Origin of the sequence: Paraburkholderia sp. UCT31, assembly GCF_014397655.1 — a bacterium.
Lineage (GTDB): Bacteria > Pseudomonadota > Gammaproteobacteria > Burkholderiales > Burkholderiaceae > Paraburkholderia > Paraburkholderia tuberum.
Window position 1 is genome coordinate 1 of record NZ_VZQP01000020.1, and the last position, 55310, is coordinate 55310.

60 protein-coding genes, 1 tRNA gene and 1 riboswitch are annotated in these 55310 nt (G+C 64.5%); of the genes, 16 read left to right on the forward strand and 45 right to left on the reverse strand.

Annotated elements, in window-relative coordinates:
- The first annotated feature begins 190 nt into the window (after window positions 1–190).
- The gene (ettA, locus tag F6X40_RS18220; RefSeq protein ID WP_184052399.1) at window positions 191–1855 is read left to right on the forward strand and encodes an energy-dependent translational throttle protein EttA; all 1665 of its coding nucleotides are present in this window, start codon (window positions 191–193) and stop codon (window positions 1853–1855) included.
- A 156-nt stretch (window positions 1856–2011) separates the two neighbouring features.
- The gene (locus F6X40_RS18225; RefSeq protein ID WP_187628779.1) at window positions 2012–3136 is read left to right on the forward strand and encodes a DUF748 domain-containing protein; all 1125 of its coding nucleotides are present in this window, start codon (window positions 2012–2014) and stop codon (window positions 3134–3136) included.
- A gap of 14 nt (window positions 3137–3150) precedes the next feature.
- On the opposite strand, the gene F6X40_RS18230 is transcribed toward F6X40_RS18225, so the two are convergent.
- Genes F6X40_RS18230 through F6X40_RS18240 form a run of 3 tightly spaced genes read right to left on the reverse strand, consistent with a single transcriptional unit; the run spans window position 3151 to window position 5919 of the window.
- Entirely contained in the window at window positions 3151–3774 is a 624-nt protein-coding gene (locus tag F6X40_RS18230; protein ID WP_184070547.1) for an HAD family hydrolase, read from the reverse strand.
- A gap of 33 nt (window positions 3775–3807) precedes the next feature.
- A complete protein-coding gene (locus tag F6X40_RS18235; protein WP_187628780.1) occupies window positions 3808–5622 on the reverse strand; it encodes an aminopeptidase P family protein in 1815 nt (604 codons plus the stop codon).
- Window positions 5623–5640: 18 nt separating this feature from the next.
- Window positions 5641–5919 carry a hypothetical protein gene (locus F6X40_RS18240; protein ID WP_187628781.1) on the reverse strand — a complete coding sequence of 93 codons (279 nt, stop codon included), beginning with the start codon at window positions 5917–5919 and terminating at the stop codon, window positions 5641–5643.
- A gap of 229 nt (window positions 5920–6148) precedes the next feature.
- On the opposite strand from F6X40_RS18240, the gene F6X40_RS18245 reads away from it, so the two are divergent.
- The 7 genes from F6X40_RS18245 (at window position 6149) to F6X40_RS18275 (ending at window position 12313) form a co-directional block, all read left to right on the forward strand.
- Window positions 6149–6859, forward strand: a complete 711-nt coding sequence (locus tag F6X40_RS18245) for a response regulator transcription factor (RefSeq protein ID WP_184035932.1) — start codon at window positions 6149–6151, stop codon at window positions 6857–6859.
- 79 nt (window positions 6860–6938) lie between these two features.
- Complete coding sequence (hemA, locus tag F6X40_RS18250) at window positions 6939–8225, forward strand: glutamyl-tRNA reductase (protein WP_184035929.1); 1287 nt, start codon at window positions 6939–6941, stop codon at window positions 8223–8225.
- A 120-nt stretch (window positions 8226–8345) separates the two neighbouring features.
- Window positions 8346–9428 carry a peptide chain release factor 1 gene (gene prfA, locus F6X40_RS18255; RefSeq protein WP_184070555.1) on the forward strand — a complete coding sequence of 361 codons (1083 nt, stop codon included), beginning with the start codon at window positions 8346–8348 and terminating at the stop codon, window positions 9426–9428.
- A gap of 10 nt (window positions 9429–9438) precedes the next feature.
- Window positions 9439–10326, forward strand: coding sequence for a peptide chain release factor N(5)-glutamine methyltransferase (prmC, locus tag F6X40_RS18260; RefSeq protein WP_187628782.1), 888 nt, complete (start codon window positions 9439–9441; stop codon window positions 10324–10326).
- Between the two features lie 112 nt (window positions 10327–10438).
- Complete coding sequence (gene grxD, locus F6X40_RS18265) at window positions 10439–10750, forward strand: Grx4 family monothiol glutaredoxin (protein ID WP_018420101.1); 312 nt, start codon at window positions 10439–10441, stop codon at window positions 10748–10750.
- 40 nt (window positions 10751–10790) lie between these two features.
- Entirely contained in the window at window positions 10791–11393 is a 603-nt protein-coding gene (locus F6X40_RS18270; protein ID WP_184052382.1) for a UbiX family flavin prenyltransferase, read from the forward strand.
- A 134-nt stretch (window positions 11394–11527) separates the two neighbouring features.
- Window positions 11528–12313: a DODA-type extradiol aromatic ring-opening family dioxygenase gene (locus F6X40_RS18275; RefSeq protein WP_187628783.1), complete on the forward strand. Its 786-nt coding sequence runs from the start codon at window positions 11528–11530 to the stop codon at window positions 12311–12313.
- Window positions 12314–12429: 116 nt separating this feature from the next.
- Here F6X40_RS18275 and F6X40_RS18280 read toward each other — a convergent pair whose 3' ends face one another.
- Entirely contained in the window at window positions 12430–14025 is a 1596-nt protein-coding gene (locus F6X40_RS18280; RefSeq protein ID WP_187628784.1) for an APC family permease, read from the reverse strand.
- Between the two features lie 430 nt (window positions 14026–14455).
- On the opposite strand from F6X40_RS18280, the gene F6X40_RS18285 reads away from it, so the two are divergent.
- Window positions 14456–14659 (forward strand): cold-shock protein, encoded by a 204-nt coding sequence (locus tag F6X40_RS18285; RefSeq protein WP_007180251.1) that lies wholly within the window; start codon window positions 14456–14458, stop codon window positions 14657–14659.
- Window positions 14660–14794: 135 nt separating this feature from the next.
- On the opposite strand, the gene F6X40_RS18290 is transcribed toward F6X40_RS18285, so the two are convergent.
- Entirely contained in the window at window positions 14795–16045 is a 1251-nt protein-coding gene (locus F6X40_RS18290; RefSeq protein ID WP_187628785.1) for an Hsp70 family protein, read from the reverse strand.
- 188 nt (window positions 16046–16233) lie between these two features.
- On the opposite strand from F6X40_RS18290, the gene F6X40_RS18295 reads away from it, so the two are divergent.
- Window positions 16234–17727 (forward strand): MFS transporter, encoded by a 1494-nt coding sequence (locus F6X40_RS18295; protein ID WP_187628786.1) that lies wholly within the window; start codon window positions 16234–16236, stop codon window positions 17725–17727.
- A 103-nt stretch (window positions 17728–17830) separates the two neighbouring features.
- Here F6X40_RS18295 and F6X40_RS18300 read toward each other — a convergent pair whose 3' ends face one another.
- Together F6X40_RS18300 and F6X40_RS18305 are read right to left on the reverse strand one after the other, a co-directional pair.
- Window positions 17831–18424 (reverse strand): nitroreductase family protein, encoded by a 594-nt coding sequence (locus F6X40_RS18300; RefSeq protein WP_184070567.1) that lies wholly within the window; start codon window positions 18422–18424, stop codon window positions 17831–17833.
- A 193-nt stretch (window positions 18425–18617) separates the two neighbouring features.
- Entirely contained in the window at window positions 18618–19901 is a 1284-nt protein-coding gene (locus tag F6X40_RS18305) for an MFS transporter (RefSeq protein ID WP_184070569.1), read from the reverse strand.
- Window positions 19902–20054: 153 nt separating this feature from the next.
- On the opposite strand from F6X40_RS18305, the gene F6X40_RS18310 reads away from it, so the two are divergent.
- Both F6X40_RS18310 and F6X40_RS18315 read left to right on the forward strand, forming a co-directional pair.
- Window positions 20055–20702 carry a TetR/AcrR family transcriptional regulator gene (locus F6X40_RS18310; RefSeq protein ID WP_187628787.1) on the forward strand — a complete coding sequence of 216 codons (648 nt, stop codon included), beginning with the start codon at window positions 20055–20057 and terminating at the stop codon, window positions 20700–20702.
- A gap of 58 nt (window positions 20703–20760) precedes the next feature.
- On the forward strand, window positions 20761–21315 hold the full coding sequence (locus F6X40_RS18315; protein WP_187628788.1) for a DUF1415 domain-containing protein: 555 nt from the start codon (window positions 20761–20763) through the stop codon (window positions 21313–21315).
- Between the two features lie 20 nt (window positions 21316–21335).
- Here the strand turns inward: F6X40_RS18315 and F6X40_RS18320 are convergent, their stop codons facing one another.
- Entirely contained in the window at window positions 21336–22178 is an 843-nt protein-coding gene (locus F6X40_RS18320) for a class I SAM-dependent methyltransferase (protein ID WP_187628789.1), read from the reverse strand.
- A 388-nt stretch (window positions 22179–22566) separates the two neighbouring features.
- On the opposite strand from F6X40_RS18320, the gene F6X40_RS18325 reads away from it, so the two are divergent.
- Window positions 22567–22887 (forward strand): DNA-binding protein, encoded by a 321-nt coding sequence (locus F6X40_RS18325; RefSeq protein ID WP_090802066.1) that lies wholly within the window; start codon window positions 22567–22569, stop codon window positions 22885–22887.
- A gap of 135 nt (window positions 22888–23022) precedes the next feature.
- Here F6X40_RS18325 and F6X40_RS18330 read toward each other — a convergent pair whose 3' ends face one another.
- Window positions 23023–23232, reverse strand: a complete 210-nt coding sequence (locus F6X40_RS18330) for a DUF1059 domain-containing protein (protein WP_090805487.1) — start codon at window positions 23230–23232, stop codon at window positions 23023–23025.
- 442 nt (window positions 23233–23674) lie between these two features.
- Between F6X40_RS18330 and F6X40_RS18335 the strand changes: the two genes are divergently transcribed.
- Window positions 23675–24946, forward strand: coding sequence for a TIGR03862 family flavoprotein (locus F6X40_RS18335; protein WP_187628790.1), 1272 nt, complete (start codon window positions 23675–23677; stop codon window positions 24944–24946).
- Between the two features lie 15 nt (window positions 24947–24961).
- On the opposite strand, the gene F6X40_RS18340 is transcribed toward F6X40_RS18335, so the two are convergent.
- From F6X40_RS18340 to F6X40_RS18375, 8 genes are all read right to left on the reverse strand, one after another.
- Window positions 24962–26086 (reverse strand): methyltransferase, encoded by a 1125-nt coding sequence (locus tag F6X40_RS18340; RefSeq protein ID WP_184070579.1) that lies wholly within the window; start codon window positions 26084–26086, stop codon window positions 24962–24964.
- Between the two features lie 429 nt (window positions 26087–26515).
- Window positions 26516–26591: transfer RNA gene (locus tag F6X40_RS18345), tRNA-Thr, on the reverse strand.
- 19 nt (window positions 26592–26610) lie between these two features.
- Entirely contained in the window at window positions 26611–27108 is a 498-nt protein-coding gene (locus tag F6X40_RS18350) for a ClpXP protease specificity-enhancing factor (RefSeq protein ID WP_187628791.1), read from the reverse strand.
- 66 nt (window positions 27109–27174) lie between these two features.
- Window positions 27175–27786 (reverse strand): glutathione S-transferase N-terminal domain-containing protein, encoded by a 612-nt coding sequence (locus F6X40_RS18355; RefSeq protein ID WP_006052302.1) that lies wholly within the window; start codon window positions 27784–27786, stop codon window positions 27175–27177.
- A 95-nt stretch (window positions 27787–27881) separates the two neighbouring features.
- Window positions 27882–28655 carry a cytochrome c1 gene (locus F6X40_RS18360; protein WP_187628792.1) on the reverse strand — a complete coding sequence of 258 codons (774 nt, stop codon included), beginning with the start codon at window positions 28653–28655 and terminating at the stop codon, window positions 27882–27884.
- 23 nt (window positions 28656–28678) lie between these two features.
- Window positions 28679–30058, reverse strand: a complete 1380-nt coding sequence (locus F6X40_RS18365; RefSeq protein ID WP_184070585.1) for a cytochrome b — start codon at window positions 30056–30058, stop codon at window positions 28679–28681.
- Window positions 30058–30678, reverse strand: a complete 621-nt coding sequence (petA, locus tag F6X40_RS18370) for a ubiquinol-cytochrome c reductase iron-sulfur subunit (RefSeq protein ID WP_090802072.1) — start codon at window positions 30676–30678, stop codon at window positions 30058–30060. The genes F6X40_RS18365 and petA overlap by 1 nt, the downstream gene beginning before the upstream one ends.
- 220 nt (window positions 30679–30898) lie before the next feature.
- A complete protein-coding gene (locus F6X40_RS18375; RefSeq protein WP_090802074.1) occupies window positions 30899–31645 on the reverse strand; it encodes a Nif3-like dinuclear metal center hexameric protein in 747 nt (248 codons plus the stop codon).
- A gap of 19 nt (window positions 31646–31664) precedes the next feature.
- Here F6X40_RS18375 and F6X40_RS18380 point away from each other — a divergent pair, with 19 nt between their 5' ends.
- Entirely contained in the window at window positions 31665–32885 is a 1221-nt protein-coding gene (locus F6X40_RS18380; protein ID WP_184070588.1) for a Do family serine endopeptidase, read from the forward strand.
- Between the two features lie 89 nt (window positions 32886–32974).
- Here F6X40_RS18380 and tatC read toward each other — a convergent pair whose 3' ends face one another.
- The 28 genes from tatC to F6X40_RS18520 form a co-directional block, all read right to left on the reverse strand.
- Complete coding sequence (tatC, locus tag F6X40_RS18385; RefSeq protein WP_184065597.1) at window positions 32975–33760, reverse strand: twin-arginine translocase subunit TatC; 786 nt, start codon at window positions 33758–33760, stop codon at window positions 32975–32977.
- A 34-nt stretch (window positions 33761–33794) separates the two neighbouring features.
- Window positions 33795–34337: a Sec-independent protein translocase protein TatB gene (gene tatB / locus F6X40_RS18390; RefSeq protein WP_187628793.1), complete on the reverse strand. Its 543-nt coding sequence runs from the start codon at window positions 34335–34337 to the stop codon at window positions 33795–33797.
- A gap of 48 nt (window positions 34338–34385) precedes the next feature.
- The gene (gene tatA / locus F6X40_RS18395; RefSeq protein WP_018420076.1) at window positions 34386–34631 is read right to left on the reverse strand and encodes a Sec-independent protein translocase subunit TatA; all 246 of its coding nucleotides are present in this window, start codon (window positions 34629–34631) and stop codon (window positions 34386–34388) included.
- 268 nt (window positions 34632–34899) lie between these two features.
- Window positions 34900–35265, reverse strand: a complete 366-nt coding sequence (locus F6X40_RS18400; RefSeq protein ID WP_187628794.1) for a histidine triad nucleotide-binding protein — start codon at window positions 35263–35265, stop codon at window positions 34900–34902.
- A 93-nt stretch (window positions 35266–35358) separates the two neighbouring features.
- Window positions 35359–35754 carry a DUF4870 family protein gene (locus F6X40_RS18405; protein ID WP_184065591.1) on the reverse strand — a complete coding sequence of 132 codons (396 nt, stop codon included), beginning with the start codon at window positions 35752–35754 and terminating at the stop codon, window positions 35359–35361.
- 90 nt (window positions 35755–35844) lie between these two features.
- Window positions 35845–36240, reverse strand: a complete 396-nt coding sequence (locus tag F6X40_RS18410) for a phosphoribosyl-ATP diphosphatase (RefSeq protein ID WP_187628795.1) — start codon at window positions 36238–36240, stop codon at window positions 35845–35847.
- On the reverse strand, window positions 36237–36647 hold the full coding sequence (gene hisI, locus F6X40_RS18415) for a phosphoribosyl-AMP cyclohydrolase (protein ID WP_090802086.1): 411 nt from the start codon (window positions 36645–36647) through the stop codon (window positions 36237–36239). Before hisI ends, F6X40_RS18410 begins: the two co-directional genes overlap by 4 nt.
- Before the next feature lies 1 nt (window position 36648).
- Complete coding sequence (gene hisF / locus F6X40_RS18420; RefSeq protein ID WP_187628796.1) at window positions 36649–37422, reverse strand: imidazole glycerol phosphate synthase subunit HisF; 774 nt, start codon at window positions 37420–37422, stop codon at window positions 36649–36651.
- Between the two features lie 246 nt (window positions 37423–37668).
- Entirely contained in the window at window positions 37669–38421 is a 753-nt protein-coding gene (gene hisA, locus F6X40_RS18425) for a 1-(5-phosphoribosyl)-5-[(5-phosphoribosylamino)methylideneamino]imidazole-4-carboxamide isomerase (RefSeq protein WP_184070595.1), read from the reverse strand.
- A gap of 181 nt (window positions 38422–38602) precedes the next feature.
- Window positions 38603–39244 (reverse strand): imidazole glycerol phosphate synthase subunit HisH, encoded by a 642-nt coding sequence (gene hisH, locus F6X40_RS18430; RefSeq protein WP_184035773.1) that lies wholly within the window; start codon window positions 39242–39244, stop codon window positions 38603–38605.
- A gap of 161 nt (window positions 39245–39405) precedes the next feature.
- Window positions 39406–39993, reverse strand: coding sequence for an imidazoleglycerol-phosphate dehydratase HisB (gene hisB / locus F6X40_RS18435; protein ID WP_184070599.1), 588 nt, complete (start codon window positions 39991–39993; stop codon window positions 39406–39408).
- A gap of 115 nt (window positions 39994–40108) precedes the next feature.
- Window positions 40109–41179, reverse strand: a complete 1071-nt coding sequence (gene hisC, locus F6X40_RS18440; protein WP_184070601.1) for a histidinol-phosphate transaminase — start codon at window positions 41177–41179, stop codon at window positions 40109–40111.
- 243 nt (window positions 41180–41422) lie between these two features.
- The gene (hisD, locus tag F6X40_RS18445) at window positions 41423–42757 is read right to left on the reverse strand and encodes a histidinol dehydrogenase (protein WP_184070603.1); all 1335 of its coding nucleotides are present in this window, start codon (window positions 42755–42757) and stop codon (window positions 41423–41425) included.
- A gap of 58 nt (window positions 42758–42815) precedes the next feature.
- Window positions 42816–43517: an ATP phosphoribosyltransferase gene (gene hisG / locus F6X40_RS18450; protein ID WP_184035753.1), complete on the reverse strand. Its 702-nt coding sequence runs from the start codon at window positions 43515–43517 to the stop codon at window positions 42816–42818.
- Window positions 43514–44776 carry a UDP-N-acetylglucosamine 1-carboxyvinyltransferase gene (gene murA, locus F6X40_RS18455; RefSeq protein WP_187616842.1) on the reverse strand — a complete coding sequence of 421 codons (1263 nt, stop codon included), beginning with the start codon at window positions 44774–44776 and terminating at the stop codon, window positions 43514–43516. The genes hisG and murA overlap by 4 nt, the downstream gene beginning before the upstream one ends.
- A gap of 111 nt (window positions 44777–44887) precedes the next feature.
- Entirely contained in the window at window positions 44888–45127 is a 240-nt protein-coding gene (locus F6X40_RS18460; RefSeq protein ID WP_008918725.1) for a BolA family protein, read from the reverse strand.
- Window positions 45128–45142: 15 nt separating this feature from the next.
- Window positions 45143–45907, reverse strand: a complete 765-nt coding sequence (locus F6X40_RS18465; RefSeq protein WP_184052306.1) for an ABC transporter permease — start codon at window positions 45905–45907, stop codon at window positions 45143–45145.
- On the reverse strand, window positions 45904–46836 hold the full coding sequence (locus F6X40_RS18470) for an ABC transporter ATP-binding protein (RefSeq protein WP_187628797.1): 933 nt from the start codon (window positions 46834–46836) through the stop codon (window positions 45904–45906). The genes F6X40_RS18465 and F6X40_RS18470 overlap by 4 nt, the downstream gene beginning before the upstream one ends.
- Before the next feature lie 191 nt (window positions 46837–47027).
- Window positions 47028–47348, reverse strand: coding sequence for a lipid asymmetry maintenance protein MlaB (locus tag F6X40_RS18475; protein WP_187628798.1), 321 nt, complete (start codon window positions 47346–47348; stop codon window positions 47028–47030).
- Window positions 47345–47977: a phospholipid-binding protein MlaC gene (locus tag F6X40_RS18480; protein WP_187628799.1), complete on the reverse strand. Its 633-nt coding sequence runs from the start codon at window positions 47975–47977 to the stop codon at window positions 47345–47347. Before F6X40_RS18480 ends, F6X40_RS18475 begins: the two co-directional genes overlap by 4 nt.
- A 114-nt stretch (window positions 47978–48091) precedes the next feature.
- A complete protein-coding gene (locus F6X40_RS18485; protein WP_187628800.1) occupies window positions 48092–49072 on the reverse strand; it encodes a VacJ family lipoprotein in 981 nt (326 codons plus the stop codon).
- Between the two features lie 19 nt (window positions 49073–49091).
- Entirely contained in the window at window positions 49092–49622 is a 531-nt protein-coding gene (mlaD, locus tag F6X40_RS18490) for an outer membrane lipid asymmetry maintenance protein MlaD (RefSeq protein ID WP_187612918.1), read from the reverse strand.
- A 91-nt stretch (window positions 49623–49713) separates the two neighbouring features.
- Window positions 49714–50481, reverse strand: coding sequence for a lipid asymmetry maintenance ABC transporter permease subunit MlaE (gene mlaE, locus F6X40_RS18495; protein ID WP_018420057.1), 768 nt, complete (start codon window positions 50479–50481; stop codon window positions 49714–49716).
- Window positions 50478–51302, reverse strand: a complete 825-nt coding sequence (locus F6X40_RS18500; protein ID WP_221307828.1) for an ABC transporter ATP-binding protein — start codon at window positions 51300–51302, stop codon at window positions 50478–50480. The genes mlaE and F6X40_RS18500 overlap by 4 nt, the downstream gene beginning before the upstream one ends.
- A gap of 91 nt (window positions 51303–51393) precedes the next feature.
- Window positions 51394–52497 (reverse strand): thiamine phosphate synthase, encoded by a 1104-nt coding sequence (gene thiE, locus F6X40_RS18505; RefSeq protein WP_187628801.1) that lies wholly within the window; start codon window positions 52495–52497, stop codon window positions 51394–51396.
- A complete protein-coding gene (locus tag F6X40_RS18510) occupies window positions 52494–53309 on the reverse strand; it encodes a thiazole synthase (protein WP_090805494.1) in 816 nt (271 codons plus the stop codon). The genes thiE and F6X40_RS18510 overlap by 4 nt, the downstream gene beginning before the upstream one ends.
- 107 nt (window positions 53310–53416) lie before the next feature.
- A complete protein-coding gene (thiS, locus tag F6X40_RS18515; protein WP_026225709.1) occupies window positions 53417–53614 on the reverse strand; it encodes a sulfur carrier protein ThiS in 198 nt (65 codons plus the stop codon).
- 59 nt (window positions 53615–53673) lie between these two features.
- Window positions 53674–54810, reverse strand: coding sequence for an FAD-dependent oxidoreductase (locus F6X40_RS18520; RefSeq protein ID WP_090802108.1), 1137 nt, complete (start codon window positions 54808–54810; stop codon window positions 53674–53676).
- 221 nt (window positions 54811–55031) lie between these two features.
- Window positions 55032–55155: riboswitch (TPP riboswitch) on the reverse strand.
- Window positions 55156–55310: the final 155 nt, after the last annotated feature.

The window sequence follows — 55310 nt, forward strand, 5'->3', positions numbered from 1 at the left end:
CCCCTGCCGCCCGGCCCGCGCCGCGACGTACAATGCCACCTGAACCACATGCCGCGCGCGGCAGCGTCGTCGAATCCGACGCCGCGCCGGCCGGCGCCGGGTGTTCCGCCCGGCCCTCACACCGATTACCCATTCACCCCCGACTGCCCGCCCGCACGCGGCCGGCGTCGTCAACGTCCACTGCAAGCAAATGGCCCAATACGTTTTCACCATGAACCGGGTCGGCAAAATCGTGCCGCCCAAGCGCCAGATCCTGAAAGACATTTCGCTATCGTTCTTCCCCGGCGCGAAGATCGGCCTGCTCGGCCTGAACGGCTCGGGCAAGTCGACCCTGATCCGCATCATGGCCGGTGTGGACACGGAGATCGAAGGCGAAGCGACACCGATGCCGAACCTGAACATCGGCTATCTGCCGCAGGAGCCGCAACTCGATCCGCAGAAAACCGTGCGTGAAGCGGTCGAGGAAGGCCTCGGCGACGTGTTCAACGCGCAGAAGAAGCTCGACGAAGTCTACGCGGCCTACGCGGAGCCGGACGCCGACTTCGACGCGCTCGCCGCCGAGCAGGCGAAGTACGAAGCGATCCTCGCAACGACCGACGGCAGCGCCGAGCAGCAGATCGAAATCGCCGCCGACGCACTGCGCCTGCCGGCATGGGACGCGAAGATCGAGCATCTGTCGGGCGGCGAAAAGCGCCGCGTCGCGCTGTGCAAGCTGCTGCTGCAAAAGCCCGACATGCTGCTGCTCGACGAGCCGACCAACCACCTCGACGCGGAATCGGTCGAATGGCTCGAGCAGTTCCTGACGCGCTTCCCGGGCACCGTGGTCGCCGTCACGCACGATCGCTATTTCCTCGACAACGCCGCCGAGTGGATTCTCGAACTCGACCGCGGCCACGGCATTCCGTGGAAGGGCAACTACAGCAGCTGGCTCGATCAGAAGGAAGAGCGTCTGAAGCAGGAGGAAGCGTCGGAGTCCGCGCGTCAGAAGGCGATCAAGAAGGAACTCGAGTGGGTGCGCCAGAACCCGAAGGGCCGCCAGGCGAAGTCGAAGGCGCGTATCGCGCGCTTCGAGGAGCTGAACAGCCAGGACTACCAGAAGCGCAACGAAACACAGGAAATCTTCATTCCGGTCGGCGACCGCCTCGGCAATGAAGTGATCGAGTTCAAGAACGTCAGCAAGTCGTACGGCGACCGGCTGCTGCTCGATAACGTCAGCTTCAAGATCCCGGCCGGCGCGATCGTCGGCATCATCGGTCCGAACGGCGCCGGCAAATCGACGCTGTTCCGTATGCTGACCGGCCGCGAGCAACCCGATTCGGGCGAAATCGTGCAGGGTCCGACCGTCAAGCTCGCGTACGTGGACCAGAGCCGCGAAGCGCTCGCAGGCACCAAGACCGTGTTCGAGGAAATCTCCGGCGGCGCGGACGTGCTGACGGTCGGCAAGTACGAAACGCCGTCGCGCGCGTACATCGGCCGCTTCAATTTCAAGGGCGGCGACCAGCAGAAGATCGTGGGCAATCTGTCCGGCGGCGAGCGCGGTCGTCTGCATCTGGCGAAGACGCTGATCGCGGGCGGCAACGTACTGCTGCTCGACGAACCGTCGAACGACCTCGACGTCGAAACGCTGCGCGCGCTCGAAGACGCGCTGCTCGAATTCGCGGGCTCGGTGCTCGTGATTTCGCACGATCGCTGGTTCCTCGATCGCATCGCGACGCATATCCTCGCGTTCGAAGGCGACTCGCAAGTCACGTTCTTCGACGGCAACTACCAGGAATACGAAGCGGACAAGCGCGCGCGTCTCGGCGAGGAAGGCGCGCGGCCGAAGCGCCTGCGCTACAAGCCGATCTCGCGTTAGGAAGCGGGCGGACGACGGCCCGTCTGGCGCGATGCCGGACGGGCCGCGGGGCATGCGCGTTGCTAACCGTCGCTAGATGGAGGCGCGCGTGAAAGTCTCGCGCACGCGACAGACGGTCAACACAGCGCCGCGCGACGCGGCGACGAGGAGACAGGCATGGCGATGTCGAAGGGCAGGCGCTGGATCGTCATCGTGGGGGCAACGCTTTTGGCGTTGGTTCTGATCGCGATCGGCGCGATGCGATTCGCGCAACAGGAAGTCAAGAATCGCGTCAGCGCGGCGCTCGGGCCGCTCGGCAGCGCCGACAGTATCGACGTCGGCCTCACCTCGGTACGCCTCACCCACGTCGTGCTAAAAGCGCCGCCTGGCTGGCCAGCGGGTGAACCGCTACGCGCCGACGAAATCACGATCACCCCCGACGTGCGCGATCTGATCGCGCGGCGCATGCATATCCGCGAGGTCGTCGTGCGCGGCTTCGACATGGCCGTGTTACGCACGAAGGACGGCTCGCTGAATCTGCTGCCGAACCTGCGCGAATCGCTGAACCGCGGCGATCAGCCGGGCAACGCCGGCACGGCGCCGCCGATCCCGCGCGAAAAGCTGGTCGACCATGTCCGCTTCGAACACGGCAACTTCCATTTCTACGACATGACTGTCGGGCCGCCGCCGTTCAAGGTCACGGTCAGCGACGCGAACGCGAGCGTCGACCATCTGCATCTGCCGGCGCTTACCGAACCGACCCATGTCAGCGTTCGCGGCTCGATGAAGGGGCCGGCGCATACGGGCACCGTGACGTTCGACGGCTGGATCAAAATCGCCAGCCGCGATTCGCAGACGACGAGCACGCTGCACGGCGTCGATATTGCGATGCTCGATCAGTATCTGCTGAAGAAGGCCGGCACGCGCGCACAGGTGACGGGCGGCACCGTCGATCTGACGATCGAATCGACGGTGCGGAACTATCATCTCCATGCGCCCGGCACGGTGACAGTCCACAATCTGCAGCTCGCCGAATCCGACAATCCGCTCGAGACGTTCATGTCGATTCCGACCCGCGCCGCCGTCGCGGCGCTGAAGACGCATAACGGCAATATCACGCTGCATTTCGTGCTCGACGGCGATCTGCGCGATCCGAAGTTCTCGGTGCGCGAAGGGATCCTCACGCGCATCGGCGCCGGGTTTGCGCAGGCGCTCGGGGTCAGCGTCGAGGGCGTCGCGAAGGGTGCGGGCGAGACCGTCAAGGGTCTCGGCAATGCGCTGAAGAATCTGCTGGGGCAGTAGCGGCGGCGGTCAGCTCAAACCGGCAAGCCCAACTCGCGCAGCTCGGCTTCCGTTTGCGCGGCGCTCGTGTGATGCACGCCGTGCCAGCCGAGCGCCGTCGCGGCTTCGGCGTTCTTCGCGTTGTCGTCGATGAAGACGAGTTCGGCCGGCTCGACACCGGGCATTTGCAGTTCGATGCGCCGGCGCATCTCCGCGAAGATCGCCGGGTCGGGCTTCACGAGTTTCACGCGCCCCGACACGACGACGTCGCGAAACCGCCGCAGCACCGGATAGTGCTCCCACGCGTACGGAAACGTCTCGGCCGACCAGTTGGTCAGCCCGAAGAGCGGCACCTCGGCCGCTTCGAGCTTTTCCATCAGCGCGATGCCGTCGTCGAGCACACCCGCCACCATCTGGTGCCAGCGCTCATAGAACGCGCGGATCAGCGGTTCGTGATCGGGAAACCGCGCGATCAGCTCGTCGGTGGCTTCGACGATCGGCTGACCGCCATCCTGGCGGATCACCCAGTCCATCGAGCAGACGTGCGTGAGGAACCAGCGGCGCTCGACTTCGTCGGGAATCAGCTCGCGGTACAGGTACTCGGGACTCCAGTCGATCAGCACACCGCCGAAATCGAACACCACTGCCTTGATCGCCATGCACCACGCTCCTTTGGAAGGTCGTCGCTATGCTCAGATGGGTTGCGTGCGCAGTTCCAGCCACGCTTTCGCGTCGCCCGATACATGCGGCGCGAGACGCGCGCGCACCGTCTCGTGATACGCGTTGAGCCACGCACGCTCGTCGTCGCGCAGCAGCGACAGCTCGATGCAGCGCGCGTCGATCGGGCACAGCGTCAGCGTTTCGAACTTCAGGAAGTCGCCGAATTCGGTTTTTTCCGCGGCCACGTTCAGCACGAGGTTTTCGATTCGCACGCCCCACTTGCCCGGCCGATACAGACCCGGCTCGTTCGACGTGATCATGCCCTCCTCCATCGCGGTCCACGGTTCGGCCGGCGCGTAGTGCGAGATCACCTGCGGGCCTTCGTGCACGTTCAGGAAGTAGCCGACCCCGTGACCGGTGCCGTGGCCATAGTCGGCGCCGGCCTGCCAGATCGGTGCGCGCGCGATCGCGTCGAGCATCGGCGAGCGGATGCCGCGCGGGAATTGCGCGCGTGACAGCGCGATCATGCCTTTCAGCACGACGGTGAAATCGCGGCGCTGTTCGCTGCCCGGCGTGCCGACCGGGACGACGCGTGTGATGTCGGTCGTGCCGCTCAGATACTGGCCGCCCGAATCGATCAGCAGCAGGCCATTGCCTTCGATCACCGCATGCGACTCCTCGGTCGCGCGATAGTGCGGCATCGCGCCGTTCGCATTGAAGCCCGCGATCGTCGCGAAGCTCAGCGACACGAAACCGGGACGGCGCGCGCGAGCTGCCGTCAGACGCTCGTCGATCGTCAGCTCGGTGATGCGCTCGCGGCCGAGCGCGCTTTCGAACCACGCGAAGAATTCGGCGAGCGCGGCGCCGTCCTGCTCCATCGTCTCACGCACGTGCGCGGCATCGGCGGCGGTCTTGCACGACTTCAGGAAAGTGGAGGGATTGACCGCCTCGACCACCTTGACCGACGACGGCACCGCCTGCAGCGAGCCGTACGTGATGCGGCGCGGATCGATCAGCAGCGTGCTGCCGGCTGGCAGCGCGGCAAGCGCGTCGGCGGTTTTCGCGTACGGCTCGACGCCGATGCCGTCGCGCGCGAGCACTTCGGCGAGCGCCGGCGACACCTTGCCGTCGGCGATAAATAGCGACACCCGATCCACGCCGATCAGCGCGTGCGCGACGAACACCGGGTTGTAGCTGACGTCGGCGCCGCGCAGATTCAGCAGCCAGGCGAGGTCGTCGAGCGTCGAGATGAAGTGCCACTGCGCGCCTTTCTCGACCATCGCGCGACGCACCTGCGCAAGCTTGTCCGCACGTGTGACGCCCGCTTGCGGCGCGGCGTGCTCGAAGACGGCGTCGGCGGGCAGCGCCGGGCGCTGCGCCCAGATCGCGTCGAACAGGTCGAGGTCGGTGCGCAATTGCACGCCGCGCGCGTTCAGTGCGGCGCTCAACGCGCGCGCGGCCGCGACGCCCAGCACCGCGCCGTCCACACCGACCGTGCCGCCGCTCGCGACGTTCTGCGCGAGCCATTCGAAATGCGGCGTCGTGAGCTGGCCGCCGGTCATCTTCATCAGCTCGACACCGCTGCCGGCGAGCTGCGCACTCGCCTGCTCCCAGTAGCGGCTGTCGGTCCAGACGCCGGCAAATTCCGCGGTGACGATCAGCGTGCCGGCCGAGCCGGTGAAGCCCGACAGCCACTGGCGGCCTTGCCAGCGCCCTGGCAGATACTCGGACAGATGAGGATCCGCCGACGGCACGAGGTAAGCGGCAATGCCCTCGCGCGCCATCGCGGCGCGCAGGCTCGCGAGGCGCTCGGGAATGGAGGAGGTTTCGGGAAGTCGGGCGTTCATGGAGTTACCTGCAAGGATTCATCGACGGATTGACCGGCGCGTTGATTGACGCGACAAGAGGCCGACCGTCACGGCGACGGCGATGAGCGCGACGGCGGTGCATACCGGCCATTCGAGCATATCGCCGTCATGGAAGAGACTTGTCACATTGCCGGCCATCCTCGCGACGCTCGTGCCGAGCACACCGGCCAACAGCGCGGCCCACCAGCGGGCGCGGCTCGCGCGGCGCTGCGGATGCAACCACCAGCCCGCGAGGCCGATCACCGCGCCGAGTACGAGAACGCCTGGCCAACCCATCAGGCGTCGACTCCAGACTGGGCGCTCAAACACGGCAAGATCAATTTCGGATTCGTCTCATAGGCGAAAGGAGCCGCCAACGCTAGCATTTTTGCCTCCTCAACTATACAAGTTCAGCACGGCGCTTTCCGCATAGCGGTTGAGTTTAGGGATCGGGGTGTGCTTAGGCAAGTTGTAAGTCTGACGAAAACCCCTCATGCTTCGCCCGTTGCCAGGCTGACGCAGCGCCATGCGCATCGCCCTTATCGAACCCGACGTGCAACACGCCAAACTGGTTGACCGGCTCATTTTCGCCGGCGGCCACGCGTGCCAGCACTTCACCACTAGCGCCACGTTCCTGCAGCGCGCTACCGACGAATTTTTCGACCTGTTGATCACCGAAAGTTGGGCCGGCGACCATTGCGCCGAAGACGTGATCCCGCGCGCGCGCTCCATTCTGCCGGGCCTGCCCGTCATGATGCTGCTGAGCGCACCGCGCGAATGCCAGATCGTCGCCGCGCTGCATGCCGGCGCCGACGACTGTCTCAGCAAGCCAGTGCGCGGCCCCGAAATGCTCGCGCGTGTCGAGGCGCTGCAGCGCCGTGCGGGCCTGCGGCGGCCGCCCAACCGTCGACGCGACGTGATCGGCGGCTATACGTTCGACGCGGCGAATTTGGCCGTGACATTCCGCGACCTGACCGTGATCCTGACGCCGAAGGAATTCCGCCTCGCGCTGGTGCTGTTCAACAATCTCGCGCGGCCGGTGTCGCGCGCGCATATTCTCGAAACCGTGTGGGCCCGCCGTCGCGACGTAAAGTCGCGCACCATCGACACCCACGCGTCGCGCGTGCGCAGCAAGTTGCAACTGCGCCCGGAGCTTGGCTACACGCTGACGCCGGTCTATGGTTACGGTTACCAGCTCGACGCGATCCCGCCGGAGAGCCTGACAGGCGCGAACTGACGCATGCGGGATATATGGCGGGCAGAATGTGAGTATCGTGGAAACGCTATAATATACGGCTGAACGATAGCTCCCCCAAATGCAGCTTCTAACGATCGGAATCAACCATCACACTGCGCCTGTCGCCTTGCGCGAACGCGTGGCGTTTCCGCTCGAACAGATAAAGCCCGCTCTGGATACGTTCAAAGGCATCTGGCTGGGCCACATGGCCCCCAACGCGCCCGAGGCGGCAATTCTGTCCACCTGCAACCGCACCGAACTCTACTGCGCGACCGACGACCTCGCCGCGCGCGAAGCCTCGGTGCAGTGGCTGTCGAAGTACCACAACCTCCCGATCGATGAACTCGCGCCGCACGTCTATGCGCTGCCGCAGTCCGAAGCCGTGCGCCATGCGTTCCGCGTCGCGTCGGGGCTCGATTCGATGGTGCTCGGCGAAACGCAGATCGTCGGACAAATGAAGGACGCGGTGCGCACCGCCTCCGAAGCCGGCGCCCTCGGCACCTACCTGAATCAGCTATTCCAGCGCACCTTCGCCGTCGCGAAGGAAGTGCGCAGCACCACGGAGATCGGCGCGCAGTCGGTGTCGATGGCCGCCGCCGCGGTACGCCTCGCCCAACGCATTTTCGACAAGATCGCGAACCAGCGCGTGCTGTTCATCGGTGCTGGCGAAATGATCGAGCTTTGCGCGACGCACTTCGCGGCGCAGCATCCGCGGGAACTCGTCGTCGCGAACCGAACCGCCGAGCGCGGCATGCGGCTCGCCGAGCGCTTCAACGGCCGCGCCATTCCGCTCTCCGAGCTCCCCGCGCGGATGCACGAATTCGACATCATCGTGTCGTGCACGGCGTCCACGTTGCCGATCATCGGTCTTGGCGCGGTCGAGCGCGCGGTCAAGGCGCGTCGTCACCGGCCGATTTTCATGGTCGACCTCGCGGTGCCGCGTGACATCGAACCCGAAGCCGGCCAGCTCGAAGACGTGTTCCTGTACACCGTCGACGACCTCGGCGCGATCGTCCGCGAAGGCAATGCGTCGCGCCAGGCCGCGGTCGCGCAGGCCGAAGCGATCATCGAAACGCGCGTACAGACCTTCATGCAGTGGCTTGATGCGCGCAGCATCGTGCCGGTGATCCGCCACATGCACACGCAGGCCGACACCCTGCGCCGCGCAGAGGTCGAACGCGCGCAGAAAATGCTCGCGCGCGGCGACGATCCGGCCGCAGTCCTCGAGGCACTGTCGCAATCGCTCACCAACAAGCTGATCCATGGTCCTACGCACGCGCTGAATCGCGCGAGCAGCGACAACCGCGACAAGCTGATCGAGCTGATGAGCGGCTTCTACAAACACCCCGGCTCGACCGAGCGTTAGCGGCGCAGTGCTCGCCGCACCCCGCGCGCCACCGCCGTGGCTCGCAAAGTGCTTCCGCCCCGGGCATTCGCCCATTCCCCTGGCCGCATCCATTCCGGAGTCCGCTCCGCTACCCGCCCGATGAAAACGAGCATGCAACGCAAGCTCGACCAGCTGACCACCCGGCTGGCCGAACTGAACGACCTGTTGAGCCGCGAGGACATCACCGCCAACCTCGACCAGTACCGCAAGCTGACGCGCGAACACGCGGAGCTCGGCCCGGTCGTCGAGCATTATGGGCTGTGGCGCCAGGCGCAGAACGACGCCGCCACCGCGCAGGAACTGCTCGCCGACGCGTCGATGCGCGATTTCGCCGAAGAGGAAATCCGCGCAGCACGCGATCGTATGGAGACGCTCGGCGTCGAACTGCAGAAAATGCTGCTGCCGAAAGACCCGAACGACGAGCGCAACATTTTCCTTGAAATCCGCGCGGGCACCGGCGGCGACGAATCCGCACTGTTCGCGGGCGATCTGCTGCGCATGTATCTGCGCTATGCCGAGCGCAACCGCTGGCAGGTCGAGATGATGTCGGCGAGCGAATCGGACCTCGGGGGCTATCGCGAAGTGATCGTGCGAATTGCCGGCGATGCCGCGTATTCGAAGCTGAAGTTCGAGTCGGGCGGGCATCGCGTGCAGCGCGTGCCGGCCACCGAAACGCAGGGCCGCATCCATACCTCGGCGTGCACGGTCGCGGTGATGCCGGAAGCGGACGAGATCGGCGAAGTCGAGATCAATCCGGCCGATCTGCGTATCGACACGTTTCGCGCGTCGGGCGCGGGCGGCCAGCACATCAACAAGACCGACTCGGCGGTGCGCGTGACGCACTTGCCGACGGGCATCGTCGTCGAATGTCAGGACGACCGCTCGCAGCACAAGAACAAGGATCGCGCGCTGAAGGTGCTCGCCGCGCGCATCAAGGACAAGCAGGCGCACGAGCAGCAGGCGAAGGAAGCGGCGACGCGCAAGAACCTGATCGGCTCGGGCGACCGTTCGGAGCGCATCCGCACGTACAACTTCCCGCAGGGGCGCCTCACCGATCACCGCATCAACCTGACGCTGTATCGCCTCGACGCGATCATGGACGGCGATCTCGAAGAACTGATCGCGGCGCTCGTCAGCGAGCATCAGGCCGAACTGCTGGCTTCGCTCGGCGACGCGGACTAACGCCCCGACAATGACCGACGCCTGCCCGGCTCCGCTCGACCCCACCGGTCTGCCCCCCACGGCCGAGGCGCTATTGCGCGCATCGCCGCTGCCGCCGCTCGAAGCGCGGATTCTGCTCACGCATGTGCTCGGTTGGCGGCGCACGCAGCTGATCACGCGCGGCGAGGAGCCGCTCGAACGCGCAAGCGTCGAGCGTTATCGCACGTTCGAGGCGCGGCGCATGGCCGGCGAGCCGGTCGCGCAGCTCGTCGGTGCGCGCGAGTTCTTCGGGCTCGAATTCGAAGTGACGCCGCACGTGCTGATTCCGCGTCCTGAGACCGAGCTGCTGGTGGAGACCGCGCTCGCGGCGATCGAACCTCGGCCGCGCCCACGTGTGCTCGATCTCGGCACCGGGACCGGCGCAATCGCGGTGGCAATCGCGTCGATGCGGCCCGACGCGCAGGTCTGGGCGCTCGACCGCTCGGCCGACGCGCTCGCCGTCGCCGCGCGCAACGGCGCGCGCCTGCTCGACGTGAATCGCCCGGGGGGCGCCGTCGTTTTCCTGCCCAGCGACTGGTACGGCTCGCTCGACGCCGCGTTGCGCTTCGATGCGATCATCAGCAATCCACCGTATATCGCGAGCGGCGACCCGCATCTGCGTGAGGGCGATCTGCGCTTCGAGCCGCGCGGCGCGCTCACCGACGAGGCCGACGGCCTCGGCGCGATCCGCGCGATCGTTGCCGGCGCCCCCGAGCGTCTCGCCGCCGACGGCACGCTTTGGATCGAACATGGCTACGACCAGGCCGAAGCCGTGCGCGCATTGTTGAGCGAACGCGGTTTCGCCGAGGTCCGCTCGGCGCGCGATCTCGCCGGCATCGAGCGGATCAGCGGCGGCGTGCTGCGCGCCGCTGCGGCCTGAGCGCGGTCGCCGAGGCTAAAACCCCAGGCGCGACGTGGCTGCGGCCGCCCGTAGCGAAATCCGCTATCATTTCAGCCTATTCCCATCCTTTATCGGAACCGCAAGGTCAGTCATGGATACGCAACAACGCATCAAGCAAATCGTCGACGGCAACAACGTCGTTCTCTTCATGAAGGGCACGGCCCAGTTCCCGATGTGCGGTTTTTCCGGCCGCGCCATCCAGATCCTGAAGGCGTGCGGTGCCGGTGAAATCAAGACCGTCAATGTGCTCGAAGACGACGAAATCCGTCAGGGCATCAAGGTGTTCTCGAACTGGCCGACCATTCCGCAGCTGTACGTGAAGGGCGAATTCATCGGCGGCTCGGACATCATGATGGAGATGTACGAATCGGGCGAACTGCAGCAGCTGTTCGCCGCGGCCTGAGCGTTCTACGCTTCGTTCGCTTCATCAGGCGCCGCAAGCCATGCAGCAAGCACGCACCGCGGTGCCTCGCCGGCTGATCGTCGCGATCACCGGCGCCACCGGCGCCATCTACGGCATCCGGCTGCTCGAGACGCTGCGGCGGCTCGGCGGCGTCGAGAGCCACCTGCTGATTTCGAGCGCGGGTTGGCTCAACATCCAGCATGAACTCGAGTTGGGCAAGGAAGACGTGCATCCGCTCGCGGATGTCGTCCATTCGGTGCGCGATGTCGGCGCGAGCATCGCGTCCGGCTCGTTCGCGACCGACGGCATGATCGTCGCGCCCTGCTCGATGAAAACACTCGCGAGCATCGCGCACGGTTTCGCCGACAACCTGATCACCCGCGCCGCCGACGTCACACTGAAGGAGCGTCGCCGTCTCGTGCTGCTGGTGCGCGAAACGCCGTTCAATCTCGCGCATCTGCGCAACATGACGGCCGTCACCGAAATGGGCGGAGTGATCTTCCCGCCGCTGCCCGCGTTCTATAACCGGCCTGCTTCGATCGACGAGATGGTCGACCACACTGTCGCACGCGTGCTCGATCTGTTTGCGCTGGGGCCGGCGTTGTCGCCGGCGTGGGAAGGATTGCGGGGCGCACAGGATTAACCGCGACAACGCGGATTAACAACGGCCGCGACGCAATCAATTCCCGCCGAACCCATTTATCAAGCCGGCGTGCGGACCTATATTGGTAGCAACCCAATTTCTCCGTGCCGTGCTTACACGGCCGCGTTGCTGTCATGAACCGCTTACCTTCGCTTTTCCTGTCTCACGGCGCACCCACGTTGCCGATCGATCCGTCGATGCCGTCCGCCGAGTTCGGCGCGCTCGGCACGCAATTGCCGCGTCCCGAGGCAATCCTGATGTTGTCGGCGCACTGGGGCACCGCGCAGCCACTCGCGAGCATCGCGACGGCGCCTGAAACCATCCACGATTTTTATGGTTTTCCGCGCCAGCTCTATGAAATCCAATATCCGGCGCCGGGCGCGCCCGACATCGCACGTAACGCCGCCGCGCTGCTCGGCGCGAGCGGCATCGTCGCGGACGTGCAGCCGCACGGACTCGACCACGGCGCATGGGTGCCGATGCTTCTGATGTTTCCGCGAGCGGACGTGCCAATCGCGCAACTGTCGATCCAACCGCACAAGGACGCCGCGCATCATTTCCGCGTCGGCCGCGCGCTGCGCGCGCTGAAAGACGAAGGGGTGATGGTGATCGGCTCCGGCCAGATCACCCATAACCTGCGCGCCGCCGATTTCTCCGCGCGCCCGGAAGACGCCGATCCGCGTGTGGCCGAATTCACCGACTGGTTCGAGGACAAGCTCGTCGCGCGCGATATCGACGCGCTGCTCGACTATCGCCGCCAGTCGCCGCACGCGGTGTTGATGCATCCGACCGACGAGCATCTGTTACCGGTATTCGCCGCGCTCGGTGCCGCCGACGACGACTATTCGCTCGCGATCCAGTCGCTCGGCACCTACCAACGCTCGCTCGCGATGACGAACTACGTGTTCGGGACCGCCTGATCCGGCGCGGGGTCGCGCACAAAGGTCAACAAAAAGCCCGCCTGATCATCGATCGGGCGGGCTTTTATCGGCCCCGAAAGACCCGCGTCGAGCGGATCTTCGGTTTCGACCGGTGCTCAATGCGCGCCGATAACTTCGAGCACTTCGTCGTGCACGAGCCGCTCGTCCAGATACTCCGAACGATAGCCGCTGTTCACGCCCCAGAAGTAGAACACCAACGAGAAGGCGATCACGACGAGCATGTCCCAGCCGTACGGCAGAATGCCGAAGCCGCCAAACTCCTTGCTGCCGATCAGCGACAGGATCGCCATGATCGGCAGATACGCGACCAGCCACCAGGCAGCCTTCAGGTCACGGCCCCAGCCCTCGAAGCCCGACTTCGCCTGGAAGTAGAAATACACCGGCAGCGCGACGACCATCAGCAGAATGATTTCGCCGGTCAGCGGCCACCTCGCCCAGTACAGGATCAGCGACGCGCAGACGAACGCGAACGGCGCGATCACCTTCATGCCGGCGATGTGCAGCGGGCGCTCGAGATCGGTTGCCGCGCGGCGCAGTGCCATCAGGCTGATCGGGCCGGTCAGGTACGAGATCACGGTCGCGACCGAAATCACCGCCGCGAGCGAACTCCAGCCGCGGAAGAAGAACAGGAAGATGAACGAGACGAGCAGGTTGAACCACATCGCGTTGCGCGGAACGCCATAGAACGGGTGCACGTTACCGAACATCTTCGGCATCGTGTTGTTGCGCTCCATCGCGTAGATCATGCGCGAGGTGGTTGCCATGTAGGTCGTACCGGTGCCGCTCGGGCTCACGAACGCGTCGACGTACAGCAGGATCGCCAGCCAGTTCAGGTTCAGCGCAATCGCCAGTTCCGCGAACGGCGAAGCAAAGCTGAAGTGGCTCCAGCCCTTCATCACGTCGGCCGGATTCACGGCGCCGATGTATGCGATCTGCAACAGCACGTAGATCACGAGCGCGAGCAGGATCGAGCCGATCACCGCGAACGGCACGCTCCTGGCCGGATTTCGCGCTTCACCGGCCAGGTTGATCGGGCTCTGGAAACCGTTGAATGCGAACACGATGCCGCTCGTCGCGACCGCGGTCAGCACCGCCGACCAGCCGTACGGCGCGAACGTGGTCGTCTGACCAAAGTTCTCGGTGTGGACGCCTGTCATCATCAGACCGACGATCGTTGCGCCCGGGATCAGGAACTTGAAGATCGTGATCGCCGAGTTGGCGCGCGCGAACAGCTTGACGCCCCAGTAGTTGAGCAGGAAATAGATGATGACGAGCCCGGCGGACAACAGCAGGCCGTTGGTCGACAACGACCCGTCGACGAACAGCGCATGCGCCCAGGGATAGGGCCAGGTACTCATATATTGGATCGATGCTTCGGCCTCGATCGGGATCACCGACACGATCGCGATCCAGTTGGCCCACGCGCTGATGAAACCGACCAGCGCGCCGTGCGAGTAGCGCGCATAGCGCACCATCCCGCCAGATTCCGGAAACATCGCGCCAAGTTCCGCGTAGGTCAGCGCAATCGCGAGAATCACGACCGCACCGATGATCCATGCGCAAATCGCAGCCGGACCGGCAATTTTTGCAGCCTTCCACGCGCCGAACAGCCAACCCGAACCGATGATCGAGCCCAGACCGGTCAGCATCAGCGCGAATGGCCCGATGTTCCGTTGTATAGAACTTTTCAAGTCTTCTCCTAAATCAGAACCATGTCGGCACCACGTGACATCGCTTGTGGCGGTGGGGACGGGGTGACGCGCATGTAAGCGCGTCCAGATGCGGAATAGGTGCAACCGACGCGCGGCGCGTAGTTTAACGGTTGCACCGTGTTACTGCAGCGAAACCGCAGCCGAACCAAGGGTTCTCCCTAGCAAAAAGTTGTCCTCCTGCGCAAGCTTTGTAAGAAAATTTCGGATCAGTCCGGCAAAGTTTCGTCTAGGCTGTTGACCTTCGTCCGAATTCGCCGTATAACGTTCGGGCAGGATTTCAAGTGGCGAGTGAAGTGGTTCTTTCGTAGTTCGCCCATCAACGGTACTCCGGTTGGTCCCATTACCCCCTTCCTTGATTTTCATGCACCCCGGGCTACGGCCTTATTCACCATCTTTAGGAAAAAGTAATATGGAAACCGGTACCGTCAAGTGGTTCAACGACGCTAAGGGCTTTGGCTTCATCACTCCGGACGGCGGCGGTGAAGATCTGTTCGCGCATTTCTCGGAAATTCGCACTGAAGGCTTCAAGACGCTGCAAGAAAACCAGAAGGTCACGTTTGAAGTGAAGACGGGCCCGAAGGGCAAGCAAGCGGCTAACATCAAGCCGGTGTAAGCTCCGCGCTTCCTTCCGGACGCAAAAAAACCCCGCCTCGGCGGGGTTTTTTATTATCGGCGGCCAATCTGAATGCGCCGATTAACTTCGCATGACTTCGCAATTGGCGGCGGATTATTTGCTGATTATCCGGGATTATCCGAATACCCGCCGCGCATGAATACCGAGGCCAGTCGCCACGCTCGCGAGACGATCGCCGAACACCGCTTGCGCGTCTGGAAACGCCGCGGCCAACGCGCCCGACAGAAACGCGAGGCCGGTCGACCCGCCGGTGAAATAGATCGCGTCGACATCGCGCGGCGCGACGCCCGCCGCCTGCACCGTATCGCGCGCGGCCTGCACGATGCGTCGCGTTTCTTCCTCGCCTGCTTTGACGAGCTGCGCTTCGTCGAACGCGAGACGCAGATCCTCTTCCACCTGCTCGAGATCGATCACGGTTTCGCCGCCCGCCGCCACGCCGATCTTCGCCTCTTCCGCGTGGGCGGCGAGCGCGTGCCCAAAACGCTGCTCGACCACGCGCATCAGCCGGTCGTGGTGCTTCGTCTCCGTGAAAAGGTGCCGCATCAGCGCGAGTTCGCTGACGCGCTTCGGCGTGTAGACGGTGTTGATCAGGTGCCAGGTCGCGAGATCGAAATAAATCCGGTTCGGGATTTCGCGCCCTTGCGGATCGAGCGACTGGTAGCCGAGTTCGCGCAGTATCGTGGCGAGTTCGACGCGGCGGTCGAAGTCCGTACCCGCGACGTGCACGCCGTGGTGCGCGAGCACATCGTCCTTGCGCTCGGCGCGCTTCATCCGTTCCGGCCCCACTCGCACGAGCGAAAAGTCCGACGTGCCGCCGCCGATGTCCGCCACAAGCACGAGCCCCTCGGCGCTCAGGTGCGATTCGTAGTCGAACGCAGCTGCGATCGGTTCATACTGAAAGTGGATGTCGCGCAAGCCGGCCGTGCGCGCAGCGGCTTCGAGCTGTTGCTGCGCCATCTGGTCGGCGCGCGGGTCGTCGTCGACGAAGAACACCGGACGGCCCAGCACCGCGCGGTCGATCGCGCCGCCGGCGCTCGCCTCGGCCGCGCGCTTCAGGTGAGTCAGGAACGTCGCGATCACGTCGGTGTACTTGATCGCACTGCCGTCGCCGAGATCGGTCGTATTCTCGGCGAGCGGCGAGCCGAGAATGCTTTTCATCGAGCGCATCAGCCGGCCGTCGAAACCGTCGATGTAAGCAGCGAGCGCCGCGCGCCCGAATTCGCTGGTGTGTTCGTCGGTATTGAAGAAGACCGCGGTGGGTAGCGTCGTGTACGCGCCTTCGACCGGCGCCAGCTTCAGCTGCGGGCCGATCGGAACCGCGACGGCGGAATTGGAAGTACCGAAGTCAATCGCGCAATAGTTCATGGCAGGAATGGCCGCTCACGGCTGGCGCGCAAAGAAAGGGGAGCGGCTTTGTATCACGAAAACTCCGGCAGCATCAACTGAAGCTGCCGGGACGGCCGCAAGATCGTTTGAAATCATGGCGCGGAATGGATCTTGCTGCGCCCGACCGGATATGCCGCCCCATTTCGCCATCGAGGAGACTTCGCGTCATGAGCGTGCCGCCCACCGCCGCTGTCGATGAACGTCACGCCACGCTGATCGAAACCGATCTGCCGTCGCGACTGGACCGCCTGCCCTGGGGCCGCTTTCATACGCTAATCGTAGTCGCGCTCGGCGTGACGTGGCTGCTCGACGGGCTCGAGGTGACGCTTGCCGGCGCCGTCGCGAGCGCGCTGAAAACGAGCCCGGCGCTGCGCTTTTCGAATGCCGACGTCGGCCTCGCAGGCAGCGCGTACATTGCCGGCGCGGTGCTCGGCGCGCTCGGCTTCGGCTGGCTGACCGACCGGCTCGGCCGCCGCAAGCTGTTTTTCATCACCCTGACGCTGTATCTGGCCGCGACCGCGGCGACTGCGCTGTCGTGGAATCTGATGAGCTTCATGCTGTTCCGCTTCCTGACCGGCGCGGGTATCGGCGGCGAATACACGGCGATCAACTCGACGATCCAGGAATTCACGCCGGCACGCGTGCGCGGCTGGACCGATCTCGGCATCAACGGCACGTTCTGGGTGGGCGCGGGGCTCGGCGCCGCAGGCTCGCTGGTGCTGCTCGATCCGCACCTGCTGCCTTCCGACTGGGGCTGGCGCGCGTGTTTTTTCATCGGCGCGGTGCTCGCGCTGGCGATCTTGCCGATGCGCATCTGGATACCCGAAAGCCCGCGCTGGCTACTCACGCACGGCGACGAGCGCGACGCCCGCACGATCGTCGAGGGCATCGAGACGCGTTTTCGCGACGCCGGTCACACGCTCGCCGACGACGCCCTCACGCGGCTGCGCCTGCGCGCGCGCGACCATACGCCGTTGCGCGAGGTGTTCCACACGCTGTTCAACGTGCACCGGCGCCGCGCGCTGGTCGGTCTCACGTTGATGACCGCGCAGGCATTCTTCTACAACGCGATCTTTTTCACCTACGCGCTCGTCCTCACCGACTTCTATCACGTGCCGGGCGACGACATCGGCTGGTATCTGCTGCCTTTCGCGCTCGGCAATTTCCTGGGGCCGCTCGTGCTCGGGCGACTGTTCGACGTGATCGGCCGACGCAAAATGATCGCCGCGACCTACGCGATGTCGGCGATCCTGCTGACACTGTCCGGCTATCTGTTCGAGCAGCAACTGCTGAGCGTCGTCACGCAGACGGTCGCCTGGATGGTCATTTTCTTCTTTGCGTCGGCAGCCGCGAGTTCCGCGTATCTGACCGTGAGCGAATCGTTTCCGCTCGAAATCCGCGCGCTCGCGATCGCGGTTTTCTATGCGTTCGGCACCGCGCTCGGCGGCATCATCGGGCCGGCGTTTTTCGGTCGGCTGATCGATACGCATCAGCGCAGCGAGGTGTTTTCGGGCTATCTGGTCGGCTCGGCGTTGATGCTCGCGGCGGCGCTCGTCGCGGCGATCTGGGGTGTCGACGCGGAGCGCAAGTCGCTCGAACATGTGGCCGCGCCGCTGTCCAGCGTGATGGATGGTGAGAACGGCATGGACGGCGCTGCATGAAAAACGCGCGGACCGTGCCGCGCGTGCCTGACCGCTTAGTTGCTCATCGACTGCTTTCTTCGCTTTACCCGAAATCGCGCCGCAAGCGCGGCGAATCCGTCCCTCAGAACGCCTTCTTCCAGGCGCCGGCGTACACGATCTCCGCGAGCGCCGCGCGTTGACGCGGCGCCTTCTCGCGTTCGCGCAGGACCGGGTCCAGTTTGTCGACGTCGCCGTAATGGCCGAGCGAGATCATCGCGATCGGCTCGACGTCCTTTGGTAGTTCGAAGGCGGTACGGAACGCGTTCACGTCGAAGCCGCTCATCTGGTGCGCGGCGAGGCCGAGCGCGTGCGCCTGCAGCACCAGCGACATCGCCGCCGCGCCGGCGTCGTAGAACGCGCAGCGGTTTACGTCGCCCTTGTTGGTCATGGTGTGCGCGGTCACCGCGATCAGCACCGGCGCGAGCGCATTCCAGCCCTGGTTGAACGGCACCAGCGTGGCGAAAGCCTTCTTGAACGCGACTTCGTCGACGCTGCGATCGAATACCACAAAACGCCAGGGCTGCGCGTTATATGAAGACGGCGCCCAGCGCGCCGCTTCGAGCACGGCTCGCAACTGATCGCGACTCACCTGCTCGCTCGAATACGCGCGAGGGCTCCAGCGGCCTGCAATCAGCTCGTGAATGGCAACTTCGGTTGAGGCGGGTTTGGTGGCCATGCGCTTCTCTCGGTAGAAATTCATGATCGTCGGGCGGCTGCCCGAGGCCACATAGCATAACGGGCTTTCGGTGCGCGCTCCAAGTTGCGGCGCGGCGCTATGCGTGCTGGCTGAGAAAACGCGCACGGCCCCGTTATGGGGCCGTGCGTCGTTGCTTCGCTGACGGTGAATCCGCGGGGCTCGCGAGGGCGCCTCAGACTGCCTGCGGCGTCGGTACCTTGGCCGGGCGGTTGATGCGCAGCACGATCACCGCGGCGATCAGACACAAGCCGCCGGAAATCATCGATGCGACCGTGTAGGTGCCAAGACTCGCGCGCAGCATGCCCGCGCCGAGCGCCGCGAACGCCGCGCCGAGCTGGTGGCCCGCGACCACCCAGCCGAACACGATCGGCGCCGATTCCTTGCCGTAGACGTCGGTCGCAAGACGCACGGTCGGCGGCACGGTGGCGATCCAGTCGAGACCGTAGAACACCGCGAACAGCGGCAGTCCGAAAAAGTCGATGCCGAACGCGTGCGGCAGATACATCAGCGACAGCCCCCGCAGCCCGTAATACCAGAACAGCAGCACGCGGCTATTGAAGCGGTCCGACAGCCAGCCCGACATCGTCGTGCCGAACAGGTCGAACACGCCCATCGCCGCGAGCAACGACGCGCCCTGCACTTCGGTCATCCCGTAGTCGCCGCACATCGCGATCAGATGGGTGCCGACATAGCCATTGGTGCTCGCGCCGCAAATGAAGAAGCTGAAGAACAGCAGCCAGAAGTCGCGCGTTTTGCTCGCCGACGCGAGCGTGCCGAATGCGATCGCGAGCGGATTCTGCCTGGTGACGGTCGTCGTGATGGGCGCGTCATGCGGTTCGCCGTACGGGCGCAGCTGCATGCTGGCCGGATGCTCGGGCAGCAGGAACGCGACGAGCGGAATCACGACGCCCGCCGCGAGCGCGACGACCCACACGACCTGACGCCAGCCGTAATGCTCGGCGATGGCCGCGAGCAGCGGCAGAAACACCAGCTGGCCGGTCGCCGAGCTGGCGGTCAGGATACCCATCACGAGACCGCGGCGCGTCGTGAACCAGCGCGTCACGACCGTCGCCGACAGCGACAGCGCCGCTACCCCGGTCGAGCCGCCGACCATCACGCCCCAGATCAGCACCATTTGCCACGGATGCGTCATCAGCGACGACAGCGCGACACCCGCGGCCATCGTGCCGAGCGCGCTCAGCAGCGTGGGGCGCACACCGAAGCGCTGCATCGCGGCGGCCGCGAACGGCCCCATCAACCCGTACAGCGCGATGTTCACCGAGATCGCGAGCGAAATCGTCGCGCGGCTCCAGCCGAATTGGTGCTCGAGCGGCACCATCATCACGCTCGGTGTCGCTCGCGTACCCGCAGCCGCGAGCAACACCAGGAACACCACGGCGACGGTCAACCAGCCGTAGTGGAAACGCCCGCCTATCAGTCGCGCAGCCCAGTTCATCGGTTCTCCCATCGACGCGGCCCGGGTGGCGGCGTCGTTCGTATTATTACGGCCTCGGTGAATGACTTGTGACAGATCGGTCACAATAGTGTTGCGATCTTAGTTACTGGTCGGTAACATGTCAAGGCGTCAATCTCATTCGGGTGACTTGCCATGTCCGACAGCGAAACCCCCAAGCCCGCCCCTACTCGTGCGCGGCGCGCGCGCGGCGCACAGACCGCCGGGCCGCAGGCGCAGTTGCATCTGCTGCGCGCGGCCAGCGAGTTGTTCTATCGCGAGGGCGTGCGCACGGTCGGCGTCGATGCGGTGGTCGAGCGCGCGGGCGTGAACAAGATGAGTCTGTACCGGCAGTTTTCGTCGAAGGACGAGCTCGTGATGGCGTATCTGGAGCAGAAGGACGAGCAGTTCTTCCGCTACGTCGAGAAGAGCTTCGCGAAGCATCCGGGCGAGCCGGCGAAGCAGCTTCAGCAGTACTTCGACGACCTCGCGGTGCGCGCCTCGGTCGACGATTACCGCGGCTGCCCGTTCGTGAACGTGTCGGTGGAGTTTGCGGATACCGCGCATCCGGCGCGGCAGTTCGTGTTCCGCAACAAGCAGCGCTTGATGGCGCGCCTCGTCGAACTGTCGACAGCGGCCGGCGCCGGCGATCCGCAAGCGCTGGCCGATGGGCTCGGTCTGCTGATCGAGGGCGTGTACGCGGCGAGCCAGACTTACGGGCCGGGCTGCGGGCCAATCCTCGCCGCGCCGAAAGTCGCCGCGCAGTTGATAGCGGCCGCTTGCGCGGAGAAGCCGGTTCGCTGAGCCAGTCCGTCAGCTGGGTCCTTTAGAATTGCGCGTTTTCCCGTCACATCCGTCCGCCATGCCGTTGCCCGCCGAATCCCACGATGCCGTTATCGCCGCGACCCGTCATTGGCTGACGGAGGCCGTGATCGGCCTGAACCTGTGTCCGTTCGCGAAGGCCGTGCATGTGAAGGGGCAGATTCGCTATGCGGTCAGCGAAGCGGACACGCTCGAAGCGGTGCTGACCGACCTGGAAGCCGAGCTGCAGACCCTCGTCGCCGCCGACCCCGCCGCCATCGACACGACGTTGCTGATCTTGCCGTGCGCGTTCGAGGACTTTCTCGGCTTCAACGACTGCCTGTTCTTCGCCGACCGGCTGGTCCAGCAGCTACGGCTCGAAGGCACTATCCAGATCGCGAGCTTTCATCCGCATTACCAGTTCGAAGGCAGCGAGCCCGACGATATCGAAAACTACACGAACCGGGCGCCCTATCCGATCCTGCATCTGCTGCGCGAGGACAGCATCGAGCGGGCCGTGCAGGCCTTTCCCGACGCGGAAGAGATCTACGAGCGCAATCAGGAAACGCTGCGGCGCATTGGCCTCGCGGGCTGGGATGCGTTGATGAAGCGCTAAATGAAGCGCGAGGCCGCGCCTCAGGCCGGCACGAAGAATCGCTCCTTCAGCGCATCGAGCCCGAGCGCGTCCAGCACTTCGCCGAGCCGCTCAGCGGGCCGGCGCCGCGGCAGGTCCTTGTACTGCGCGATGATCAACTCGTTTTTCATCGAGTGTTCCCAGCCGACCAGCTCGGTCACGCTGACCTGATAGCCATGCGCTTCGAGCTGCAGGCAGCGCAGCACGTTCGTGATCTGGCTGCCGAATTCGCGCGTGTGCAGCGGATGCCGCCAGATTTCCGTCAGCGCGGTCTTCAGAGCCTTGCCCTTGTTCTGCCGCAGCACGCCGGCCACCTCGGCCTGGCAGCACGGCACGACGACGATGTACTTCGCGTGCTTTTCGAGCGCGAAACGGATCGCGTCGTCGGTGGCGGTATTGCACGCATGCAGCGCGGTCACGATGTCGATTTCGGCGGGCAGCCGCGTCGACATGATCGACTCCGCCACCGACAGATTCAGAAACGACATCCCCTTGAAGCCGAGCCGCGCCGCCAGCTCTTCGGACTTCGTCACCAGCTCTTCGCGCGTTTCAATGCCGTAAATGTGCGAAGCCCCACCAGCGACGTCCTGAAACTCCTTGAAAAACAGGTCGTACAGGATAAAACCGAGGTATGACTTGCCCGCGCCGTGATCGACGAGCGTCAGCGCCCCCTGCTGGTCCTTCAGGTCCTTGAGTAGCGGCTCGATGAACTGGAACAGATGGTAGACCTGCTTCAGCTTGCGACGGCTGTCCTGATTCATCTTGCCGTCGCGCGTGAGGATGTGGAGCTCTTTGAGCAGTTCGACGGACTGGTTGGGACGGATTTCGTGGGTTTTGCCGGACATCGTATGGGCCGCCATCAATTGCAGTGCGAACGTGCGACAGATGACGGAAAAAGAGAAAAGTTGCTGCCAGTTTACCCAAAGTGCGGCAATCCCAGCGAGTACGCCGTCCGGATCACGCGAGACAGGCGGTCCACTGGGAACACTTCCTGCTCGCAAGGCGCTGCGCGGAAGTGTCTCGAGAATGGCCGAAAACAGCTTGAGCGCCGGCTGAGCCTGCGGGTGCAAGCCGCGTCGCCGAAAACAGGAAGCTGTCCGGCCGTGCAACCGGACACGCGAACCGGATGCATGTGGGAAGAGCGGTCCCGCAACAAGGGGCGAACGTTAGGTAACCAGCAGCGGCCGGCTTTGCAACGGGTCGCGCGCTCGGATGATCACAGAAGAGGCGGCAATGGATACGGTACCCAACGGAAATGTCGAACAGAAGTTTCAGGAAATGATGGCGAAGCTCACCGCCGCGCCGGCATGGTCGGAGAAACAGCAACTCGAACTGGAAATGGCTCGCGACATCTCCACGGAAATGCTGCGGCTCGCCGAGGTCATGCGTGACGGCAACGTCGACCTCGAGACCTGCCTGACGATGCTCAAGTACGCCAAGGTGCTCGACTTCGTGATGACGACGCTCGCGTCGCGACGCGACATCAAGCCGCAGACGTTGCGGGTGATCTTCAAGCTCGCCGGGCTGAAGGTCGATGAGGCGTATCCGGGTTAGCGCGTCGGCATCCTGGTTAGATTGGCCTGGTATCGCGTTTCTCGTGTCACCACAAGACTGCTGCAACACGCCCGCACGCGGGCGGCTGGATGCCGCTCGCGACGCGGGCTTCCACACTCCCCTTCCACGGGTGTCTCAAGCGTGCCGCGCCTCGACGGGCGGCGTTCCCTCATGAAATAGCGTCTTCAGCTGCTCGCGCAGCTCCGGCGAATCCGCGTGCTTGTGAACGCTGACGGCATGCTGGACCGCGGCTTCGAGCAGTTCGCCGTCGCTGTCGGCGGATAGCGCGACAGTGCAGTTCGTTTCGCTCGGAAATTCGCGACAGTCGATATATTTGCGGGTCATGGCAATCTCCTTGAACCAGACGATCGACTCTTCCACCGATTCAACAGGCGCTTCGCGTCGGCTGCCGGCGCGCGGCAGTGAAGCGCGCCGCAGCGGCTGCGACGCAAGCGACGTGATTGGGGATTGACGCGAGGAACGACCCGAACGGCGTCCGATGGAAGATGTTTGAAAAGTATAGGTCGCGTGCGGCACGAGCCAAGCGGTGAACGCGATGCGCAACGGCCGGGAGAAAGCCTGAATCCAGTATTTTTCGGTCTGGGGCGATCGAGCCCGGTCGCCTGGCCGAATAGCCGCCTGTTTGCCAGTACCGGGCACAGTTCGACAGAGTTTGTCGGCGTTTGCCGCGCGCCGCGCGCGGTGTGACAATAGCGCCCTTCGCGCCGCATATCCGTTCGGTCACCGCGGCGCACCGCCTTTTCTCCCCGTTGATCCGCTGAACCGCATGTCATTCTCGCTCGATTCCGCCCGCGTCGCCGTGATCGGCGGCGGCCCCGCCGGCCTGATGGCCGCGGAGACGCTTGCCGGGCGCGGCGTGCAAGTCCACGTATATGACGCGATGCCGTCGGTCGGCCGCAAATTCCTGATGGCGGGCAAAGGCGGCATGAACATCACGCATTCGGAAGCCCTCGCGCCGTTTCTCGACCGCTACGGCTCGCGCCGCGAGCGCATCGCGCCGTTACTCGACGCGTTCGGTCCCGACGCGCTGCGCGCATGGTTGCGCGAGTTGGGCGTCGAGACGTTCGTCGGCAGTTCGGGGCGCGTATTTCCGTCCGACATGAAGGCCGCACCGATGCTGCGCGCGTGGCTGCATCGGCTGCGCGAAGCGGGTGTGCAATTTCATATGCGTCACAAGTGGAGCGGCTGGGCGTCAACATCCGAAGACGGTGCCGCCCACGCGTTGCGCTTCGACACGCCCAACGGTGAGCAGACGATCAACTGCGACGCGGTCGTGTTCGCGCTCGGCGGCGCCAGTTGGCCGCGTCTCGGCTCCGACGCCGCGTGGGTGCCGCTGATGACGTCGCGCGACGTGCCGGTGACGCCGCTGCGTCCCGCGAACTGCGGCTTCGACGCGGACTGGAGCCCGTATCTGCGCGAGCGTTTCGCGGGTCAGCCGATCAAGACGGTCGCGATTTCCGTCACCGGCGCAGACGGAAAAGTCCACAATCGACAAGGTGAAATACTTTTGACCGAAACGGGCCTCGAAGGGAGCCTGATTTACGCGTTGTCGGCGCCGATCCGCGAGCGGATCCTCGCCGGCGGCGAGGTCACGATCGCGTTGGATCTCGCGCCAGGCTTGCCGCTCGGGCGAGTCGTGGAGGAAGTGACGCGGCCGCGCGGCTCACGCTCGATCGCGAGTCATCTGCACGGGCGAATCGGAATCGGCGGGGTCAAGCTGGCGTTGTTGCACGAGATTCTGTCGAAAGAAGCCTTCGCCGATGCGCGCGGCCTCGCCCACGCGATCAAGGCGCTGCCGATGCGACTGCTGCGCGCGCGACCGATCGAGGAAGCGATCAGTACGGCGGGCGGAATCCCGTTCGAGGCGTTGGACGCGCATCTGATGATCGACCGGATGCCCGGCGCATTCTGCGCGGGCGAAATGCTCGATTGGGAGGCGCCGACCGGTGGTTATCTGCTGACCGCCTGCTTTGCCAGCGGGCTGGTCGCTGGCCGGGGCGCGTACGCGTATCTGGAAGTGCACGGCAAGTCGGCGTGACGCGCGCAGTCGGCGTCACCGCGCCTTGAGCCGCCACAACGACGTGACCTCGGCCGCTCGCGCAACATACAACGGATCGTTCTGATCGCTGGCCTTCGGATGCCGTGGACGAATGTCCTCGCGCCCCACGACACTGAGCCCCGCGTGCTCGATCGCCGCGAGCAGCCACTCGCGCGTACGCAGCCCAAGGTGCTCGGCGAAATCCGAAATGATCAGCCAGCCCTCGCCGCCCGGCGTCAGATGATCGGCGAGGCCGTTCAGGAAGCCGACCAGCATGCGGCTGTCCGGATCGTAGACCGCGTATTCGAGCGGCGACGCGGGCCGCGCCGGCACCCACGGCGGATTGCAGACGACAAGCGGTGCCCGACCGTCCGGAAACAGATCGGCCTGCACGATCTCGACCTGCTCGGCGTAACCAAGACGCGCGAGATTTTCACGAGCACACGCAAGCGCGCGCGCATCCTGGTCCGTCGCGACGATCTTGCGCACGCCGCGTTTGGCCAGCAGCGCGGCCAGCACGCCAGTGCCGGTGCCGATATCGAACGCGAGGTCCAGCGACGGCAGCGGCGTGCGCGCGACCAGATCGACGTACTCGCCGCGCACCGGTGAGAACACACCGTAGTGCGGATGGATGCGCTCGCCGAGCGCCGTAATCTCGACGCCCTTCTTGCGCCATTCGTGCGCGCCGATCAAACCGAGCAACTCGCGCAACGACACGACCGACGCGTCGCCGCTCGCCGGTCCATAAGCTTCGATGCAGGCCTGCCGCACGTCGGGCGCGCGACGCAGCGGAATGGCGTAGTCGGCATCGAGCGGAATCAGGATCATGCCGAGCGTGCGCGCGCGCTGCGACTGCGCCTGCCGATGCTGGTTGAACGCGTCGAGCGGTGTGGCTCCCTGCTTGCGCGGCTTGCGTTCGAGCCGGCGCGTGACGGCCTGCAGCAGTTGGCGTGCGTTCTGGAAGTCGCCGCGCCACAGCAGCGCGGTGCCTTCGCAGGCGAGGCGGTAGGCCGAATCGGCGGTGGTGCGGTCGTCGGCGACGACGACGCGCTTCGGCGGCGGCACGGCCGCTTCGGAACGCCAGCGTGCGGTGCACGGGCCGTCGGCTTCTGGCCAGGTGAGAGTTGCGGGGCTGGTCATGGTGCAATGGAGTCGATGTGACGTCGCCGGCGGCATGGACCGCGACAGCGGACCGGACGTCCGGCGGCTGCCCGCCATCCCGGGCGACGCCCGAATAGTACCGTACCGCCGCCGTGCGGATTCGCGGCGCGGCATGAATTGGTGACGGTGATGAGGTGAGTCTAGACGCACCGAAAGTAGACAATAATGTCTACAATCGACAAGGTGAAAGAGATATCGTGGTTTTTGAGCCATCGCGCGGCTCACCTCACGCTCCCTTCGCACGTTTTGACGTGCGTGAAACCCTCGTCGCAAACAAGCCGGGCCAAGGCTTCGGTGATCGGCATCAGCAACGATCCGGGCAATTTCCACCGAAAAAGAAAAACCCCGCCAAAGCGTGTGCTTCGACGGGGTTTTCTAGCATTTCCAGTTACTGCTGATAAAGCAATCTGGTGCCGGCTGCAGGACTCGAACCCGCCACCTCATGATTACAAGTCAAGCGCTCTACCTGATGAGCTAAGCCGGCATGAGGCCGTGATTCTACTTCATTTCACGATCTTAAGGCGAGCCCTTCCGCCGCCTTTCGAGCCATCGTCGTCGGGCTGCGGTTTGTCGTCGGCGTCGGTGGCCTCGGCAGGGTCGGCGGGGGCGTTTTCGACGGCGCGCGGAGCCGCCGGCGTGTCAGCTTCGTCCGCGGCATCCGCGCCCGAATCCTGAGCCTCGCCGCCCGCCGATTCTACCGGGAACGCCATACCCTGGCCGTTCTCGCGCGCGTAGATCGCAAGAATATTGGCGACCGGCACTTCGATCTTGTGGGACTTGCCGGAGAAGCGCGCGTTGAACTCGATCCACTCGTTGCCCATCTGCAGCTGGCTGGTCGCCTCGAAGCTGATGTTCAACACGATCTCGTTGTCGCGCACGAACTGACGTGGCACGCGCGTCTGATTGTCGACGCGGACCGCGATATGCGGTGTGTAGCCGTTATCCGTGCACCACTCGTAGAGCGCGCGCAACAGATAAGGTTTCGTGGAAATCTCTTGCATCAACAGTCCTCTTGCGGGCGCGGGCGCGCATCGAAGCGATGCGACGTCCGCGCTCCAAAGCCAAACTCAACGACGCATCACCTTTTCCGACGGCGTCAGCGCTTCGATATAAGCCGGGCGGCTGAAAATGCGCTCGGCGTACTTCATCAGCGGCGCGGCGTTCTTCGACAGCTCGATACCGTAGTGGTCAAGGCGCCAGAGCAGTGGTGCGATCGCGACGTCGAGCATCGAGAACTCTTCGCCGAGCATGTACTTGTTCTTCAGGAAGATCGGCGCGAGCTGCGTCAGGCGATCGCGGATCGCGAGGCGCGCCTTCTCGTGATTCTTCTCCGCTGCCTTGCCCTTCTCGTTTTCGAGCGTGCCGACGTGGACGAACAGCTCTTTCTCGAAGTTGAGCAGGAACAGGCGGGCACGCGCGCGCTGGACCGGATCGGCCGGCATCAGCTGCGGGTGCGGGAAGCGCTCGTCGATGTACTCGTTGATGATGTTCGATTCGTACAGAATCAGGTCCCGTTCGACGAGAATCGGCACCTGACCATACGGATTCATCACGGCGATGTCTTCCGGCTTGTTGAACAGGTCGACGTCGCGGATCTCGAAGTCCATGCCCTTTTCGAACAACACCAGCCGGCAACGCTGGGAGAACGGGCAAGTAGTGCCGGAATACAGAACCATCATGTTTACGTTTCCTCAAAAAGCTGAAGGGCCAGCGCGCGGAAAAACCGTTCAGCAGGTTTTTCCTGGCGCCGGCCCCACGCCATGTAGCGGCGTGATTATTTGATATGTTTCCAGTACGCGGCGTTCAGTCGCCAGGCGAAAAAGCTCAGGATACCGAGGAACAACAGCACCCACACGCCAAGTTGCTTGCGGGTTTGCTGCGTCGGTTCGGACATCCATGACAGGTACGACACGAGGTCGGCCACAGCAGAATCATAATCTACCGGCGACATCGTCCCCGGAGTCAGTTGCTGGAAGCCGAGGAATTTGTGTACTTTTTCGCCGGTTTTTTCGTCGGTTTCGTCGCCGAATTTCGCCGCACGCTGCCCCTGAAGCTGCCACAGCACGTGAGGCATGCTCACGTTTTGGTACACCAGATTGTTCCAGCCGGTCGGCCGCGTATCGTCGCGGTAAAAACTCCGCAGATACGTGTAAAGCCAGTCCGTGCCGCGCGCCCGCGCCTCTACCGACAGATCCGGCGGCGTCGCCCCAAACCACGCTTTCGCGTCCTCCGGGCGCATCGCCACGGTCATCGTGTTGCCCACCTTGTCGGTGGTGAACAGCAGGTTCGCCTGGATTTCGTTCGGCGTGATGCCGAGATCGGTCAGGCGGTTGTAGCGCATCAGGTTCGCGCTGTGGCAATTCAGGCAGTAGTTTACAAACAATTGCGCGCCGCGCTGCAAAGAAGCGAAATTGTTCGTGTTGTCCGGCGCGCGATCGAGCGGGAAATTCTCGTCCGCGTGAACCGGAGCGGCCAGCAGCACAAGCATGGTCGCGCCGACCAGCATGGTCGCGCCGACCAGCGCGCACATCGAAAGCAGTTTTTTCATCTTCATGTTCTCCTGGCTCGCGATTAGTGAGGCTTGAACCGCACCCGCTCGGGCGGCTGCTTGAACTTGCCAAGCCGGGTCCAGAAGGGCATGCCGAGGAAAAACGCGAAGTAGATCAGCGCACAGATCTGGGCGATCAGCGTCGCGGCCGGCGATGGCGGCCGCGTGCCGAGGAAGCCGAGCGTCAGGAACGCAATCACGAAGATCCCGAAGAAAACCTTGTGGAAGAACGGCCGGTAGCGAATAGACCTGACCGGCGACCGGTCGAGCCACGGCAGGAAGAACAGCGAAATCACCGCGCTGCCCATCACCACGACGCCCCAGAACTTCGATTCGGTGAACACCATCGCGACGATCACCAGCACCGCAAGCACCGGCAGACCGAGCTTCCACTTGCCGCGCGCGCGCACGAGCGCCAGCAACCCGAGTAGCGCGATGACGATCATCAGCACGATCTTGAATGGATCGGTAGTGGCGCGCAGCATCGCATAAAAGGCGGTGAAATACCACACAGGCGCAATTTCCGGCGGCGTCTGCAGCGGATTCGCGGGGATGAAGTTGTTGGCTTCAAGGAAGTACCCACCCATTTCCGGCGCGAAGAAGATGATCGCCGCGAAGATCAGCAGGAAGATCGTTACGCCCATGAAGTCGTGCACCGAGTAGTACGGGTGGAACGGAATGCCGTCGAGCGGCACGCCATCCGGGCCCTTCTTGGCCTTGATCTCAATGCCGTCCGGGTTGTTCGAGCCGACTTCGTGCAGCGCGACGAGGTGCGCGATCACGAGGCCGATCAGCACCAGCGGAATCGCGATCACGTGAAACGCGAAGAAGCGGTTCAGCGTGACGTCGGAGACCACGTAGTCGCCGCGAATCCACAGCGACAGATCCGGACCGATGAACGGAATCGCCGAGAACAGGTTCACGATCACCTGCGCGCCCCAGAACGACATCTGGCCCCACGGCAGCAGGTAGCCGAAGAACGCCTCGGCCATCAGGCTCAGGAAAATCAGGCAGCCGAAAATCCACACGAGTTCGCGCGGCTTGCGGTACGAGCCGTACAGGAGCCCGCGGAACATGTGCAGATACACGACGACGAAAAACATCGACGCACCCGTCGAGTGCATGTAGCGGATCAGCCAGCCCCACGGCACCTCGCGCATGATGTACTCGACCGACGAGAACGCGAGCGTCGCGTCGGGCTTGTAGTTCATCGTCAGGAAAATGCCGGTGACGATCTGGTTGACCAGCACCAGCAACGCAAGCGAACCGAAGAAGTACCAGAAGTTGAAGTTCTTCGGCGCGTAGTACTCGGAAACGTGCTTCTTCCACGTGGCAGTCATCGGGAAGCGCTGGTCGATCCAACCAGCCAGCCCGGTCGTCTCTACTTCGTGTTCGCTCGCCATTACGCTTCTCCTTTTTCGTCCTTCCCGATCACAAGGGCCGTCGCCGACGTGAACATGAAGCGCGGGATGTCGAGGTTCTGCGGAGCGGGTTTGTTCTTGAAGACGCGGCCGGCCATGTCGTAGGTCGAGCCGTGGCACGGGCACAGGAAGCCGCCGGGCCAGTCGTCGGGGAGATTCGGCTGCGGGCCTTCCTGGAAGCGCGGCGTCGGCGTGCAGCCCAGATGCGTGCAAACGGCGACGGCAACCAGCAGATGCTTGTTCTCCGCGCGTGAACGGAATTCGTTGTTGCAGTAGTCCGGCAGTGGCATCGAAAACGGATTCAGCGAGTGGGGGTCCGCTACCTGGCTGTCGGCTTTTTGAACATCGGCGAGCATGCGGTCCGTGCGGTTGATGATCCACACCGGCTTGCCACGCCAGGCGACCGTCATCATGTCGCCAGGCTTCAGACCACTGATATCGACTTCGACCGGGGCACCTGCGGCCTTGGCCTTTTCGGATGGTGCAAAGGAACTAACAAAGGGTACGACAACGGCAACACCTCCTATGCCGCCTGCTACGGTCGTCGCTACCAGCCAGTTACGGCGGCTGCCATCGACGCGTTCCTCTTCTTTGTCTCGCATCACACGCCCCACTTCTGAGTTGGATTTTTCCTTCACGTCGCTTCTACCGCCGCTAGTTTGCTCGAATGGAGTCGCCATTTACAAGGGCCGATTGCCAAAAACCGTGCGAAGCCCTTGATAACTCAGGGTTTGTCCGTACCGATCGCAAACTTTTTCGCACCTCCTTTTAAGTGCCTTCTGCGGTATTCCTGCCTTGTTCTTCGTTAATGCAATTCGCAATTCAAACGGGATTGGGGATATCGATAAACAGATGTTCGATATCGAACGATTCGGACAGATGCTTGCCCACCGCCTGCACGCCGAAGCGCTCGGTCGCGTGGTGGCCAGCTGCCAGAAACGCGACGCCGCTTTCCGCCGCCGTATGCATCACCGACTCCGATACCTCGCCGGTCACGTAGACGTCGACACCCGCGTTGATCGCCGCGTCGAACATGCCTTGCGCGGCGCCCGTGCACCAGCCGACGCGGCGCAGCTCCATATCCGGATCGCCGAACACGAGCGGCGTGCGGCCCAGTGTCTGCGCGATCTCCGCGGTGAGGTGCGACAGCGTGATCGGCATCGGCAGCGTGGCGAGCCAGCCGAGATCGTTGTCGCCGAAACGCGCGTCGCTGATCCAGCCCATCTTCTCGCCGATCTGCGCGTTGTTGCCGAACTCGGGATGATCGTCGAGCGGCAGATGGTAGGCGAACAGGTTCAGGTCGTTGGCGAGCAGCAGCTTCAAACGAGCATGTTTGCGGCCGGTGATCTGCGGTGCCTCGTTGCGCCAGAAGTAGCCGTGATGGACCAGCACGGCGTCCGCGCCCCAGTCGAGCGCGGCCTCCAGGAAGGCCACCGACGCGGTAACGCCGGTCGCAAGTTTGTTGATCCGGCGGCGTCCTTCGACCTGCAATCCGTTCGGGCAATAGTCCTTGAAGCGCGCGGTTTCAAGGAGATTGTTCAAGTACAATTCAAGTTCAATCCGATCCATATAGACCTCTAGTCTTCAGATGCTTAGACGCTTCTGGCTGTTATTTGCCCAAGCGGTGACGGTGCTGTTGGCGCTGATGTTCATCATTGCGACCCTCAAACCGCAGTGGCTGCAGCGCCAAGGACAATTCGGCAGACAACTCGCCGAACCGATCGTCGCGCTACGGGAAGTGGCGCCGGGCATCGGCACTGGCCATGCCGAAACGTCCTATGCCGAAGCGGCGCAAAAGGCCATGCCCGCGGTCGTCAACGTGTTCTCCAGCAAGGATGGCTCGCTGCCTCCCGACCCGCGCGCCAAAGACCCGCTGTTCCGCTACTTCTTCGGCGACAGGAACAATCGCAAGCAGCAGGAGCAGCCTGCCTCGAATCTCGGCTCAGGCGTGATAGTGAGTTCGGAAGGTTACATTCTAACGAACCAGCACGTCGTCGACGGCGCCGATCAGATCGAAATCGCGCTCGCCGATGGCCGCACCGCCAGCGCGAAGGTCATCGGCATCGACCCCGAAACCGATCTGGCCGTGCTAAAGGTCAATATGACCAATCTGCCCACCATCACGCTCGGCCGGATGGACCAGACCCGCGTCGGCGACGTCGTGCTCGCGATCGGCAATCCGTTCGGCGTCGGGCAGACCGTAACGATGGGCATCGTCAGCGCGCTCGGCCGCAATCATCTCGGCATCAATACGTTCGAAAACTTCATCCAGACCGACGCCCCGATCAACCCCGGCAATTCAGGCGGTGCGCTCGTTGACGTGAACGGCAACCTGCTCGGCATCAACACCGCCATCTACTCGCGCTCGGGCGGCTCGCTCGGCATCGGCTTCGCGATTCCGGTGTCGACCGCGCGCAGCGTGCTCGAGAGCATCATTACGACCGGCACGGTCACGCGCGGCTGGATCGGCGTCGAACCGCAGGACGTCACACCGGAAATCGCGGAGTCGTTCGGGCTCGATCAGAAGTCGGGCGCTATTGTCGCAGGCGTGCTGAAAAGCGGCCCGGCCGACCGTGCGGGCATCAAGCCCGGCGACATCCTGACGAGCGTAAACGGCCAGGTGATCACCGATACCACGCGTCTGTTGAACGTGATCGCGCAGATCAAGCCCGGTACGGCGGCGAAAGTGCATCTGGTGCGCAAAGGTCATCAGATCGATCTCGACGTGAAGATCGGCAAACGCCCGCCGCCGCCGAAACAGACGGAAGACGACAACGGCGGCGATCAGCCGGATGACGAAGGCGGTTGAAGTAATGCCGCGATTCCACGCAATGAATAAGGGCAGTCCGCAATGAACTGCCCTTTTTCATTTGACACCCGGCACTGACTCGCGACACCTCAACTGGACGGCGGCGGACTCGCATCCTCCACGACCACCGGCTGCTTGCCGACGATCAACCGCGCCGCGACGATGCCAGCTTCGTACAGCAGAATCAGCGGAACCGCGAGGATCAGCTGCGAAAACACGTCCGGCGGCGTTACGACGGCCGACACCACGAACGCGCCGACGATCACATACGGCCGGATCTCCTTCAGCTTCTTCAGCGTCACCACGTTCATCCGCACCAGCAGCACGACGACGATCGGTACCTCGAACGTGACGCCGAACGCGATGAACATCGTCAGCACGAAGCTCAGGTAATTGTTGATATCGGTTGTCATCTCCGCGCCAAGCGGCGCATTGTAGTGCGCCATCACGCGGAAGATGGTCGGAAACACGACGAAGTACGCGAACGCCATGCCGCACAGGAACAGCGTGTAGCTGCTCGCGACGAGCGGCGCGACGAGCTTCTTCTCGTGCTGATAGAGCCCAGGCGCGACGAACGCCCAGATCTGGTACAGCACGACCGGCAGCGCGATCACGAAGGCGACCAGCATCGTCACCTTCATCGGCACGAAGAATGAGCCGGTGACGTCGGTGACGATCATCTTGCCGTCCTTTGGCAGATTCATCATCAGCGGACGGGCGAGCAGTTTGAAGATGTCCGGCGCCCAGTAAACGAGCCCGACGAACACGACGACGACGGCGAGCCCCGCACGGATGATGCGGTCACGCAGTTCGACGAGGTGGGAAATGAAGGTCTCTTCAGTGCCTTCGTTCTGGGATTGCTGGGGGTCGCTCACACCGGCCCTCGGTTGGGGATTGTCGATCTGAACATCAGAAAAACCGCGTCGGACGACGCAGGTTGGCAGGTGTGTGCCGCGCAACGCGCGCGGCGCCCGACTGCACGCGCGTGCGCCGCAGGCTCGCTCGCTTGTACCAGGTGGGCGTGGCGCTCTGCTGGACGCGCCAGGTCTTGCGTTTGGGCGCGGCGGCCGGCGTACTGACGGGCCACGAGGCGGCACCCGCGCTGCCGCTGGCCCCGCTGCCGGCGTCTTCGAGCGCGCCGCCGGCGATGCTCGGCGATACCGACGTACCGCTATTCCATGCTTCGTTCAGTTCATTCTCGTGCTTGCGCACATTGTCCTGAACCGCCGTTTGGACATTGCTCGCAGCCTTCTCGAACTCGGTCTTCATGCGCCGCAATTCGTCGAGCTCGATTTCGCGCGTGACTTCGGCCTTAACGTCGTTGATGTACCGCTGTGCGCGGCCGAACAGCGCGCCGGCCGTGCGAGCGACACGCGGCAGGCGCTCAGGCCCGAGGACGACCAGCGCGACGACGCCGATCAGCGCCATCTTGGTTAGACCGAGGTCCAGCATGAAATGGAATGTCCGTCAGAAACGCGGGAACGGCGCGAAGGCCGCGGCTTAGCGGTAATCGCTCGATTGCTGCGTCTTTTCCTTCGCTTCGACGTCCACCGCGCCGTTGCGCGGCAGCTCGCGCTGCTGCTGTTGCGCGTCGGCCGACGACGAATCGGCTTCCTTCACGCCTTCCTTGAAGCCCTTCACGGCGCCGCCCAGATCGCTGCCGATGTTGCGTAGCTTCTTCGTGCCGAACACGAGCGCGACGATCAACAGAACGATCAACCAATGCCAAATACTCAACGAACCCATGACTACTCTCCTTAACCCCGGCGCCGCATCTTGATGCGGCCAATTTGCATAACCTGAAGCGCGTGCGCTTCGTCTCGATATATCTCTACGTTACCTCAGGCTGCACCGCCTCGCTCGCAATGCGGCCATCTTCGCCTGTCATTGTGGCCACACGATCGCGTCGACGTTATTACACAGCGGTAAAAACAACGACGGCGCTATTGTCCTCGACCAAAACTCGCGGCGGTGCGCACTTGCCACGCAACGCGCCTGACGCGCGAACCGGCGCTCAGCCCATGCGTTGCCAGGGACGCGGTCCCGCGAGAATGTGCGCGTGCAGGTGATACACCTCCTGACCACCGCCCGGACCGGTATTGATTACCGTGCGAAAGCCCGTTTCGCCGCCGTCATAGGCGACCCCCAATTGTTCGGCCAGTCGCGCGGCCAGGACAAGCATTCTACCAAGCAGAGGCGCGTCGCTTTCCGTGCAGTTCGACAGCGTTGCAATGTGCTTGCGAGGAATCACCAGCACATGCGTTTCGGCCGCCGGACGGATGTCGCGGAAGGCGACGAACTCGTCGTCTTCGTGGACCCTGGTCGACGGGATTTCGCCAGCGGCAATCTTGCAGAAAAGGCAGTTCGGATCGAGACTCATCGTATTCCTGACGCGGTATGACTTGGGCGAGCGAAGCCGCCCGCGCCGAGGTTCGATCCGAAAGCCGGCCCGCCCATACGGACCGGCTAGCGTTCAGACCCAACTGGCCGGATTCGCGAACGACTTGTTATCGTACAGATACAGCCAGCCTTTGATAATACGGTACAACATCCATATGCTGACTGCCCACAGCACCGGAATGCCGATCACGACGAGCAGCAGCAACGCGCCGATCGCGTAACCGACGAGGCCCAGCCAGAACGTGCGGATCTGCCATTCGAAGTGCGCTTCGTACGGCGTGCCGGCCACGTCCGACCGTTTGACGTAGTTGATGATGATCGCGACCAGAATGGTGAGCCCGCCGGTCAGCCAATGGACCGCATACAGCGCGTACAGCACGTGCGTGAGCGTGCGCAGGCTGCGCTCGCGCTCAGGCTCCATCGCGTGGCGGTAGACCGGCGGCGGATAGCTTCCTTGCGGCTGTTCCATGCTTGCGTCCTCCCGGAGGTGCGGTTACCGCTATATTGGCGCCGGCGCGCGCGACTTCAAGCGGAAACGCCAGATTTCTGCTCCGGCTGCTCAGTCGCCGTTTTCCTCGCGCTCGCGGCTCTTGCGCAGCGCCTTTTCCTCGATGCCCGACAGGCCTTCGCGACGCTCGAGTTCGGCGATCACGTCGGCGGGGCTCAGATCGAAATGCGACAGCATCACGAGGCAGTGGAACCACAGGTCCGCAACCTCGCCGACCAGCGCCTTCGGTGCGCCGCCCTGGCGCACGTCCTTCGCGGCCAGCACGACTTCGGTGGCTTCTTCGCCGATCTTTTTCAGCACCGCGTCGTCGCCCTTGTGGAACAGGCGCGATACATACGAGATGTCCGGATCGCCGCCCTTGCGGCTGTCGATCACCGCCGCGAGGCGCAGCAGCGTGTCGAGCGTGGAAGCCGTGGCGGGCGACGGGTTTTGCGTGGATTGCATCATTTGTAGATGTGTTCGGGGTCTTTCAGCACGGGATCGACGGCCTGCCAGTCGCCATCGTCCACCGAGCCTTCGAATTTCTGGAAAAAGCACGAGTGGCGGCCGGTATGGCACGCGATGCCCGATACCTGCTCGACTTTCAGCAGCACGACGTCTTCGTCGCAATCGAGTCGCACTTCATGCACATGCTGCACGTGGCCCGACTCCTCACCCTTGAACCACAGGCGCTGGCGCGAGCGCGAGAAATACACCGCGCGGCCGGTCTCGACGGTCTTCGCGAGGGCCTCGCGGTTCATCCACGCGAACATCAGCACGTCGTTCGTCGACGCTTCCTGCGCAATCACCGGCACGAGGCCGTTCGCGTCCCACTTGACCTTGTCGAGCCAGTTCACCGCCGAAGGATTCGTCACGTCACAACCTCACCGAAATGCCCTGATCGGCCATGAAGCGCTTGGCCTCGCCGACCGTGTGTTCGCCATAGTGGAAGATGCTCGCGGCGAGCACCGCGTCCGCGTGACCGCTCTTGATGCCGTCGGCGAGATGCTGCAGATTGCCGACGCCGCCCGACGCGATCACCGGCACCGGCACCGCGTCCGACACCGCGCGCGTGAGCGAAAGGTCGAAGCCGCTCCTGGTGCCGTCGCGATCCATGCTGGTCAGCAGGATTTCGCCCGCGCCCAACTCGGCCATCTTGCGCGCCCATTCGACCGCATCGAGACCGGTGGCCTTGCGGCCGCCGTGCGTGAACACTTCCCAGCGCGGCGTTTCGCCGTCGGCCGATACGCGCTTCGCGTCGATCGCGACGACGATGCACTGCGAGCCGTATTTGTCGGTCGCGTCCTTCACGAGTTGCGGATTCGCTACCGCCGACGAATTCATGCTGATCTTGTCGGCGCCCGCGTTCAGCAGGCGCCGCACGTCTTCGACCGCGCGCACGCCGCCGCCGACCGTCAGCGGAATGAACACCTGCGAAGCGACCGCCTCGATGATCGGCAGAATCAGGTCGCGCTGATCCGAGGTCGCGGTGATGTCGAGGAACGTCAGTTCGTCGGCGCCCTGCTCGTCGTAACGGCGCGCGATTTCGACCGGGTCGCCCGCGTCGCGCAGTTCGACGAAGTTGACGCCCTTGACCACGCGGCCCGCGGTGACGTCGAGACAGGGGATGATGCGTTTAGCTAGAGCCATGATCGTGCAATTCTGCCAATACCGCTGATGAGGCCGCTCGCTTGCGGGCAAGCGGCACGGTGCCGGCGCGAGCGGTTGCGTCGCGCCGCGAGTGAGGTGCCGGCCGGAAGCTGGCGAGGTTCCGGGCGCTTGATCGTGCGACGCGCGTTACAGGCAAGCCATCGTTCGAACGAGCGCCGCAAATCGACACGAGCGCAACGCCGGCGGCCCGCACAACCTGCCCAGCACGCGCAGCCGACGCCGTGCTTAAGCGTCGTCCGCTTCGCGCAGCTTGTCCGCGAGCGTCTGCGCGGCCGCGAAGTCGAGGTCGCCCGAATAGATCGCGCGGCCGCAGATTACGCCCTCGATGCCCTCGCCTTCGACTTCGCACAGCGATTCGATGTCCGCGAGGTTCGACAGACCGCCGCTCGCGATCACCGGAATCTTGACCGCGCGCGCAAGGCGCACCGTCGCTTCGATGTTGATGCCTTGCAGCATGCCGTCACGGCCGATGTCGGTGTAGACGATCGACTCGCAGCCGTAGTCCTCGAACTTGCGCGCGAGGTCGGCCACTTCGTGACCGGTCAGCTTGCTCCAGCCGTCGGTGGCGACCTTGCCGTCTTTCGCGTCGAGGCCGACGATGATGTGACCGCCGAACGCGGTGCACGCGTCCTGCAGAAAGCCGGGGTTCTTCACCGCGGCCGTGCCGATGATCACGTACGACAAACCGTCGTCCAGATAGCGCTCGATCGTGTTCAGGTCGCGGATGCCGCCGCCCAGCTGAACCGGAATCGCGCCGCCCACTTCATCGATGATCGCCCGGATTGCATCGCCGTTCTTCGGCTTGCCGGCGAACGCGCCATTCAGATCGACGAGATGCAGACGACGCGCGCCGCGGTCGACCCAATGTCGGGCCATTGCCGCCGGTTCCTCGGAGAAAATCGTCGCCTGGTCCATATCGCCCTGTTTGAGGCGTACACACTGACCGTCTTTCAGGTCGATGGCGGGAATCAGCAGCATAGCAATCGGGTGTTATCTGGGAGTGGATTGAAGGTCGGCGGCAGCGGCTGGCGAGTCAGCCCGCCGCAATACCGTCTCGCTAGTTTAGTACAACTCGTTCGGCGCTCCAGCGGGGCGCCGGTCGGATGCGGGACCGCGGCACCGCGCGACGCGCGCGCGGCAACGGGATGAAAAAAGGCGTTCACGGGTTCCAGTGCACGAAGTTGCGATACACGCGCAAACCCGCCTCGGCGCTCTTTTCAGGGTGGAATTGGGTGGCAAAGATGTTATCCCGCGCTACCGCCGAGGTAAAGGGCACGCCGTAGACCGTTTCGCCCGACGTATGCGCCGGGTTGTCCGGAACCACGTAGTAGCTGTGCACGAAGTAGAAGAACGCGTTGTCGGCGACACCGTCCCACAGCGGATGCGGCTGCGCCTGACGCACGCGGTTCCAGCCCATCTGCGGGACCTTGAAGCGCGAGCCGTCGTCCTGCACCTGGCCTTCGAGCTCGAAGCGCACCGCCTTGCCGGGCAACAGACCCAGACCCGGCGTGTCGCCCTCGGCGCTCCAGTCGAACAGCATCTGCTCGCCGACGCACACGCCCATCAGCGGCTTGCTGCGCGACGCCTCGACGACCGCTTCCTGCAAACCGGACGCGCCGAGACTGCGCATGCAGTCGGGCATCGCACCCTGGCCCGGCAGCACCACGCGGTCGGCCGAGCGGATCGCTTCCGGACGATCGACGATCGCCACGTCCGCTTCCGGCGCCGCTTTACGCAGTGCCTGGGCAACCGAGCGCAGGTTGCCCATTCCGTAATCCACAATCGCTATCGAAGTTTTCATTTCAAGTTTGGCCGCTCTGCCCTCGATCCATCGATGCCGCGGCGCGGCGTCAAACGACGTGCCGGCAAATGCGGTCCTGCCCGATGAATCGCTTGAAGGTGAGTGGCCTGAAGACGTTGGAGGCGGTGAAACCCGTGTTAAAGCCTGCTACGGCCGTTACGTTAGAGGCTCCCCTTGGTCGATGGAATCTGTCCGGCCGCGCGCTCGTCGAGTTCGACGGCCATGCGCAGCGCACGCCCGAATGCCTTGAACACCGTTTCGAGCTGATGGTGCGCGTTGATGCCACGCAGGTTGTCGATGTGCAGCGTCACGCCGGCATGGTTCACGAAGCCGCGGAAGAATTCGATCGACAGGTCGACGTCGAACGTGCCGATGCGCGCGCGCGTGAACGGCACGTGAAATTCGAGGCCCGGACGGCCGGAAAAATCGATCACGACGCGCGACAGCGCTTCGTCGAGCGGCACGTAGGAATGGCCGTAGCGGCGGATGCCCTTGCGATCGCCGATCGCCTTCGCGACGGCCTGGCCGAGCGTGATGCCGGTGTCCTCGACCGTGTGATGATCGTCGATATGCAGGTCGCCATGCGCTTCGATCTCGAGGTCGAACAACCCGTGGCGGGCGATCTGGTCGAGCATGTGGTCCAGGAATGGCACACCCGTGGCCAGCTTCTGCTGGCCGGTGCCGTCCAGGTTGATCTTCACACGGATCTGCGTTTCGCTGGTGTGGCGAACGACTTCCGCAAGGCGCATGGCAATTCCTCGAATCTGGCTTAAAAGCGCTAGTAATGTGGGATGGACAAACTGGCGGGCTGCTCAGTGCAGCCGTTCAACGCAGCGGCTCAGTGCCGCCGCTCGATGCGGCGGGTTACCGCAACACGAGTTTCAGGCCGGCGACCAACTGGGCGTTCTCGTTCGGCGAACCGACGGTCAAACGCACGCAATTGGCCAGCAATGGATGCATTTTACTCACGTTTTTGATCAGAATCCGCGCCGTTAGCAGGGTTTCGAACAATACCGACGCATCGGGCACCCGCACGAGCAGGAAGTTGCCCGCGCTAGTGAACACTTCGGCGCCCGGCAGCGCGGCCACCGCCTGCGCGAGTTTCTCGCGTTCGTCGCGCAATTGCGCGGCCTGCGCATCGAGCACGCCGATGTGGTCGAGCAGGAAATCAGCGGCGGCCTGCGTCAGCACGTTGGTGTTGTACGGCGGGCGGACCTTGTCGAACTCGGTCAGCCACGCGGGCTTGCCGACCAGGTAACCGAGGCGAATGCCGGCGAGGCCCAGCTTCGACACCGTGCGCATCACGACGACGTTGTCGAACTGGTCGGCGCGCGGCAGCCAGCTCTTCTGCGCGAACGGCTGATACGCCTCGTCGATCACGACGAGGCTCCTGCCCGCCGCGGCGACGATGCGCTCGATTTCGGCGTCATCGAACAGCGTGCCGGTCGGGTTGTTCGGATACGCGAGATAGATGATCGCCGGTTCATGCTCGGCGATCGCCGCGAGCATCGCGTCGGTATCGAGCGTGAAGTCGGCTTTGAGCGGCACGCCGACGAATTCGAGATTCGCCAGCTTCGCCGACATCTGATACATGACGAAGCCCGGCACCGGCGCGAGCACCTTCGCGCCCGGCTTCGCGCACGCGACCGACATGATGCTGATGATTTCATCCGAGCCATTGCCGAGCAGCACGTCGCACCCCGCCGGCACGCCCATCACGTGACGAATGCGCTCGATCAACTGCTCGGGGCGCGGCGCCGGATAACGGTTCAACGCGACGCCGGCCAGACGCTCGCCGAGATGCGCGGCAAGTTCCGGCGGCAGCGGAAACGGGTTTTCCATTGCGTCGAGCTTGATGAAGCCGGTGGCGTCGGGAACCGGATAGCTCGTCATTGCGAGCACGTCGCTGCGGATGATGTCTTGAGGTGTCGTCATAGGTTCGGGGGCCGGGCCGTGCTAAAGACGCCGGGTCGGCGTCGTCGGCGTGGGGCGCTCGGGTTGGTCTCTGTCGTCGTTATTGAACGGGGCGGGTGGGCTCGAGCCGTCGCTCGAGCGGGTGGAAGCCGGAAAACATGGAAGCCGGTCGATGCGGCGGCGGTTGCCGCCCTCGCCGCTTCGCCTGCTCCCGCTTACGCCTGCTTGAGTTCCGCCGCGCGCCAGCGCGCTCAGCGCTCCGCCTCAGCCGCGTTCGTTGTTGTTCTGCCGCATCCGGTATTCGGCGCTGCGTGCGTGCGCTTGCAGACCTTCGCCGTATGCCAGTTCCGCGGCAATCTCGCCGAGCGTCTGCGCACCTTCCGCGCTGACCTCGATCAGACTCGAACGCTTGAAGAAATCATAGACGCCGAGCGGCGACGAAAACCGTGCGGTACGCGACGTCGGCAGCACATGATTCGGGCCCGCGCAGTAGTCGCCGAGGCTCTCGCTCGTGTAACGGCCAAGGAAGATCGCGCCTGCGTGACGGATCTGTTGCGCCCACTGATGCGGCTCCAGCGCCGAAATTTCAAGGTGCTCCGGCGCGATGTCGTTGGCGATCGCGCAGGCCTCGGCCATGTCGCGCACCTTGATCAGCGCGCCGCGGTTTTCGAGCGACGTGCGGATCACTTCGCGGCGCGGCAGGGTGGGCAGCAGTTCGTCGATCGCTTCCTGCACGCGCGCGATGAACGCGTCGTCGGGGCACAGCAGGATCGATTGCGCGAGCTCGTCGTGCTCGGCTTGCGAAAACAGGTCCATCGCGACCCAGCGCGGGTCGGTCGTGCCGTCGCACAACACGAGGATTTCCGACGGCCCGGCGATCATGTCGATGCCGACCGTGCCGAACACGCGACGCTTCGCCGACGCGACGTACGCGTTGCCGGGGCCGCAGATCTTGTCGACCGCGGGCACGGTCGGCGTGCCGTACGCGAGCGCAGCTACCGCCTGCGCGCCGCCGATCGTGAACACGCGATCGACGCCACCCAGCAGAGCCGCCGCGAGCACGAGCGGATTCTTCACGCCTTCCGGCGTCGGCACGACCATCACGATTTCGCGCACGCCGGCCACTCGCGCCGGTATCGCGTTCATCAGCACCGACGACGGATACGCGGCCTTGCCACCCGGCACGTAGATCCCCGCGCGATCGAGCGGCGTGACCTTCTGGCCGAGCACGGTGCCGTCCGCTTCGGTGTACTGCCAGCTATGGCTGCCGCACTCGATCTTCTGCTTCTCGTGATAGCCGCGCACGCGTGCCGCCGCCGCTTCGAGCGACGCGCGCCGCTTCGGCTCGAGACTTTCGAGCGCCGCCTCGAGTTCGGCCATCGGCAGTTCGAGCTCGGCCACGCTTTTCGCATCGACGCGATCGAAGCGATTCGTATACTCGAGCACCGCCTCGTCGCCGCGCGCCTTCACGTCGTTCAGAATCTGCGCGACCGCGCGCTCGATGGCTTCGTCTTCGCTCGCCTCGAACGCGAGCACCGCATGCAGCGACTTGTGGAAGTCGCGAGCGGTGGAATCGAGTTTGCGAATCTTGGTAGACATACAGGTATCCGTTTCGGTAAGGCGCGCTATCAGTGCAACGTCACATTGCCATCGTCAGTCAGGGCGCCGGGGCGGCGGTTTTCGACGAAGCATTGGCAAACGCGTCGAGAATCGGCCGCAACGCGGCGCGTTTGAGCTTCAGCGCTGCCTGGTTCACGACGAGACGCGACGAAATCTGCATGATCTCCTCCACCTCGACCAGATTGTTCGCGCGCAGCGTATTGCCCGAGCTGACCAGGTCGACGATCGCGTCGGCGAGTCCAACCAGCGGAGCGAGTTCCATCGAACCGTACAGCTTGATCAGATCGACGTGAACGCCCTTGGCGGCAAAATGCTCACGAGCGGTTTCAACATACTTGGTAGCGACCCGCAGACGCGCGCCCTGGCGCACCGCGTTCGCATAATCGAAACCGGCCGCGACCGCGACCGACATGCGGCAACGCGCAATGTCCAGATCCACCGGCTGATACAGGCCGCTGCCGCCATGCTCGAGCAGCACATCCTTGCCGGCCACGCCGAAGTCGGCCGCGCCGTACTCGACATAGGTCGGCACGTCGGTCGCGCGCACGACGATCACGCGCAGGTTCGGGTCGGTGGTCGGCAGAATCAGCTTGCGCGAGCTCTCCGGATCTTCCGCTACCTCGATGCCGGCCGCCGCGAGCAGCGGCAGCGTTTCCTCGAAGATACGCCCTTTCGACAACGCGAGCGTGAGCGGCGCGCTGACCGCCGGCGACGACGACGTTTGCGGCATCGAACTCATGCCCCGCTCCCGGAAACCCGGCGCACCTTCGCGCCGATCGCATTGAGCTTCGCTTCCATGCGGTCGTAGCCGCGATCGAGGTGATAGATGCGGTCGATCAGCGTCTCGCCCTCGGCGCGCAGCGCGGCGATCACAAGACTCGCGGACGCGCGCAGATCGGTGGCCATCACCTTCGCGCCGGACAGTTTTTCGACGCCGGTGACGAGCGCGGTGTTGCCGTCGATCGTGATGCTCGCGCCGAGACGGTTCAGTTCCTGAACGTGCATGAAACGGTTTTCGAAGATCGTCTCCACGACTTGCGACGTACCGTCCGCGATCGTGTTGAGCGCCATGAACTGCGCCTGCATGTCGGTCGGAAACGCCGGGTATTCGGAGGTGCGGAACGTGACCGCGCTCGGGCGCTTGTCCATGCGCACGCGCATCCAGTCGTCGCCTTCCTCGACCGTGACGCCCGCTTCGCGCAGCTTTTCGGTGACGGCTTCGAGCAGCAGCGGACGCATCTTGCGCAGCATGACGTCGCCGCCGGCCGTTGCGACCGCGCACAGGAAAGTGCCCGCTTCGATGCGGTCCGGAATCACCGTGTGCTTCGCACCGTGCAGCTTGTCGACGCCATGGATCACCAGACGGTCGGTGCCGATGCCTTCGATCTTCGCGCCCATCGCGACGAGCAGACGCGCGAGGTCGACCACTTCGGGTTCGCGCGCGGCGTTCTCGATGACCGTCTCGCCTTCGGCGAGCACCGCCGCCATCAGCAGGTTCTCGGTACCGGTCACGGTGATCATGTCGGTGACGATGCGCGCGCCCTTCAGACGCTTCGCGCGCGCTTCGATGAAGCCGTGCTCGATCGTGATCTCGGCGCCCATCGCCTGCAGACCCTTGATGTGCTGATCGACCGGACGCGCGCCGATCGCGCAGCCGCCCGGCAGCGACACGCGCGCATGACCGAAGCGCGCGACGAGCGGACCGAGCACGAGAATCGACGCGCGCATCGTCTTCACCATTTCGTACGGCGCGACGAGGTTGTCGACCTTCGACGCGTCGAGCGCCACGCGCCCTTCGCCGGCTTCGATACGCACGCCCATCTGGCCGAGCAGCTTGAGCATCGTGCGCACGTCCTGCAGATCGGGCACGTTCTCCAGATGCACCGGATCGGCGCTCAGCAGACCCGCGCACAGGATCGGCAATGCCGCGTTTTTCGCACCCGAGACGACAACTTCACCGGAGAGCGGGTAGCCACCTTCAATGATGAGTTTATCCATGCCTGTCGGTTCCTGATCGGCCCGGTTCGCGTCCGGACCTGCTTTGTCTGTGTTCGGCGCGCCGCTAGCGGTGTCGCGCCCTTCCTGAGTAATTCGCACAAAATTTCCAGATTACGCGTTCTGCCATTCGGCGGGCGTCAGCGTCTTCATGCTGAGCGCGTGGATTTCTTCGCGCATGCGGTCGCCGAGCGCCGCATACACGAGTTGGTGACGCTGGATCAGGCGCTTGCCTTCGAAGTTCGGCGAGACGATCGTCGCAAAGAAATGCTGACCGTCGCCTTCGACTTCGAGATGCTCGCACGCGAGTCCAGCTGCAATGTACTGTTTGACCTGTTCGGGAGTCGGCAACATGAGAGAAGCTCCTCGTCAGTGGCGCAGCTTGTAGCCGGTAGCGAGCATGCGCATCGCCACGGCGGCCAGCACCACGAAGAAACCGGCGACGATCGCGAGGCTCACCAGCGGGTCGATATCCGACACGCCGAAAAAACCATAGCGAAAGCCGTCGATCATGTAGAAAAACGGATTGAGCCGCGATACTTCGCGCCATACGGGCGGCAGCGTATGCGTCGAGTAGAACACGCCCGACAGGAACGTGAGCGGCATGATCAGAAAGTTCTGGAACGCGGCGAGCTGGTCGAACTTCTCGGCCCAAATGCCGGCGATCAGACCCAGCGTGCCGAGAATCGCCGAGCCGAACATAGCGAACACGATGATGTAGAGCGGCGCGGTGAAGGCGAGCGGCACGAACCAGATCGTCACGATGAACACGCCGAAGCCGACACACAGCCCGCGCGCCACGGCCGCGAGCACGTAGGCCGCGAACATCTCGTGGTGCGACAGCGGCGGCAGCAGCACAAACACGAGGTTGCCGGTGATCTTCGATTGAATCAGCGACGAAGAACTATTCGCGAACGCGTTCTGCAGCACGCTCATCATCACGAGGCCCGGAATCAGGAAGCTCGTGTATTCGACGCCCGGATAGACTTGCACGTGGCCGCGCAGCGCGTGGCCGAAGATGGTCAGGTAAAGCAGCGCGGTGATGACGGGCGCGAGCACGGTCTGGAAAGACACCTTCCAGAAGCGCAGCAGTTCTTTGTAAAACAGCGTGCTAAATCCACTGTACCCGCTCATGCAAGCCCCTCGATCACTTCTGGACCGTTCATCACCTGAACGAATACGTCTTCGAGGTCGGCCTTGCGGACCTCGATTTCTTCGAATGTACAACCGGCCGCGCGGCATTGCGCGAGGATGCGCTCGACGTCGTCGTAGCTCGTCATGCGCAGCAGATGCTGGCGGCCATTGCCGTTGCCGGCGCCGCCTTCCGCCTCGAGCGGACGCAGCTCGGCGGGCAGCACGCCCTGGGCGAAGCGAACGAACAGTTGCATGCCGGCGAAACGCTGCAGCAGTGTGCTGGTGCGATCGAGCGCAACGACCTCGCCACGGCGCAGCATCGCGATGCGGTCGCACAACGATTCGGCTTCTTCCAGATAGTGCGTGGTCAGCACGATCGTGTGGCCTTCGCGATTCAGGCGCGAGATGAACTTCCACAGCGTCTGGCGCAACTCGACGTCGACACCCGCGGTCGGCTCGTCGAGCACGATCACCGGCGGGCGGTGCACGAGCGCCTGCGCGACCAGCACGCGGCGCTTCATGCCGCCCGACAGCGCGCGCATGTTGGCATCGGCCTTTTCGGTGAGATCGAGATTGGCCATGATCTCGTCGATCCACGCGTCGTTGTTGCGCAGCCCGTAGTAGCCGGACTGGATGCGCAAGGTTTCGCGCACCGTGAAGAACGGATCGAACACGAGCTCCTGCGGCACCACGCCGAGCGCGCGGCGCGCGTTGCGGAAATCGTCGACGACGTCGTGACCGCGCACCGCGATGCTGCCTTCGTCGGCGCGCGCGAGACCCGCGAGTATGCTGATGAGCGTCGTCTTGCCCGCGCCGTTCGGACCGAGCAGTCCGAAGAACTCGCCTTCTTCGACCGTGAGGCTGACGCCCTTGAGCGCCTGCAAGTCCTTGTAGCGCTTCTTGACGTTACGAATTTCTATGGCTGACATGACTATGGGCCGCGTGCGTCGCGGCGCCTGAAGTAGCCCCGATGGAGCTTGGGGACGCGCAAATGCTGGAAGAAACGGGAACCGGGGCCGATTAGGGGGCCAGTTCGACGCCCCAAAAAAACGTTTGATTATAGGGCAAAAACTGACACCCCCGGCCTGGCCGGAAGGGGGGAGACGACGCTAGAGGAGCGTCAATGTCGCGCTGACGCAACCATGCTGGAGGCGCCAGAAGAGAGAAGTGTATCGACGCCGTAGGCCTGCGCGAGACTGGCGAGCCCAGCCGGCAGATTGACGATTTCGAACTTGCCGCCGCGCGCCGCCGCGGCCCGCACCCACGCGAGCAGGACGGCGAGCGCCGACGAATCGAATTGCGTGAGCGGCGCGCAATCGACGCCGCCCGCACCCGCCGCGATGCGTTGCAGACCCGCCGCGAGCGCGGCCTTCGCGCTCTCGTGGGTCAGCATCGTGCCGCTGTCGAAGCGGTTCGCAACCGGGTTCAGCACGTCGCTCACGACTGCTTGCCCGCGGCGAGTTGCTGATTGCGCTGCGTGAGGAACTGGATCAGTCCGTCCACGCCCTTCTGCTGGATCTGCTCGTTGAACTGCTGCTGATACGCCTGGATCAGCCACGCGCCGAGCACGTTGATGTCATACACGCGCCAGCCCTGCGCCGTCTTGTACAGGCGGTAGTCGAGTTCGATCGGCTGACCGTTGTTCATCACGACCGAGCGCACCACCGTGTCGGTGTCGTCCGGGTTCATGCGGAACGGCTTGTACTGGATCTGCTGGTCGCGCACCTGCGCGAGCGCGCCCGCGTACGTGCGGATCAGCAGCATCTTGAACTGCTCGACCACCTGGTTCTGCTGTTCGGTCGTCGCGGTGCGCCAGTTACGGCCCATCGCGAGCTGGGTGGTGCGGCGGAAATCGATGTACGGCAGGATCTTTTCGTTGACGAGCGCCGTGATGTGCGTGATATCGCCCTGCTGGATCGACTTGTCGCCCCGAATCGCGTCCATCACCTGCTGGGTGACGGTCTTGATCAGCGCGTCGGGCGCGCTGGTGTCGACGGTTTGCGCCGATGCGCCCGCGCTGATGAACGAAAACAACGCGGCAAACAACGGAATCAGGAAGAATTTTTTCATATCGAGCTTTGCCTCAAAAATAATGCAACAGTTTGAACCGACCTTATCACGCGAGTTCGACGGCAATCCATGCGCAAACTGCGAGAGTCGTATCGATCTGTTACGGCTGCACGTTCAATGAAATCTTAAGGACGGGAAGTTGAAGCGCGTGGGCGGCACCAACTGACCGGCCGGAATTTGCGTTTCCGGGCCGCCTTTCAGGTCGAGAGGCGGTGTTTCGGCGCCCGACGCGGCCTCCGGTGCCGACGCGCCTTGCGGCGTGCCCACGGCCGCGCCGGATGCGGGAGCCGGCTTGGCCGGCGCACCTGCCGCGCCCGTCTCGCCTTCGTCGTACTTCGGCAGCGGCGCTTCCTCGTCGTAGCTCGGCAGTTCCTGCGGCCGCCGGCGGTTATCCGACAACAGATACTGCCGGCGCTGCAGATACGCGTTACGCACGAACGAGTATTTGTCGAGCGCCGCGCCTTCCAGCAGGTTGCTCGCTCCGAGCAGGTTCGCGCGCGTGTTGACGATGTTCAGGCCATACAGCGCCCAGCTCAGGCCCGGCGGGTCGACGTAGCTGATCGGGTTCACGTAGTAGTTGCCGAGCGAGCCCACCGCATCGCGCACCGTGCTCGGCCCGAACAGCGGCAGCACCAGATAGGGGCCCGCCGGCACGCCGTAGTGGCCGAGCGTCAGACCGAGGTCGTTGTCGTGCTTCGGGAGCTTCGCGAGCGTCGCGACGTCGAACAGGCCGCCGACGCCGAACAACGTGTTGATCACGATCCGCATGATGTCGGACACGCCGTCGGCGATGCGCAGCTGCAGCAGGTTGTTCGCCGCGATATAGACGTCGCCGATGTTCGAGAAAAAGTTCGTCACGCTGTCGCGAACCGGCTGCGGCGTGACCCAAACGTAGCCCTGCGCAACCGGCTTCAGCGCGTACTGGTCGATCTTGTCGTTGACGGTGAAGATCGTACGGTTCAGCCCTTCGAACGGGTCGCCCTTGGTAGGCGTCTGCACGGTCGTGCAACCGGCGAGCAGCGCAGTCGCCACGGCGACCTTGCCGAACTGTAGGACGCGCGCGCCGCTGCGCGCGGTCTGCAGTGTCGTTTGCATCTAATTCTCCTTGTTGGCCTTACTGGCCGGCAGCGCCGGAGGCCGGCGCGCCCGGCGCCGGTGCAGGGGCGGATGCGGCGGGCTTCGCCGCGCCGGAATCCGCGGCCTTGCTATACAGGAACTGGCCGATCAGGTTTTCCAGCACGATCGCCGATTGCGTCATCGAGATCGTATCGCCGGCCTTCAGCATTTCCGAGTCGCCGCCCGGCTCGAGCCCGATGTACTGCTCGCCGAGCAGACCCGAGGTCAGGATCTTCGCCGAAGTGTCCCTCGGAAACTGATATTGCTTGTCGATATCGATCGTGACGAGCGCCTGGTAGGTGTTGCTGTCGAAGCCGATCGACGCGACCCGGCCGACCGTCACGCCGGCGCTCTTCACCGGCGCGCGTGGCTTCAGCCCGCCGATGTTGTCGAACTTCAGCTTGACCGGGTAGGTTGCCTGGAACGACAACGAGCTCATATTGCCGGCCTTCAGCGCAAGAAACAGCAACGCCACGAAACCCAGCACCACGAACAGGCCGACCCAGAAGTCGAGAACATTCTTTTTCATCGTCATCCCAAAGTGAATCCGCCGCGCCGCCGCCACCTCCCGCCGTGCGCGGCGCATCATGCACCGCCGGCAGCCGGCATGCTGCGCGGTCTTAGCTGAACATTAGTGCGGTCAGCAGGAAATCGAGCCCGAGCACCGCGAGCGACGCGTACACGACCGTGCGGGTCGTCGCGCGCGACACGCCTTCCGGCGTCGGCTTCGCCTCGTAGCCCTGAAACAGCGCAACGAAGGTCACCGCGAGGCCGAACACCACACTCTTGACGACCCCGGCGCCGACATCGCGCCACACGTCGACGCCGCTTTGCATCTGCGACCAGAACGCGCCGGCATCGACGCCGATCAGCAGCACGCCCACCACGTAACCGCCCAGAACGCCGACCGCGCTGAAGATCGCGGCGAGGATCGGCATCGACACGATGCCGGCCCACAGGCGCGGCGCGATCACGACCTTGACCGGATCGACGGCCATCATTTCCATCGCGGTGAGCTGCTCGCCCGCCTTCATCAGGCCGATTTCGGCCGTCAGCGACGTGCCCGCGCGCCCGGCGAACAGCAGCGCGGTCACGACCGGCCCGAGCTCGCGCACGAGCGACAGCGCGACCAGCAACCCGAGCGCCTGCTCGGAGCCATAACGGTTCAGCGTGTAATAGCCCTGCAGCCCGAGCACGAAGCCGACGAACAGCCCCGACACCGCGATGATCACGAGCGAATAATTACCGACGAAGTGGATCTGCTTCGTGACAAGACGCGGGCGGCGCAGCAGCGGGAAAAATTCGAGCACGAGCCGCAGGAAGAAGCGCGTCGCGTAGCCGGCGGTGCCGAGCCCGGTGATGACCGAGCGCCCGATCGTACTGATCATGACTGGCCTCCGCCCATGCCGAAGTCCGCCTCGAGCGGCGTCTGCGCCGGATAGTGGAATCTGAACGGGCCGTCCGGCGCGCCGTCGATGAACTGCCGCACGGTCGGATCGGTCGACGCGCGCAGTTCGTCGGGCGTGCCCTCGGCAAGCGCACCGCCGTTGGACAGGAAGTACACGTAGTCGGCGATCGCGAATGATTCCGGCACGTCGTGCGTGACGAGAATCGACGTGGCGCCGAGCGCCCGGTTCAGCGTGCGGATCAGGTTCGCGGTGATGCCGAGCGAGATCGGGTCGAGACCGGCGAACGGCTCGTCGTACATCATCAGTTCGGGGTCGAGCGCGATTGCGCGCGCGAGCGCCACGCGCCGCGCCATGCCGCCGGAAATCTCGGACGGCAGCAGGTCGCGCGCGCCGCGCAGGCCGACCGCGTTGAGCTTCATCAGCACGAGGTCGCGCAGCAGTTCTTCGGGGAGATCGGTGTGCTCGCGCAGCGAGAAGGCGACGTTTTCGAACACCGACATGTCGGTGAACAGCGCGCCGAACTGGAACAGCATGCCCATCTTGCGGCGCAGCGCGTAAAGGCCTTCGCGCGTCTGCTCGCCGATGTCCTCGCCATGGAACAGCACCTGGCCGCGCTGGGCGCGCACGAGGCCGCCGATCAGCCGCAGCACCGTGGTCTTGCCGCAACCCGAGCCGCCCATGACCGCGACGACCTGACCGCGACGAAAGCGCAGATTCAGATTCGACAGGACGAGCCGGTCGCCGTAACCGAAGTCGACGTCGCGCAGCTCGAGTAAGGTCTCGGGATAGGAAGGCACCAAACTGACGATCCTTTTACAGAGAAGGCCGAATTATAGGGCCATCGTGCAAAAGCTGCCGTGAGGTGCCCCGTTCCTTGACTATGCCTGACGATTATTGCGTAAACGTGTGTTGCAGCGCAGACAAGGCGGCGGCCGGGTCGGCCGCTTCCGTCACCGCGCGCACCACGGCCGCGCAGCCGACACCGGTCGCGAGCACGTCCGGCAGCACCTGCAGATCGATCCCGCCGATCGCGACGAGCGGCAGCACGCCATCGAGCAGCCGCACATAGCGTGCGAGGCGGCGCAAGCCCTGCGGCGCGGTCGGCATGACCTTGGTCGTGGTCGGGAACACGGCGCCCAATGCAATGTAGCTCGGCCGGAAATGCAGCGCCTTCAGCATCTCGTAGAAGCCGTGAGTGGACAGGCCCAGGCGGATGCCCGCGTCAGCCAGCGCGGACAGATCCGCGGTATGCACGTCTTCCTGGCCGAGGTGCACGCCGTACGCGCCCGCCTCGAGCGCCGCCTGCCAGTGATCGTTGATGAACACCTGCGCGTCGTGCGCGCGGCCGGCCGCCACGCAGCGCGCGATTTCGCGCTTCAGCTCGTCGGCGGGTTCGGCCGACTTGCGGCGCAACTGCACCGTCTTCACGCCGAAGCCGACCACCCGTTCGACCCAGTCCGCGGTCGGCAACACCGGATACAGGCCGAGCCTTGCCGGGCAGCGCGGGAACGCCTTGGCGGGTGCCGCCGGCAGCTCGGTAAGGCGCGGAAAGCGAGCGAGGTCGGCCGGGAAAGCATCGTCGGCGCGGGTCTCGTCGCCATCGCGCCACGCGAGCGCGAGCACCAGCGCGTCGCGCGGATCGAAACCGCAGTCGAGGAACGCGGCAAGCGCGGGAATCCAGTCTTCCGCCAGATGGCCTTCGAGGCCATACTTCTCGCCGCCCAGATGCAGCGTCGCGTGGTTTTCCGCGGCGACGATCACGCCCGCACCCCGCGTCAGCCAGCGCGCGATTTGCTCGCCGTGCTGCTGTGCGTCGGCGGTCACGATCAGGTCGCCACCGTTCGGTTCGTCGGGTGCGATCAGGCAGATGCGCCACGGCGCGTGCGTCGGCGGCCAGTCGCCGAGACGGGCGCGGATGCGCTCGGCGGCTTCGATGAGTTCGTCGGCCGTCGGCCAGAACAGATCGCGGTCCTTCAGCGTCAACGACTGAGTCATGCGGCACCTCCATCCTGATGCCAGAACGGCATGCCGACCACCGGCGTGCTCGCGTGCGCGCTCTCGCGCTCGGCCATCGGGCCCGCGAGATACGCTTGCCGACCCGCCTCGACGCCCAGCGCGAACGCGCGCGCCATCGCGTCGGGGTGCGTCGCCTGCGACACGGCCGTGTTCAGCAGCACGCCGTCGAAGCCCCACTCCATCACCTGGGCCGCATGCGACGGCACGCCGAGCCCGGCGTCGACGATCAGCGGCACGTCCGGCAGCCGCTCGCGCAACACGCGCAGCCCGTATGGATTGATCACGCCCTTGCCGGTGCCGATCGGCGCGCCCCACGGCATCAGCGCCTCGCAGCCGGCGTCGAGCAGACGGCGGCCGATCACCAGATCTTCGGTGCAGTACGGCAGCACCTTGAAGCCATCCTTGACGAGCCGCGCGGCGGCTTCGATCAGGCCGACCGGGTCGGGCTGCAGTGTGTAGTCGTCGCCGATCAGTTCGAGCTTGATCCACTCGGTCTCGAAGATTTCGCGCGCCATGTGCGCGGTCGTCACCGCTTCACCGACGCTCAGGCAACCCGCCGTGTTCGGCAAGAGCGGCACGCCATGGCGCTTGAGCAGATCGAAGAAGCCGGCTTCGGCGTGGCCCTCGTTCATCTGACGGCGCAGCGCGACCGTCACCATGCCGGGGCGCGCGGCGTCGATCGAATCGGACAGCGATTGCAGCGACGGATAGCGCGATGTGCCGAGCAGCACGCGGCTTGCAAAAGTTTGACCGTATAGCGTCAGCGCGTCGGCGGTCTCGTGAGAAGTCATTTGCATCATCCTGGTTTGCCCTCGCGGCTAGAACCGACCGCGTTGCGGCAATGGGTTTTCGGCGACGGTTGTTGCGTTCGGTAAGCGAGAGGCTGGCGCGGTCGCGCTCAGCCGCCCGCGACCGGTTGCACGACGTCGAGCCGGTCGCCCGTTTGCAACGCGCGCGCCGCATGCTGCGCACGCGCGACGAAATCGCCGTTGAGCGCGACCGCGAACGGCGGACGCGCGCCAAAGGCGGCGAGCGCATCGGCGACAGTCGCGCCCTCGGGCAACGACAACGGCTTCTGATTGATATGAATGTCCATGGTGTTCGAATACGGTTCAATCGATGGCGCAAGCGGCATCGCGCGCGGCACGTTGGCCGCTACGCTCGGGCCGGCTCGCGCGCGAAATGCTGCTGGAACAGCTCGCTCCAGCGTGAGTCGCGCCGCCAGCCGGCGAATGCGTCGGCATCACCGACGCGGCCGTCGAGCAGCGCGCTCGCGAAGCGCACGGCTTCGTCGGCGACTTCGGGCGCGATCATGTAGCCGTGCCGGTACAGGCCGTTCACGCGCAGCGTGCGCGCGCCGTCCCACAGCAGCGCGGGACGATGATCGGGCAAGGTCGGCCGGCACTGCGAATTCAGCTCGAGAATGCGCGCCTCGCCGAAGCCCGGGTGCACCGAAAACGCCGCGCTCAGCAACTCGAGCGCCGAACGCACGCTGACGGGCGACATGTCCTCGCCCTCCACCTCGGTCGCGCCGATCACGTAGAGGCCGTTCTGCTTCGGCGCGATATACAGCGGGTAACGCGGATGCAGTAGCCGCACCGGGCGCGTCAGCTGCAGGTGAGGCGCATGCACGCGCGCAACTTCGCCGCGGATGCCGCGCAGCGTCGGCAGCACCGGCTTCGCGCCGAGCCCGCGGCAATCGATGGTGATGCCGGCCTCGGGCAGCGATGCGTCGTCGATCGGCGTGTTCCAGTGCGTGTCGACGCCGCGCTCGGCAAGCCCGGCCGCAAGCGCGGACAACACCTGGCGGTTGTCGAGCTGGCCTTCTCGCGGCAGCAGCCAGCCTTGGCTGAAGCGGCCGGCCAACGCGGGTTCGGCGGCGCCGAGCTGCGCGCCCGCCAACGCGACGAAGCCGCCGTCGAGCAACTCGGCCGGCGCGTTCGCACGCACGCGCCGCTCGAATAGCGGCGCCTCGGTGCGATCCGCGTGATGCCAGACGACGAGCGTGCCGTTGCGCTGGAAAAACACCGGCTCCGGCAGTTCGGCAAGCACGCGCGGCCAGCTTTCGAGCGAACTCGCGCCAAGCCGCGTGATCAGCAGCTCGGCGCTCGCGGCCTCTGCCAGCGGCGCGAGCATCGCGGCGGCGACCCACGCGGCAGCCTGCGAACCGGTGGCATCGCCGCGCTCGTAGAGCGCCACGCGATGCCCGTCGCCAGCGAGGCGCCACGCGACCAGGCGGCCGCACAGGCCGCCGCCGAGCACGGCGAAATCGGGTCGGGCGGGACGGTTCATCGCGCGCGCTCCGTTCGACTGCGGTGGGCAAAACCAAAACGGCACGGCTCGCCCGAGGCGGCGTGACGAAGGGAAAAATGCATGTCTGAAGAATAGGCGGTCATCGAGTCCTTTCCGTACGGCCAAAAACGCACGTACCCAGGACGAAACCGGCGGGTGAAGCCGGCCGGTCACGACGTGCACATGTGAGCTGCGCTCGCCGCCCGGCGGGGAATGGAAGACGGTTGCTTCCGGAAACTTCCCGCGCCGGTATTACCCGGATCGGGTGCAAAGGGTCTCTCTCAGCCTCGCCGCCCCGGCATGAAAGTCATGCCGCCTGTGGGCGAAGCACCCCTGTTTCGTCGAAGGTCATTAGACCATAAAAGGCGCGGCGCCCGCAAACCAGCGCTCCGCGGTCGCCAACCCGATTTTGATCTGGCGCCGTCTATCGAGATGCCGGTGCGAAGCGGCCCGGCGCTCTGGCACAATGCCGTGACCGGTGCCGCAAAAACGCGGCGCGC

Excerpts from the sequence above, each read along its gene's own strand:
- F6X40_RS18375 (WP_090802074.1), bottom strand. The coding sequence starts at position 31,645 with ATGGATCGGATTGAACTTGAATTGTACTTGAACAATCTCCTTGAAACC.
- F6X40_RS18460 (WP_008918725.1), bottom strand. The coding sequence starts at position 45,127 with ATGTTGCCGACTCCCGAACAGGTCAAACAGTACATTGCAGCTGGACTC.
- grxD (WP_018420101.1), top strand. The coding sequence starts at position 10,439 with ATGGATACGCAACAACGCATCAAGCAAATCGTCGACGGCAACAACGTC.
- hisC (WP_184070601.1), bottom strand. The coding sequence starts at position 41,179 with ATGACGACACCTCAAGACATCATCCGCAGCGACGTGCTCGCAATGACG.
- F6X40_RS18510 (WP_090805494.1), bottom strand. The coding sequence starts at position 53,309 with ATGACTTCTCACGAGACCGCCGACGCGCTGACGCTATACGGTCAAACT.
- F6X40_RS18325 (WP_090802066.1), top strand. The coding sequence starts at position 22,567 with ATGGATACGGTACCCAACGGAAATGTCGAACAGAAGTTTCAGGAAATG.
- F6X40_RS18270 (WP_184052382.1), top strand. The coding sequence starts at position 10,791 with ATGCAGCAAGCACGCACCGCGGTGCCTCGCCGGCTGATCGTCGCGATC.
- hisA (WP_184070595.1), bottom strand. The coding sequence starts at position 38,421 with ATGCTGCTGATTCCCGCCATCGACCTGAAAGACGGTCAGTGTGTACGC.
- F6X40_RS18295 (WP_187628786.1), top strand. The coding sequence starts at position 16,234 with ATGAGCGTGCCGCCCACCGCCGCTGTCGATGAACGTCACGCCACGCTG.
- F6X40_RS18235 (WP_187628780.1), bottom strand. The coding sequence starts at position 5,622 with ATGAACGCCCGACTTCCCGAAACCTCCTCCATTCCCGAGCGCCTCGCG.
- mlaD (WP_187612918.1), bottom strand. The coding sequence starts at position 49,622 with ATGAAAAAGAATGTTCTCGACTTCTGGGTCGGCCTGTTCGTGGTGCTG.
- F6X40_RS18290 (WP_187628785.1), bottom strand. The coding sequence starts at position 16,045 with ATGAACTATTGCGCGATTGACTTCGGTACTTCCAATTCCGCCGTCGCG.
- F6X40_RS18470 (WP_187628797.1), bottom strand. The coding sequence starts at position 46,836 with ATGTCAGCCATAGAAATTCGTAACGTCAAGAAGCGCTACAAGGACTTG.
- tatB (WP_187628793.1), bottom strand. The coding sequence starts at position 34,337 with ATGCTGGACCTCGGTCTAACCAAGATGGCGCTGATCGGCGTCGTCGCG.
- F6X40_RS18340 (WP_184070579.1), bottom strand. The coding sequence starts at position 26,086 with ATGACCAGCCCCGCAACTCTCACCTGGCCAGAAGCCGACGGCCCGTGC.
- prmC (WP_187628782.1), top strand. The coding sequence starts at position 9,439 with ATGACCGACGCCTGCCCGGCTCCGCTCGACCCCACCGGTCTGCCCCCC.
- F6X40_RS18360 (WP_187628792.1), bottom strand. The coding sequence starts at position 28,655 with ATGAAAAAACTGCTTTCGATGTGCGCGCTGGTCGGCGCGACCATGCTG.
- mlaE (WP_018420057.1), bottom strand. The coding sequence starts at position 50,481 with ATGATCAGTACGATCGGGCGCTCGGTCATCACCGGGCTCGGCACCGCC.
- thiS (WP_026225709.1), bottom strand. The coding sequence starts at position 53,614 with ATGGACATTCATATCAATCAGAAGCCGTTGTCGTTGCCCGAGGGCGCG.
- F6X40_RS18465 (WP_184052306.1), bottom strand. The coding sequence starts at position 45,907 with ATGAGCGGGTACAGTGGATTTAGCACGCTGTTTTACAAAGAACTGCTG.
- hemA (WP_184035929.1), top strand. The coding sequence starts at position 6,939 with ATGCAGCTTCTAACGATCGGAATCAACCATCACACTGCGCCTGTCGCC.
- F6X40_RS18310 (WP_187628787.1), top strand. The coding sequence starts at position 20,055 with ATGTCCGACAGCGAAACCCCCAAGCCCGCCCCTACTCGTGCGCGGCGC.
- F6X40_RS18380 (WP_184070588.1), top strand. The coding sequence starts at position 31,665 with ATGCTTAGACGCTTCTGGCTGTTATTTGCCCAAGCGGTGACGGTGCTG.
- F6X40_RS18225 (WP_187628779.1), top strand. The coding sequence starts at position 2,012 with ATGGCGATGTCGAAGGGCAGGCGCTGGATCGTCATCGTGGGGGCAACG.
- F6X40_RS18315 (WP_187628788.1), top strand. The coding sequence starts at position 20,761 with ATGCCGTTGCCCGCCGAATCCCACGATGCCGTTATCGCCGCGACCCGT.
- F6X40_RS18480 (WP_187628799.1), bottom strand. The coding sequence starts at position 47,977 with ATGAAAAAATTCTTCCTGATTCCGTTGTTTGCCGCGTTGTTTTCGTTC.
- tatA (WP_018420076.1), bottom strand. The coding sequence starts at position 34,631 with ATGGGTTCGTTGAGTATTTGGCATTGGTTGATCGTTCTGTTGATCGTC.
- F6X40_RS18335 (WP_187628790.1), top strand. The coding sequence starts at position 23,675 with ATGTCATTCTCGCTCGATTCCGCCCGCGTCGCCGTGATCGGCGGCGGC.
- hisD (WP_184070603.1), bottom strand. The coding sequence starts at position 42,757 with ATGTCTACCAAGATTCGCAAACTCGATTCCACCGCTCGCGACTTCCAC.
- hisH (WP_184035773.1), bottom strand. The coding sequence starts at position 39,244 with ATGAAAACTTCGATAGCGATTGTGGATTACGGAATGGGCAACCTGCGC.
- F6X40_RS18355 (WP_006052302.1), bottom strand. The coding sequence starts at position 27,786 with ATGATGGTTCTGTATTCCGGCACTACTTGCCCGTTCTCCCAGCGTTGC.
- petA (WP_090802072.1), bottom strand. The coding sequence starts at position 30,678 with ATGCGAGACAAAGAAGAGGAACGCGTCGATGGCAGCCGCCGTAACTGG.
- F6X40_RS18285 (WP_007180251.1), top strand. The coding sequence starts at position 14,456 with ATGGAAACCGGTACCGTCAAGTGGTTCAACGACGCTAAGGGCTTTGGC.
- F6X40_RS18240 (WP_187628781.1), bottom strand. The coding sequence starts at position 5,919 with ATGGGTTGGCCAGGCGTTCTCGTACTCGGCGCGGTGATCGGCCTCGCG.
- F6X40_RS18320 (WP_187628789.1), bottom strand. The coding sequence starts at position 22,178 with ATGTCCGGCAAAACCCACGAAATCCGTCCCAACCAGTCCGTCGAACTG.
- F6X40_RS18400 (WP_187628794.1), bottom strand. The coding sequence starts at position 35,265 with ATGAGTCTCGATCCGAACTGCCTTTTCTGCAAGATTGCCGCTGGCGAA.
- F6X40_RS18520 (WP_090802108.1), bottom strand. The coding sequence starts at position 54,810 with ATGAACCGTCCCGCCCGACCCGATTTCGCCGTGCTCGGCGGCGGCCTG.
- F6X40_RS18485 (WP_187628800.1), bottom strand. The coding sequence starts at position 49,072 with ATGCAAACGACACTGCAGACCGCGCGCAGCGGCGCGCGCGTCCTACAG.
- F6X40_RS18305 (WP_184070569.1), bottom strand. The coding sequence starts at position 19,901 with ATGAACTGGGCTGCGCGACTGATAGGCGGGCGTTTCCACTACGGCTGG.
- F6X40_RS18405 (WP_184065591.1), bottom strand. The coding sequence starts at position 35,754 with ATGGAACAGCCGCAAGGAAGCTATCCGCCGCCGGTCTACCGCCACGCG.
- prfA (WP_184070555.1), top strand. The coding sequence starts at position 8,346 with ATGAAAACGAGCATGCAACGCAAGCTCGACCAGCTGACCACCCGGCTG.
- F6X40_RS18410 (WP_187628795.1), bottom strand. The coding sequence starts at position 36,240 with ATGATGCAATCCACGCAAAACCCGTCGCCCGCCACGGCTTCCACGCTC.
- hisF (WP_187628796.1), bottom strand. The coding sequence starts at position 37,422 with ATGGCTCTAGCTAAACGCATCATCCCCTGTCTCGACGTCACCGCGGGC.
- F6X40_RS18275 (WP_187628783.1), top strand. The coding sequence starts at position 11,528 with ATGAACCGCTTACCTTCGCTTTTCCTGTCTCACGGCGCACCCACGTTG.
- murA (WP_187616842.1), bottom strand. The coding sequence starts at position 44,776 with ATGGATAAACTCATCATTGAAGGTGGCTACCCGCTCTCCGGTGAAGTT.
- F6X40_RS18365 (WP_184070585.1), bottom strand. The coding sequence starts at position 30,058 with ATGGCGAGCGAACACGAAGTAGAGACGACCGGGCTGGCTGGTTGGATC.
- F6X40_RS18300 (WP_184070567.1), bottom strand. The coding sequence starts at position 18,424 with ATGGCCACCAAACCCGCCTCAACCGAAGTTGCCATTCACGAGCTGATT.
- hisB (WP_184070599.1), bottom strand. The coding sequence starts at position 39,993 with ATGCGCCTTGCGGAAGTCGTTCGCCACACCAGCGAAACGCAGATCCGT.
- F6X40_RS18230 (WP_184070547.1), bottom strand. The coding sequence starts at position 3,774 with ATGGCGATCAAGGCAGTGGTGTTCGATTTCGGCGGTGTGCTGATCGAC.
- F6X40_RS18350 (WP_187628791.1), bottom strand. The coding sequence starts at position 27,108 with ATGCAAGAGATTTCCACGAAACCTTATCTGTTGCGCGCGCTCTACGAG.
- thiE (WP_187628801.1), bottom strand. The coding sequence starts at position 52,497 with ATGACTCAGTCGTTGACGCTGAAGGACCGCGATCTGTTCTGGCCGACG.
- F6X40_RS18330 (WP_090805487.1), bottom strand. The coding sequence starts at position 23,232 with ATGACCCGCAAATATATCGACTGTCGCGAATTTCCGAGCGAAACGAAC.
- F6X40_RS18245 (WP_184035932.1), top strand. The coding sequence starts at position 6,149 with ATGCGCATCGCCCTTATCGAACCCGACGTGCAACACGCCAAACTGGTT.
- ettA (WP_184052399.1), top strand. The coding sequence starts at position 191 with ATGGCCCAATACGTTTTCACCATGAACCGGGTCGGCAAAATCGTGCCG.
- hisG (WP_184035753.1), bottom strand. The coding sequence starts at position 43,517 with ATGAGTTCGATGCCGCAAACGTCGTCGTCGCCGGCGGTCAGCGCGCCG.